Origin of the sequence: Bacillus sp. CDB3 (genome assembly GCF_002081505.1) — a bacterium.
GTDB classification, from domain to species: Bacteria; Bacillota; Bacilli; order Bacillales; family Bacillaceae_G; genus Bacillus_A; species Bacillus_A cereus_AT.
Window position 1 is genome coordinate 288,358 of record NZ_ALBR01000097.1, and the last position, 55,556, is coordinate 343,913.

Genomic DNA, 55,556 nt, shown 5'->3' on the forward strand with positions numbered 1-55,556 from the left:
ATTTCACGTTTTAGCATATCAAGACTTTGTTCATATTCTGTATCGTTTAAGCTACCGGATTGAAGGCCTTGAATTTGAGAAATCAACTTTTGGTTTGTTGATACATATGCTTTATAATAGCGAGGAACGATGGACAAAGCAGTTTTATATACTTGATCCGCTACTAGTTTCGGATCCGTTGTGTTGGCACGGTATACAACGAATACTTCGTCGTCAGTAACGAGCGTGGCAGCATTTGCAACGTCAGGAAGTTTAACTGTCATGCTTGTAATCATTTCAGCGACTTTCTCACGGTTAATGGCTCCTACTTGTTTGTTAGATACTTCATGTTTTTGTTTAGATGAATAGCCAACCCTTGTGAGCCGTGTATTTGTATTTTCCGTATGATATATGTCGTTTTTATTGGAAACAAGAACACGACTTCCTTCTTCACGTTCCATTTCGGCTTTATTAGTTGACTGACAGCCTGTAAATAAGGAAAGAGTGAGGAGAGAGAGTATAATTTGCTTTTTCACGATGTATCACCTCCTTCTCCATAGCATGCACTAATTTTCAATTTTTTGTATTTGAAATTGTTGGTTGTTATGCTTTGTGATACGATAAAAAGAAGAATGCTTAGAGAGGAAGTTCATAATGGAGCAAAAGCAAGAGATTCATACTACGGTGAGCGTTAATAATGTTCAGTACGAAGTAATTAAAAACTTTCGTGACGGTTTTAGTGAAGAAGCATTTAAAGAGCGTTATGCAGAAATTTTAAATAAATATGATTATATCGTTGGAGACTGGGGTTATGAGCAACTTAGATTGCGTGGATTCTTTGATGATAGTAATCAACGTTCGACATATGATACGAAAATTAGTACTTTATCAGAGTATTTATACGAGTACTGTAACTTCGGTTGTGCACACTTCGTATTACGAAAAGTGAAGAAATAAAAAAACCTCTTACGATTGTAAGAGGTTTTTTTCATAGCAATTATACCAATTATGAGGAGGCTGTTTACTTTTGAAATAAACAGCACCTCGGCAAATATAATTATTTTTTTCATAAAGGCTTAATGAAACCGGATTACCTGTAAAGCAATCTAGGCGTATTCCTTTGTAGCCTATCTGTCTTGCTTCGCTTTCCCAAAAGGATAAAAGTACTTTGCTATATCCTTTTCCTTGCGCGAAAGGGTGGATGACGAAAGAATGGACGATAAGAAAGCGTCCGTCTGTTTCTGACCAATCAATTCGTTCATATTCGGGAGATTGCCACTCGTTTAGCACGACAGCACCAACGAGTGAACCATCCTCAAATAAGCAATACAGTTCACCTTGTTTTAAATGATAGAAAATATGGTCTCGCGACGGATAAGAATCATCCCATTGATAAATTTTGTTCTGTAAGAGTGCTTCTTTGCATGCTGTATACATTACATCTAAGTCATTCAATAAATCAATCGTACCTTTTCTCACCGTTAACATGTGAGTCCTCCTTACAAACAAATTGAAATGTGATCACCTTCAGAAAGCGTTTTGTTTGGTTTCATTTGTTGTTCATTTAGTTGGATGTACCCATTTTTAATTTTCTCCACAATGAGTGCACGGCTCCAATCCGAAATATATGTGGATAACACTTTATCAACCCGGTGGGAACCGAAAACTATGTCTAATACGATCGTTATTTCGGCTATGCCACTTTCTTTGTATTGTGTAATGGAAATGGTAGTACTTGTTTCCGTTTGTTCTTGCTGAGTCATATCGACAGTTTCGACGTGATCAGTAAATGATTTATAAATATGAAGTTTTTGATTCCACGTATGATCTTTCGGACATTTATAAATTGCAAATCGGTATATGTTCTTTCCGTTTGCGTTATGCCTGCGAATGTTCGTGTCGGTAAAAAGGGTAGTACGCCTGCAATTTTTACAATATTTTTCGATTGTTGCTAGTTCGTTTTCATATAAACTCCAAGAAAGTTGTACTTTCTGCATTTTCCTTCACCTCTTATATATTGGTAAAGGAACGTAATACAGCTATTTGGATGTCTTGTAGTATGAAGACATAAGAAGTAGACAAAAATAAAAAGAGGTTCCCCCAAGAGGAACCTCCGTAAACATCATACTACAGATGCGTTACGTTCCTTTGTAATGGGAATGGGCAGACTACTCCCTTGAAAAAGCACGGTGCTTTTTTGAGAGTAATGCTATCCAATTGCTGGTCCATTACAAAGTATATGTTGGCATACGTAGATAACGTCCTTTCTATCCAAATAGATTTGTTCATAAGTATAACATGTGAGATTGAAAATTCAACATATAAATTGTAAAAAAACACCAGCTGAAATAGCTGGTGTATAAGATAAATTATATAAGTTCAAATAAAAATGATCGTAATTCTTCTGCAATTTCTTCAGACATAGAAAATGCATGCTCTAAGTAGCCTGGTTCGTTTAAATCGTCAGGACCGATGATAGCAAATTTGTTGCTCTGCATATCAAGGACTATCGTTTTACCGTAATGACGATCGGAGTATAAAAGCGCTAAATCATGACGCTCATTTTCCCCCATAAAGCTAACGAAACGAGTTTTTGTAGCGACTGTATCGTCGTACAGAAAGAAACGTTCTTCCATACACATGGCTCCTTTATTAAATATCTAAGTTTAAGTGTGGCTTATGGTCTAAATGGTGGTGTGTTTTAATAAATCGTACCGTTCTTGTTTTGTAACGCATAACGATAGAATATGTTTCAGCTAAATCTCCACCTAGGAATTTCACGCCGTCTAATAACTCACCAGCAGATACACCTGTTGCTGAGAAGATTGCGTCATCACCAGATACTAAGTCATCTAACATAAGAAGTTGACGAGGATCTTCTAATCCCATTTCACGACAACGAGCTTCTTCTTCTTCGTTCATTGGAACTAAGCGAGCTTGCATTTCACCTTCAAGGCATTTTAATGCTGCTGCAGAGATAACGCCTTCTGGAGCACCGCCAACACCTACGAATAAGTCGATACCTGTTCCTGGTAAAGCTGTTGCGATTGATGCACCAACATCTCCATCACCAAATAATTTTACGCGTGCACCTTTTGCACGAACACGGTCAATAATATCTTGATGACGTTCACGTTCTTGCACGATAACCGTTAGGTCACGAATTTTTTTATTGTTTGCTTCTGCTACAATTTCAATTGTTTTTTCAATTGGATCATCTAAGCTAATTTTACCAGCTGCTTTTGGACCAACCGCGATTTTTTCCATGTACATATCAGGAGCGTGAAGAAGGTTTCCTTTATCTGCGATTGCGATAACTGCCATTGCATTTGCAAGACCTTTTGCAACGATGTTTGTACCTTCTAATGGATCAACGGCGATATCTACTTCTGGACCGTTACCTGTTCCTAGTTCTTCACCAATATATAACATCGGTGCTTCATCAAGTTCTCCTTCACCAATTACAACTGTACCTGCCATGTTTACTGAATCGAACATATCACGCATAGCTGTAGTTGCTGCATCATCTGCTTCATTTTTCTTTCCGCGGCCCATCCACTGTGCGGATGCTAAGGCTGCTGCTTCTGTTACACGGACAATTTCTAGTGCGAGTTCACGTTCCAAGGTTGCATTCCTCCAATTTCAAAAATCATACAAATATAACTATAACAAATAACGGAGAAAAGGTGAATTCGAAAAATTGTCGATTTTTTCAGAAGAAAGCGTTACAATTAAAATGTAAATGCTTTAATTTCCAGGTAGGTGACATGAATGTACTTCGTAGACAGAAAAAAAATAGAACAAATGCTAGTATGTTTAGAACGAGCAACAAATACATTTCAAGAGAAGAAGATATATGAAACCGAGTTTGAATTTTATGCATTAGAGCGCATAGCCCATCTTATGATTGATTGCGTATTAGATGTAGGGAATGCGATGATTGATGGATTTATTATGCGCGATCCAGGAAGCTATGAAGATATTATCGATATTTTAATGGACGAGCGAGTGATAAGTGCAGAAGAAGGACAAGGAATGAAAGAAGTTATCCTTCTTCGAAAAATGCTTACGCAAGATTATATTCAAATGAATCATGATGAATTATATAAGACGATTCAAAAACATATCGCAGTGGTAGAGAAATACCCAGCGAATATTCACAGTTATTTAGAAAAGGAATTAGGACCTGTATCTGCATTTGTACCAGAATAATTATGCTTATAAGATCCCCGGAATACTTTTTGGGGATCTTATATTGTATATGAGAGAGAAAAGGGAGAAGGGTGAGCTATGGGGGAAGCACGTACTACGAAAGAAGAAATTATACAATTATTAAAGGTAAAGGGCGAGCATACTGTAGCAGAATTAGCCGAAGCTTTAGAAATTACAGAGATGGCGATCCGAAGGCATTTAAGTAAACTAGAGAATGATGAGCTAATTTATTCAAAGATGGTAAGGCAGCATGTTGGACGCCCAACATATTTGTATGGACTAAGTCAAAAGGGAGAAGATACATTCCCGAAAGAATATAAGCAGTTTGCTATTGAAATATTAGATGATTTAGCTCGAATGGGCGATGAAAAAATACTTCGTTATGTTTTACAAGCGAGAACGAAACGAATGGAAGAACAGTTAAAAAAGAAGATAAGTAATCAAAGTAATTTAGCATATAAAGTACAGGAAATAGCTGCTATGCAAGAGAAAAATGGTTATATGGTTCAAATAAAGAGAGATGGGGAACGCTCTTTCATACTTGAAAAGCAAAACTGTCCGTTAAAGGAAATAGCGGAGAAATTCCCGCAAGTGTGTGAAGATGAAAAAGATATGTACAAGCGGTTATTTGCAGGTGCAAATGTGAAAACGTTAACGAACATGTGCGTGGGCGATTGTAATTGCTCGTACCAAATAAAAGAGAAAAAATGAACGTTATGGGACGCTTTAGGGTAAAGCGTTTTTTTCTTTGGAAAAAGGGGTTAATATAAGAGTGGTATGATAGGTGAGAACGTTAGTATAGAAGGAGAGACATAATCGATGTATAAAGGTTATTTAATTGACTTGGACGGTACGATGTATCGTGGTGAAGAGCAAATTGAAGAAGCAAGCGACTTCGTAAAAGCATTAGGAGAGCGCGGCATTCCGTATTTATTTGTTACGAATAACTCAACTCGTAAACCAGAACAAGTTGCAGAAAAACTTGTTCGTTTCGATATTCCAGCGAAGGCGGAGCAAGTATTCACAACGAGTATGGCTACAGCGAACTTTATTTATGAGCGCAAACAAGATGCAACTGTATATATGATTGGTGAAGAGGGCTTACACGCTGCACTTGTGGAAAAAGGGTTTGAACTTGTGGATGAAAATCCTGATTTCGTTGTTGTTGGTTTAGATCGTGATATCACATATGAAAAATTAGCAAAAGCTTGCCTTGCTGTGCGTAACGGCGCAACATTTATTTCTACAAATGGGGATATTGCTATTCCAACTGAGCGCGGATTATTACCAGGTAACGGTTCATTAACATCAGTTGTTGCAGTATCAACAGGTGTGGACCCAATCTTTATTGGAAAACCAGAATCAATCATTATGGAACAAGCGTTAAAAGTGCTTGGCATAGAAAAAGAAGAAGCATTAATGGTTGGGGATAACTACGATACAGATATTTTAGCAGGGATAAATGCTGGTATGCATACCCTTATTGTCCACACTGGAGTAACAACTGTGGAGAAGTTAACAGAATATGAAGTACAACCGACGCAAGTTGTGCATAACTTGACGGAGTGGATTGAGAAGATGTAATGAAAAGAAGGTGACTAAAAAAGTCACCTTCTTTTTTTATTAAAACACGCGATTTACTACCTCTTTAACTTCTTCAAGATATTGTTTGCGCACATCATTATCCACAGAAGGAACGCTTGTATAGAATGTATGCTCAAGTGTTTCAATTCCTGTAAATTCAAAAATACCAACATCAGTTGTTTTCTTCATTGCGTCAAACATACCGCCTGCGGTGTATGCTTCTTTCGTATTTCCCGTTGTAGATAATAACAATCCTTTTTTACCGCTTAATAACTTTTCAATGCCATTCTCACGGTAAGCATAAGCAAAGCCGTGGCTAAATACACGGTCAACGTATCCCTTTAAAATAGCAGGAAGTCCAGCCCACCAAACTGGGTAAATGAATGTAATGCTATCAGCCCAAGAGATATGCTCTTGCTCTTCTTTAATATCTTCTGGTGTGTTTCCTTGAGAAAATAAGATGAAATCGGAAGCGCCTAATACTGGATTGAAGTTTAATGCGTATAGATCGCGAACGCGTACTTCATGACCTTTTTCTTCTAATTGGCCCTAGCTAGTGTGATACTTGGATCAGGGGCAGCAATGATTGCTTCATTACAATTAAGAAAGTTCAAATTAAGTGATACTTTAAAGGAGCTATCAGCATAAAAGATTGCTATACTCCGCTCATACAAAGAACAAAGAAGACGAATAAAATGATGACAATACCAATGCCGAAGTTAAATACAAGAGTACTATCCATATATGTAACCTCCTTGTTTGAAAGTAAAAAGCACTCTGGCTGGAGTGCTTTTTATTATCCGAATCTGTCGCAACGAACACCGTAACGTATAGAAAGGGAATAATGCGTTTAAAGAGTTATAGTAATTTATGTATTTATTTTATAAATGAGCAGGTCCTGCGCACTTATAGAAAAAAAGACACTCTTTTGAGTGTCTTTGATGATGACAAAATGTGCCAATTGCTTGAATTTGATAAGACGTTAATTTTCCGGTGAACGGTCTTTCTTAATCAAGAAGTGTAACAACAGCGATTCAAATAAAGTTTAGCATTTTTTAAATGGGTGTGCGTATGCAATTGTGCATATTGTAATTAGAGGGAAATTGAGTGTTGAAAATGAATGAGTAAATATATATAGAATATTTGATGAGGAGCGAGAGGAATGGAAATACATAAGTTAACAGAAGAAGAAGCGAATGAGATAAATATGTGGACGTATGAGGAACCGTACAATTTATATAGTTTTTCAGGAGAGGCTGAAGTAATAGAAGAGCTATTAGATGGGACGTATTACGGTTGTTGTGATGAGAAGGGAGAATTCATCGGCTATTTTTGTTTTGGAGAAAATGCGCAAGTTCCGGGCGGAAGAGATGCTAATTTATATAGGAGAGAAGATGTAGTAGATATCGGGCTTGGAATGAAGCCGGATTTAACAGGGAAAGGGATGGGGGAAATATTTTTTCAAGCGGGAATTACATTTGCTGCTGAGGAATTGAATTCAAAAATGTTTCGACTAAGTGTAGCGACATTTAATAAAAGAGCAATTAGGTTATATAAAAACATTGGATTTCAAGTAGGACCTGTTTTTTTGAGCCGTGGAAGAGAGTTTATGCTTATGGAATACGAAAGGCCGTCAGTATGAAACTGACGGCCTAGACACTTTATCCCGCTATTTGCAGGCAGTAAGACTCCCACCTCAAAATTCGGCGGATGCGAGTCAGTTAGGCGGGAGATAACTGCCCGTAAAATCCCGATTGGTGAAGGCTAATAATCAGTGGGAATGGACAAAATCCCCACTGATTAAAGTTTCACTTTATTCCGAATGCTCAGCACGGTGCGCTAAACGACTTGAAGCAGCGGCAGCAATTCCGCCAACGATATCATCAAGGAAGGTATGCACCTTTCCAGATGATTTATCATTTAAGTATTCTAAAATACCCGGTTTTAATTTATCGATATATCCAAAGTTCGTGAAACCGATAGAACCGTACACGTTAACGATAGAAAGTGCGATAACTTCATCGATTCCATATAGTCCTTCATCGCGTTTTACGATATCTTGTAACGGTTGACTTAACATTCCCTTTTCAGCAAGGACATCAAGTTCAATGCCTGTAATAAGTGCGTTTTGTACTTCGCGTTTTGATAGTACACGCTCAACGTTATAGCGACATTCTGACATCTCTAAATTTGCATGGTATTTCTTTTGAAGAAAATGAACAAGTTCAGCAATATCGTCAATTGTTACACCGCGTTCTTGTAATAGTTGTAATGCTCTTTCTTGTAGTTGATTTGATTCTTTCATGTTTATCACCTTTTTTTCTTTTTAGTATTTGTATACGTTTCGTTGCTTTATCATGTGCATAGGAATGAAAGGCGAGCACAAGCTCATATATATAAAGAAAAACCATAGGTGGCGACTGCGATGATTCAGCATATTTATGAGCATTATCACATGCATGTTAAAGAATTAATCCCCCTTGGCCCCTATAAAAGCTTTTGGATTCGCAACAAAATTTATGTACTTGTTCCAATTGGAGAAATGGAGGAAGAAGTACTTGTAGAGATGAAAAAGCTCAGTGATTATATGAACCAGCAAGGGGATATAACTGTTGCGACTTTCGTTCCGACTATACACGGCTACTATGTAAGTGAGATAGAAGAAAAAAATTATTGCTTATTAAAAGGTATGCGTATGTTAGAGCGACATGCTACATCATTAGGAAGTGAGCTTTCTATATTCCATAAACGTGGTGCATTCTTTCCAGAAGAAGTTGAGCAATTAAGCCGCATTGGTGAATGGAAAGCATTATGGGAAAAAAGGCTCGACCAATTAGAAAGGTTTTGGCAATCGCAAGTGATGAACCATCCTTCAGACGTATTCGATCAATTGTTCATTGAATCCTTCCCGTATTACTTAGGAGTTGCAGAAAATGCAATTCAATATGTTGTCGATACAGAAATGGACGATACACCGCAAATAACTGACGCGGCAACAATTTGCCAAGAACGATTTACACCTTTATTATGGCATCAAACGAAGCGCTTAAAACTTCCTTTTGATTGGGTATATGACCACCCAAGTCGGGATATAGCAGAATGTATTCGCCATATGATGACAGAAAAAAAGAAAGACTGGGAGCAAACGGTAGTTCAATTCATTACAGATTATGAACGTAATTATTCGCTATCCTCGTTTGGTTGGCGCTTATTATTTGCAAGGCTTCTGTTCCCACTCCAATACTTTGAAACGGTTGAACGATATTATCAAACAGGAAACGAAGAACAAAAAAGCATATATAGAGATCGCTTAGAAGCCATTTTACACGATGTGAACCGCTCCGAGCAATTTATGAAGCATTTTTACGGGTCACTTCGTTTACCAGTTGATAAGTTAGGGATTAGGAAATTAGATTGGCTATCATAAAAGTATAAAAAAGAGACCGATGGAGGTCTCTTTTTTTTATACTACAATTGTATGTAATACATTATGCCCCTACCTGTTGATCAGCACATATATTTAAAATGAATTGATGTCTTTCGATTTTTTCATTTACTTTACTCAATAATTCTTGCTGGATTTCTTTAAATAAAAATTGATAGCTTGTATTCCACGTTGGTATAACCGATGAAAGGTCTAATAAATACTCTTTTTTCTTTTCTAGTTCTTGAATTGTTAAAAAAGTGTTTCCCATTCTTGGCATGTGTCGTCCCCCTATGTTTTTCATTTTATCCCGCTTATATGTGTGAACGATTCACTATATAGTATTAATTATCGCATTTTTTGAGAAGGATTTCCAATTTTGTTTTATGATGTTAAAGGAGAAGTGTTATTTGAATAAAAAAAGAGACCCAAATGGGTCTCTTTTCTAGAAAGCGATGTCGCTTCCGCTTTTAATTAAAATACTTGTTCTACTTCAATAACGCCAGGTACTTCTTCAAGTAATGCGCGTTCGATACCAGCTTTTAGTGTGATTGTAGAACTTGGGCAGCTTCCGCATGCACCCATAAGGCGTAGTTTTACGATACCTTCTTCAATGTCTACTAATTCAACGTCTCCGCCATCGCGAAGTAAGAATGGACGTAATTTATCTAATACTTCTAATACTTGTTCTTGCATATGTGGGTTTTCCATTTTTATCGACTCCTTTCATCAGTTTTATTATAATCAAGATAGAGGGGAAAATCTATTTTTTCTCTTCTTGTTTTATTGTCGAAATATTGTATCGTGTGTACAACGTGTTTTTTCAGTATAGGGGTATGGAATAAGTTTGTAAAATGATGTGCTTATGCACTAAGACATCTGAATATACTGTTGAAACAAGAAGTGGGGGAGAAGAAATGGTTAATGTGCAAGTGTATGGGACGAAAGTAATTTGTGCAAGCTGCGTTGGAATGCCATCTTCAACAGAAACGTTTGAATGGTTACAAGCGGCGATTGGTCGTAAATATGAAGGACAAGAAAATAAATTTAATTTCGAGTATATTGATTTTCAAGAAGAGCAAGAAGATGAAGATAAAAAAGCATTCGCAGAGCGAGTAGTGGAGGAAGATTTATTTTATCCAGTTGTTCTTGTAAATGGTGAAATAGTTGGAGAAGGAAATCCTCGTTTGAAGGATGTTTACGAAGAAATCGAGAAATATTTATAAAGCATGAAGCCTTTGCGAATTTGCAAAGGCCTTTTTATATGGAGGGATAGATGTGGAGAACGGAATAAAGCAGGCTCTAACAGAAGAAGTAAAACAGTTAATGAATCAGTACATAGTAGAGTTAAAAGAAATTTTTTCGGATGAAAAAATAGTCGGGGTATACATTTACGGATCGATCGCGTTAGGAGCATTTCATATAGAGACGAGCGATGTTGATTTTGTTACGGTAATAAGTGATTCCGTAAATGAAGCTGAAAAACAACAAATTATAGAATTTCATAAAAAGCTTAGTAAAAGTACGTTAGGTAAAAGAATGGATGGTATGTATATTCCTCTTGCTGACTTAGGGAAATACAATGATGAAATGAATGAGTACGTGTATTGTGCAGACGGTAAGGCGAATATAGGTCATTGGGATATTAATGCGGTCACATGGTGGACATTGAAAAATCAAGGCATTACAGTTACTGGGAAAGAAGCTGAAGATCTTCCGTTTCAAATACAATGGAACGATGTAGTAAATACAATGAAATACAACGTAGAACAGTACTGGAGTGAAAAAGCGAAGCGGCCATATTTATTTTTTATAGAAGAATGGGTAGAATCAGCTGTCGTTACGATGGGACGCATTTTATATACGTTAGATCATAAAACAATCGTTTCAAAAGATAGAGGATTACAATACTTATTAGAACGTTCAGCGAAAGAATGGGAGCCTTTATTAAAAGAGGTAGAGCGAATGCGGTATAATCCAGAAGAAAAGAAAAAGTTCTCTCGTTGGAGACGGGCTGATATGACGAAGAGGTATTTGCTGTGTTTGATTGAAGAGTGCAGGGAGAATTGGTAGGTGAATAGTAAAAGCATCCTTTAGATAAAGGGTGCTTTACTATTTTTATATAACGAAAAACGCTTTACAAAGAATGAGAAGTCGAAAGATAATATTAAAAAACATATATGTGGGGGAAGAGAATGAGTAAATATAACTTTCATATAAGTAAAGAACAACTATGGAAAGGATGCATTTTAAAGTCAATTGCAGATGCCATTTTTGTAGCACATGCTCCTGATTTTTCGCATGAAAGTTCGTGGGATGGATTGAACTATAGTATGCAAGATAGTCAGGGTGGAAGAGGGACAATTACGTTTCATCCGAATTACACAATTGTATGTCTTCAAGATGTGAATAGTGAGAGAATTGATGAGTGGATTGATGCGGCAAATTATTTTGAAGGAGCACCTTCGGAAGTGATAGACATTGCGAAAGAGGAAGCACTTCAATACGTATTAGAAGAAGTAGAAGGTGAAAAAGTTCCTTTCATTACAACAGCTTTTTGGATTGAGGATAGCGGTGCATACTCAATCGATTCATTTGAAGAAATGGAAGAGCACGGCGGAGTTTTATTAGAAATCCCACTACTTGATCTTGAATCAGCAATGGAAAGATTGGAAGAAGAGTATGAACTGACAGAGGAACAAATGGATCTTTTACAACTCGTGTATAAGAGAAAAATCAAAAATCCAAACGAGGAAATTATGTTGTCTAAAGAAGAAGTAGCGATGATCGGAACGGATGATAGTGAAGGATTAGAAGTATGTAAGGATTCATTTGAAGAGATGAATATTACTTGGGAGTTGTAGGAGAGGATAAAATGTTTCCGATTGGTGAGCAGCCGAGGATTATAAAGGACTTGGAAAATATTACTGCTAATTTAGAAGAATTAGCGATTGAGGGGAAAACAAAAAATATAGAACGACTAGCATCTTTACAAGTTAAGAAATTATGGATTTTTGCAGTAAATCAAAAGCAATTTGAGCATATTCTTACGTATGCTCGTCCAAATATATTGTACGTTTACGAAATGAGGGTCGAGGATTTAAGTAGCCTTCAGAAATTATCAGATTTACAACAGTTGTATATGTGCTGGAATACAAAAGCGAAGACGTTATGGGATATCGCGTATAATAACAAACTCAAATCCTTACTAATTGATGATTTTTCTAAGCTAGAAGATTTAAGTGCTTTAAGTAAGTGTCCGCAACTTAATACCTTTTACATGGGCGGTGGGATAAATACAACGATGAAAGTGCAAACTTTACAACCACTCGCTGCATTACAGCATTTGAAAAAGCTTACTCTTATGAACTTAAAGGTTAAAGATGATTCGTTAGAACCTTTAATACAATTAAAAAATTTACGGGAGTTAAGTTTATCTAATCAATTTAAGGTGGAAGAGTATGCAAAAATATCTGTAGCATTGCTATATACGGAATGTAAGTTTTTTAAACCTTACGTATATATGAACGATGCAATAGAAGGGAAAAATATAATGGTGATTGGGAGAAGAAGACCACTCCTTAATTCGAAAACGGATACGGTAAAGATGCAAAAGTATGAAGAACAATTTAAAAAGTTACAAGAGGAATATAGAGCGCTAGTAGAAAGTACAATGTGAAGTTACATTGCGTTTTCTACTAGTTTTTTCATATACATATCAACTTCATGAAAGAATACTAGCTCTTTCTCCTCGGTATTAAGATGCACAGCACAATGCAAGTATTGCTGTAAGTAAAGATTAGCTTGTTCGTACTGTTTTAAGTTGTAGAAAGAAAAACAAGTAAGAAGCAGAAACGCTTTTTCTTGTAATATTGGAACGACAGCTAGTACAGGAGTAATGGAATGTATATTTGTTTTTGCTAAATTTTCATAAGACGCCCACACTTGAAACCAGTTGAAAATAGTAGAAAGGTAATTCGGAATGTCGATAGTTTCATGTGAAACATTATGTAATAACTGGTCCTGTTTCATATGTATAGGCTCTATCCTTGTTCGTAGAATGCAATCGAATATTGAGATGTTTTCTTTTACTTGTAATTGGTCCGTAATAAGTTGCGGGAGACCAATTGGATGAACACCTATATTTATATAGAAATCATCTCCAAACTGGCTTTTTTGTATATGAATGATCTTATAAAATCCGTTATCAGCTGTGGAAAATGTATGTCTTTTCTTCTTAAATCCAAGTGGTTTTAAAGCAGCGTGTAAATTTGTAATAAAACCTTGCTCCTCTTTAGAGCGAAGCTTACTCTTCATCATAATCGTAAGTAGTTAAGTTTTGTAAGAAGCTTTCAAAATTAGGCGCTAATTCAATTATTTGCTCAACTTCATTATCAATAAATATAACTGGAGGATTTTCAGCTACATTTCGATAGTCTAATGCAATCCACGTATGGCCGTCCCCAGATAAAAGTACGAGGTTCTCAGGCATTTCCCATTCCTGAATTAAATAATGGCTCTCTAAAATACTAGATTCATTTTCATCAAAAGAAATGCCATATAAGCCAGAAACATTAACATGATCATCCGCCCAAGAATTTGGCTCTGAAGTAGGGTGTGCATCAAGGCGAAGCGTTCCTCCATTTTGTTCTTTTAGAAGATTTATGTACGATTCTGGAAGCTTTACGTTTAGTACTTCTTCAGCTTTTTTTATTAGTTCGTCGTTAATGGGTGCTAATTTTAAATAGTCATCTTCTGTCCAAAGTGTAGTCTTCATATTTGGTCACCTCAAATAATAGTTTTAAGAATCTTATTTCATATATTATAGTTAGTTTAAATGACGAGCAATAGAAAGGGGGAAAGAATATGGATGTATTTGAATACCTTGATCATGTAAATTCTAAAGAAGACTTGTTGAAGTTTCTTGCATATCTTCAAAAGGATTTCAAAGTGAATCAAGATGAATGGGAGAATATAGAGGTAGAGACTTATTTAGAGGCATTACATGGTTGGTTAGGTGCCTATGAGGGTGTTTATATAAATCAAGGGGAGAAGCTTCCAGAAAATATTCCATGGAAGTTTATTGCCCAGATGTTACTTGCGGCAGCTCATTATGAATGAAATTAAATTTTTAAAAGATAGAATGGAGAAAATATTATGATTAACCACAATAAAATTAAACAACTTTTAAAATATGTAGATCGTGCTGGGGATAATGAAATTGAGTTAGAGTATGAATTTGAACCGATGACGATAGAATTATTTAATAGTGAGGAAATAGAAGAAGGACAACTTGGTTATAGCTTTGATGATGAAGGGCAAAGTTTAATCGGGAATGAAGAGGGAGATTGGAAAGAAGGATGGATTGTAATTGGGATAGATTCATATCTTGGGGACCCAATCTTTGTAGATAGTAATGATGAAAATTGTCCGGTTTATACAGCTATGCACGGTGAGGGAGATTGGGAGCTAGAATGTATAGCTAAGCGTATAGAAGATGTTATTGAGAAAGTGAAGGAGAATGTGGGGTAAATAACTATAGTATTTCGACGTGACCAAGAGGGAGGAACGAATGAAAAAGTTTCAAATTGAGCTAAATAAACTGCCAATAGAAAATGCTGGAGAAATAGTATTTAGTATAGATGAGAGTATTGTGTTTCAAGAAAAAACAGACATAATAGACCCGATTTGTCGGTTATTTGACGCTTGGGTCGAGTTTTTTTAATATAATGATGCAACAATTTTCTTAAATGAATATGAAAAAAAGGTGGAATTTAAGAAGAAAGATGGGGAATTTCTCATTATTAATCAGAGAGGCAAGAAGTTAGCAAGTGTTGATAGCGAGCAATTTTTACGAGTAATCTTTTCGTTTCTAAAAAAAGAGATAGAGTCTATTTACGTAAGTGGAGTGGATTCTTTTCGAATTAAAGATGCTTATCATAGAATGTTAGAAATTGAGCCATTTGTTCCTGAACTTGTAAATGGAAATGACGCAATTATGTATCGAACTTATCATGCTACAAGTGATAGATATGAATTAAATTGGAAGTATGTAAAGGGGATAGAGGTTGAACCGATATTTCCCCCGGTACTATCTCATGATGAGAAGAGTATCTTTTATGTGGAGGAAAATAACCACGAAATTCGTAAACTCGATAGTGAAACGAAAGAAGAGATTTGGCAGTGCCATATTCCACTAGTAGAAGATTGTAATTGTATAACTGTGAATGGTGTCATAATTATTTGGCATGCGAATAGATTTGGAGAAAGTATTGCGAAATTGTACGCTATTTCATCAAGTTCTGGGGAGCTTCTATGGGATTTAGCAATAGAAGGGCATATTATACAAGATGTAAAAACTATGAGGGAAGAATTATCACGTTTATTAGTTATTACACAGGAAGGCTATAATATTTTATTAGAGCTTGAAAGTGGAGTGAAAGTATGGGAAAAGAATGTCCGAGTCGGAGGAGAAATGGTGCAGTGTCATCTTGGCTCAGATTACTATGTGTTAGCAGGAAATTCTTTTGATGAAGATGGGGAAGTTGATGTATATAGTAACACTGCAATTGCCATTCAATTATTAGACGCTTCTACACTATGGAAACAAATGATGGAAGATTGTAATCCAAATGAACCAGTTACTTTAACTAATGAACATTTTATATGTGTAGCAATAGATTCATTACAAAATTGGGAATATGGAAAAGAAGGTTGTAACTTAATTTTTGAAAAAGCCTTTGATGAGGTACAGTACTCTTACATTGCATCACAGGAATCAAAAATACTATTAACAAGAACTGAGTATGAATATGAAGATGTAAGTAGACAAATACAATGTTATGACCATAAGAGCGGTCAAAAGTTATATGAAGTAAATATGCCTTTTGAAATTGAATTGCCTCCATTTCTTATCGGAGAGATGATGGTATTGTCCTTAGGAGAAGGAAGAATTTGTGGTATTAATATTCAAACAGGTAAAGTGATTTGGAACAATACGACTCTACATGATATTGCAAGGGTTCTGTTATATAGAGATGGTGAAATTTACATTGCTACTTCAAATTTAGAATTAATAATACTTGATGCTGAATGTGGCGAAATAAAAGATATAATGAAACTGCCTAAAAATGTTGTTGAAATAGATTTTATTGTATCAATTAAGGAAGTTAATGATAGATTATTCATTAGTTGTGTAAGTGGAAATATGTTTGAAATAGTAGAACGCTAATTTGTGAAATTCCCTAAGTCGAGATTTTAGGTTTGGTTATATCACAATCGTAATTTTATATAATAGGAGAAGGGTGTTTCAAAATGATTTTGGGACATCTTTTTTTATGACTATGTAAAATGCTTAACTTAGTGTATTAAATGTATCATTCATAAGTATTCTAATATATTTAAAAGTAAAATGGAATAAGAAACGGATAATTGTCGGAATATATTCGATTTCCGTTCATTTTTATGAAATATATGTACTTTTTGTTAGATTCCTTCATTTTGTATGTATACAATAAAGTTATATAGAAATAAGAGAAGGATGATGTACGTGAAGGACACTGTTTTACAAGAAACAATTTCTACGCAAGATTTACATAAAGTTGTTAAAAAGAATACAGCTTATTATGACTTTAAGTGGGGCAAAGTAGAAAATCCAGCGCAAGGAAATACGTGGAATTGGGTAGCCTTTTTCTTCCCAACTTTTTGGTTAGCTTATCGTAAAATGTATAAGTTGTTTATTATACTTACGTTATTGGCGGTACCTACTTTAATTATAGCTACTTTTATTGATATACCAATGTGGATAGATTTTATCATATATGCTGGAACGATGCTGTTTACTGGATGGCAAGGAAATCGATTATATTATAAGCATGTTACACGCATTTTACATAAAGTAGAAGATGTGCCTGAGTATAAAAAAGAGTATTATTTACAATCAAAAGGTGGCGCTCATATCGGGCTTATGATTGGTTTGCAGGTAATAGTATTTGTATTGTTTGCTGGTGCTAGTTGCGGTTTAGCTTATTTACCAACCGAACCGAATATTAAAAATGTTGTTCGCTTAAGTCTTGAAGGAGAGGTTTTAGAGACTATCACAGACAAACCAAATTGGAAGTATGTCAAAAAAGAAAAAGATTATGACGTAGTAGAGTTTACTGGTTATGATTATGAAGAAAAGAAAGATGTGAAAATTAAGTTCGCCGTATATTTAACTGATGATTATTTCGAATGGCAAGAAGTGTATGTAAATAATAAAAAGTTGGATGAAGAAGAATTAGAAGAATATCAAACTTACATTGACGAAAACATGTGGTTTTTCTAGAGGGAAACCGTTTATTTTGAAAAGAAGAATCTTGTGAAGGTTCTTCTTTTTGTATATTAGAAAGTAAATGATATTAGGAGGAAAAGGTAGTATGATGTATGTTCATTTTTATGATTGGGCTAAGAAACGTCCTAAAAAACATTATAATCGATTACATGAAATGAGAATTTTTGAATTGATTTTTTCAAAGAGATTAAGTAGGTTGGATCTTGGATTAGGAACTGTAGAAAATATAGATATATATTGCCTAGCAAACCCTAATAAAGATATTTCTTATGAATTACATGAGGCTCTGGGGGAGATTTGTATATTCGTGCCGTATGATTATATGCAATTTTTAAATCTGGAATTAGTTGATGAGAAATATAAGCATTTTTGTGAGTTGGTTCACCTCTATGTCGTACCAGCTATTGAAAAATATTCAACACTATCAATAGAAATGATTAAAGAGCATGTGAATGAGGCGCTTCAAGAAATCCAGAAAGAGAATTACGAGATTGTATTTTTAGTGGATAAAACACCGAAGAAGAGCCCAAGTCGAAAGAAAACGGCTATATTAAAAGGAATTCATCGTTCGGAAGGGTTTCAGCTAATGTGTGAAGTGTATAACGATAAAGGGCTAAGGGTGGTAAATAAATTGCTGGTAGAAGAAGTAGGGAATGAAGTAGTCTACTCTAGATTTTTAGGCAAATTAAAATGGGAAAATGAGCACTTAATAGTAGTGAAATCTAAGACGAGTAGCTGGATGGAAGAAGTACATGTCGAATAAGTTAATTAACGAAAAATGTGAATACAAAACGCCATACTAATTGAAATTTTGTAAAATACAATAAAAAATGAGAATTTGAGGTAGGCTTGTCAATAACGTGAGACTATGGCACTATAAAGAAATGCTATACAAATTTTATTTATCGAGATGTAAACATCAAATTTGATTTTTACGTATAAATAATGAACGGAGGAAATGAATTTATGGCTACTTTACCAAATTGTCCAAAATGTAATTCAGAATATACGTATGAGGATGGCGTTCTTTTCGTATGTCCAGAATGTGCTCATGAGTGGGGCCAAGAAGCGGCAGCTGAAAATAATGATGGTGCAAAAGTTGTAAAAGATGCGAACGGGAACGTTCTTCAAGATGGCGATGCTGTTACTGTAATTAAAGATTTAAAAGTAAAAGGAACTTCTTCAGTTGTTAAGATTGGTACGAAAGTAAAGAGTATCCGTCTAGTTGAGGGAGATCACGATATTGATTGCAAAATCGACGGTTTCGGAGCTATGAAGTTAAAATCACAGTTCGTTAAGAAGGCGTAAGATTAGCAAAGAAAAAAGACGCTCTGTAAGTAACTTGCAGAGCGTCTTTTTTATGATTGTACTTCAACTTCTTTCAACTGACACCGCTTATTAAAGAACGTTTTATACCCAAGTTGTAAGAAGATAATAACAGAGAAAGCTGTACTTCCAGAAATGCCAAGTATAATCGCAATTTGATATTGAATGGCTGTAAATGGTGATACACCGGATAAAATTTGACCAGTCATCATGCCTGGAAGACTTATAATTCCCATTCCAACCATAGAATTGATTGTCGGTAAAATAGCAGAATCGAAAGCGTCCCGTATGCTTGGGGCAGCTGCTTGTTTTGGAGTTGCCCCAAGCATAAGTGCACCTTCAATATGGTCTCTTTGTGATTTCATGCTGCTTAAAAAGGTATTTGCCCCGAGGCAAATGCCTGTCATAGCGTTACCGATTAGCATACCGGCAATAGGAACGATATACTGCGGAGCATACCAAGGATCGTGTCCGATAATGACAAAGATAAATAGTAGAAGAGGGCCAATTGATCCAGCAATCATGGAGAGGGCGGCTACTCGTTTTAATTCTTTTGACATTGGAATATTAACTCGTTTATAAATATTAAAAATCGCAAATGTAGTAATAGAAGTAATGAGAGCTATTGTATAAAACGGATTACTATTTTCAAATATGTATGTAAGAACATATGCGACTAGTACGAGCTGAATCGTCATACGTAATGTAGCAATTGTAATTTGTTTCTCACGCGGTATTCCTTTTAATTTCACAAGCCCAATTAAAATAAGGATGAAAATATATGCAGCTGCAAGTTGCCAAATTTGTAGTTCAATAACGCCCTTCAATTGATAGCACTTCCTTTCTAGTTGCACCGTTTGTTTTACTAATCTCAATAATATCGTCTGCGATTTCTTCTGGAAGTTGTTGCGAGTGCGTGATGAAGATAACTGTTTTTTTCTTTTCTCTTGCCAGTAGAGTGAATTGTTTCATAACGCGTCGTTCTGTATCACTATCTAGTGCCGAAGTTGGCTCATCTAATAAATAGACGGGTGGATCCATTAGTACAATACGAGCGAAAGCAAGTCTTTGTTTTTCACCGCCTGATAAAGAAGAGGCGCTATCTTCTAATTTTTTATCTAGGCTAACAGTCGTTAATGCTCCCCGCAGGGCATCGTCATTTGGAAATGGCTTTTCGGAAAGGCGCAGTCCCATTAATAAATTATCTTTAATTGTTCCATCAAAAATAGGTGGAGTTTGTCCAAGCATGACAACTTCACGTCGTAATTGAATGGGAGGATAATCTAAAATAGATTTTCCATTATATTCAATTGTGCCAGATGTTGGTGATTGTAAATCATTTAACATACGAAGTAAGGTGCTTTTTCCACTACCACTTTCACCGATAATACAAGTTATTTTTTCTTGTTGAATCTGTAAATAAGGAATGTGTAGAATGTTTTTATATTTGATGTCTTTTAATATAAACATAAATTGCTCCTTTCTGATTCTCGTTATATCGTATCAAAAAGAGAGAAAAATAGAAAAATAAAGTATATTCAGAGGGAACATCTTTTTTCTTTGTTTGTAGGATTAGATCGTTTTGAGACGGAAGTTAGCTTCGTTAATAAGTTTAGCAAGCGATCTAAGTCTTGACTGAGAGAAATGACTTTATCATGAGAAAATCCATATTTTTCAACGAGGTGGATTAATTCTTTCTTTTTCACTTCTATTCGATTATTTAGTTTTGTTAAGTTCATAAGTGAAATGAAATGCCTCCTATTATGTGTAGTACTTATAGCATAAAAAATAAGACCGAACGTATTCGGTCCTAAAGAAAATAATAAAATGAAATAACTCTTACATATAGCATACACTTTTCATCGATAGTTTTTAATGTTAAAATAGAGAAATTTTGTGAACCTATATTGAGAAAGTTATTTTTTAAAAATGAATAGAAAAAGGCTGTCTACATAGTAGACAGCCTGTAAAGTATTAACCTTTATGATATTTGTACATCCAAAGAAGACCGGATTTTAATAATCTCGGTACACGTCCCATTAATGGTTGGTTTGCGAGCAAACCAAATCCGTGCTTTTTACCTAGAGAGCCAAGAACGCCTTTTAATTTAATAACAGGTAGTTCATCAGGAAGAGGATCATTGTTCCAACGTTTTAATAATATTTGGACAATTTGTTCTCCTTGGCCTTCAGCAAGCTGTGCAGATGGTGCGTGTGGAAGTGCTGCGCAATCTCCGACCACATAAACGTGCTCGTTATTTGGAATATTGTGATATTTTGTTAAAACAACCCGTCCGCTACCATCTTGTTCAACTGGAAGGTTTCGAACAACTTCATTTGCTTGAATACCAGCTGTCCAGACGATTGCATCACATTCAAGTGGTTCATCGTGGTTGTATACAATGTTTGGTTCCACTTTTGTAATGTTAGAGTTTCGTATAATGTTAACTTTATGCTTTACAAACCATTCTTCTACGTATCTACTTAATTTCTCTGGATATGGGAATAAAATTCTATCTTTTCGATCAAATAAATAGATTTTTAAATCTGAACGGCTTTCACGAAGTTCACTTGCTACTTCAACGCCACTTAAGCCAGCGCCAACAACAGCAACTGTTGCATTCGGTTCTAGGCTATTTAATTGTTCATATGTCTTACGTGTTTGTTCAATCGATTGTAGACTGTGTGTATATTCCTTTGCTCCAGGAACGTTATGATATTTATCTTCACAGCCAAGTCCAATAATTAAATCATCATATTGGATTGCTTCGCCGCCATCAAGATGAACAGCTTTTTCTTCGAGATCAATATTTGTTATTGTGCCGTATTGAATATTAAGGCGTGGGTGCTCAGGAAACGGTATGCGAATATGCGTTTCTGAAATTGTACCCGCTACTAATGCATAATATTCAGTTTTGAAACAATGGTATGGTACTTTGTCGATTAATGTCACTTGTACATCATCCGGAAGTTGGTTGCTTGGAAGTAGCCGTTGCAGAATTCTCATTCCACCGTAGCCGCCACCTAGTATTACGAGGTGTTTCATGATGGATTACCCCTTTTCTGTTGAAATATCCCCTAATCCTAAAATTTTATATTAATAAAATATTTTGACTTTACTCAATCAAATTATATCGAATTTGTGAACAAATAACAATGCATGAATGAATACTCTGTTGTACAATAAGAAGAAAAGTAAAGTAAACTGTTTTCATTTGCTAGTTACTATTTCATTGTGAATAGCATGTTATATAGAAACAGTCATCTACTTTGAAGTGAAGTAATGAAGTAACTAAATAGTTTAGAATATGTAACGAAAACAACAAGAAACAGCTTAGTTTTCTTCTTATAAATAAAATGGAATGGTAACAAGTAGAGAGGGTTACTTATCCGTTTCGTAAATTAGGTATGTACTTCGTACCTATTAAAGTAAATGGTAATTTGTTTAGAGATACAGGGGGGAGAATTTTGATTAAACCATTAATTGAATTTTGTGTAGGTAACCTTGCGAGTGGTTCACAAGCAGCTTTAGAGAAATTAGAAAAAGATCCGAATTTAGATGTAATGGAGTATGGTTGTTTAGGATATTGTGGTATTTGTTTTGAAGGACCATTTGCCCTTGTGAATGGTGAAGTAGTACAAGGTGCAACAGTAGAAGAACTTGTAAATAATGTATATGATTATTTGGATGAAAATCCAATGTTTTAAGGTGTTGCGAATGGGCAGCACCTTTTTCTATTAGATAAAATATTATTTCGCAGGGTAGGATAATACGGAATATAAATAAAAAAAGGCCCTTTTAGAAGGGCTTTTTTCTTACACGATTTGTGTAAGAATGACTTATCGCCAAAACGTTGTCAAATATGAGAAACGGGGGACATTCATATTGTGTTCTAAAAGCATGCATTTTATACTTGAAATAATAAATTATTTTTGGAGTGAATAAAAATGAGCCAATTTTCTTTTACAAAAATGCATGGTCTTGGCAATAGTTATATATATGTAAATATGTTTGAGGAACAAATTAGGGAAGAAGATTTAGCTTTTGTAGCTGAAAAGGTTTCAAATATTAATACTGGTATTGGTGCAGATGGAATGATTTTAATTTGCCCTTCTGACGTGGCACCAGTAAAAATGCGCATGTTTAATAACGATGGTTCAGAAGGGAAGAGCTGTGGAAATGGTTTGCGCTGCGTAGCGAAATATGCGTATGAGCATAAACTAGTAGAAGATACAGTTTTCACAATTGAAACGTTAGCTGGTATCGTTACGGCAGAAGTAACGGTAGAAGATGACAAAGTTACATTAGCGAAAATCGACATGGGAGCACCTCGTTTAACACGCGAAGAGATACCGATGCTTGGTGAAGGAGAAACACCATTTATTCGTGAAAACTTCTTATACAATAATCATCGTTATGCATTTACAGCTGTTTCAATGGGGAATCCACATGCGGTTATTTTTGTGGATGATGTAGAAAAAGCGCCTCTTACAACGTTAGGGCCAGTTCTTGAGACGCATGAAATGTTCCCGGAGCGAGTGAATGTTGAGTTCATCGAGATTTTGAATGAGGAAGAAATGAATTTCCGCGTTTGGGAACGTGGATCTGGTGTAACGCAAGCTTGCGGGACAGGAGCATGCGCAGCTGTAGTTGCGGCAATTCTCAATGGAAAAATGGAACATGGTAAAGAAATTACAGTTCACTTAGCAGGTGGCGATTTAATGATTGCATGGACAGAAGAAGGAAATGTGTTAATGAAAGGACCTGCGGAAGTAATTTGCCGCGGAGTGTATGAGTACAAGATAGAAGCGTAAAGATGTATAATAGAACGAGAACAGAAAGGATGGTGTATTTCATGATTGAGGTAACAGAGCAAGCAGCTTTTCAAATTAAAGATATGTTAAAAGATGCTGAAGATGGAGAGAAGTACGTGCGCCTTGCTGTACACGGCGGCGGATGTAGTGGTCTTTCTTACGGCTTAGGATTTGAAGTAGAACCAAAAGAAGACGACACAGTTCTTGAATTTTTCGGTGTTGAATTTGTTATTGATAAAGAAAGTGCTCCGATTGTTAAAGGAGTGAAAGTTGATTATAAGCAATCGATGCTTGGCGGCGGATTCACAATCGATAATCCAAACGCAATTGCATCATGTGGATGCGGATCATCTTTCCGTACAGCGTCGAATGCTGGTAAGCCAGAAGAATGCTAAATTTTTGGCCGAAATAGAAAAAGACCTTTTTAGCGATGGAATAAAATCGTTAAGGAGGTCTTTTATTTTGCTTTAATCGTTCTCTTTCTTACAAGTATAATTGAAGGATAGAAAGAGGAGGGGATATATGTTGGAAGATATTTTTGAATTTGTAGTGAAGTACGTGATAGGTTCTATTTTTAGATTTATAAGATACCTTGTGATAGATATTATAATAGAATGCATAATAGAAGGTGTAATAAACGGCATAAGGAAATTACGTGATAAAATCCGTGATAAGTGGCGAAACTGGCGTGAAAGACGTTATTGGCGGTAATAGGTACATAGAAAAATTGGCAGTAAAGAGATAGCGGAGAAAAAGCCTTAAGGGAGATGAATTATAAAATTCATTTCCCTTAAGGTTTTTTATTTTGACATTTTGTATACAAACGTATACACTTTGAAATATAAAACGAACGTATACATTTGTATACAAAGGGGGATTTAAAATGAGAGAAGATAAGTTCATGAAAGAAGGCCGTCACCGTGGTGAGCGTCATAGGGGGGGAGATGGATCTCATCATCGTGGGCCGAAAACATTTCGCCGCGGGAGAGCAATTGCTTTTTTAGAAATGATGAATTTGAAACGAGCAACAATTAAACAACAATTAAGTGAGCCAGAATTCCAGTCTATTCAACAAATTTTAATCGGGGAATTAAAGGCAATTGATATGGTTATTAATGAATTTACACAACTATTTGAAATACATGAGAGTGAAACAGAAGAAGCGCCTATGTTAGATGAGAAGGCAGATCTAGAGAAAGGGACTGCATCTGATGAAACAAATTAATCGTTATATCGATTCCGTATTTTGTGGTCAAGATACGCTTTTGGATGAAGTGATTACTTCCATAAAAGAAAACGAAATGCCGCCGATATCCGTATCGCCTTCTTCGGGCAAACTGTTAACGATGTTAGTTTCTATTTCTGGAGCGAAAGATATTTTAGAAATAGGTGCATTAGGTGGATATAGCGGAATTTGTCTTGCGAAAGGTTTTGGAGAAGAAGGCACGTTAACTTCACTTGAGCTAGAAGAGAAATATGCAGAGGTAGCACATAGCAATCTACATAAAGCGGGACTTGGAAAACAAGTGTCGTATATGACTGGTGCTGCTTTACAAAGTCTTGAAAAATTAGCTGCAGGTAATAAGCGATTTGATTTCTTCTTTATCGATGCTGATAAGGAGAATTATGAAAATTACTTAACGTACTGCATTAAGCTTGCTAAGCCAGGTGCTTTAATTGTTACAGATAATGTTTTAGCTGGTGGTAGTGTAGTGAATGAAAGTGTGAAATCAAAACGTTATACAGAAGTTATGAAGAAGTTTAATGAAGTGGTAGCGACTCATCCGAATTTAGAATCTGTACTTATTCCAATTGGTGACGGGATGACGGTTTCTAAAGTGAAGAAATAATTATTATCTTACAAAAGTGTAATGTTCATGTCATGTTTTTGAATTTCTTCTTTAAGCTCTGGGCTTTAAGATAAGAATATAAGAAAAAACATATGAGGTGAAGGAAATGAAAAGATACATTGCACTGTTTAGTATTTTAGTTGTATTTGCAAGTTTGTTAGTTGGTTGTGATTTAAATCGTATGGGTAAAGATGAGTACTACGTTCAAATTAAAGCTGATGGAATTGAGAAGAATGAAAAAGCTGATGGTGGTCAACCAATCAAATCATTCGAGTATAAATTACCTGCATTTGATAAAGACGGAAAAGAAAAAGAATTAGAATTCACAGCACAAAAAAACTTACGTAAAGATGCATTCCTACGTGTATATCATTCAGATAAAAAAGGTGTATCAGCTTGGGAAGAAGTAAAGAAAGACGAGCTTCCAGCGAAAGTGAAAGAAAAATTAGGTGCAAAATAAGAAAGAAAAAAGGAATTGACGAACAGGGTCAATTCCTTTTTCTATTCTCAAAATCTTCTTCTGAAATGACTGTAAAGCCATGTCTTTTAAATAAAGCAGTTGTTACCCCGTAACCAATTTGCTTATTGCCGTTAAATTCTCCAGTGTAAATTGTAGAACTACCACAAGATGGACTACGTTCTTTCAAAATAATATATTCTGGGTGTAAATCTTTAATTTGTTCTAATGCTGTATAAGCACCATTTACGAAAGCTTCTGTGACATCTTCACCATCTTTTGTCATTACTTTTGCTTTTCCATCCAAAACGTCATCGCCATTTCCGCCAATAATTTCAGCTGAAGGACGAGGCGTTGGCAATCCTCCTAATACTTCAGGGCAAATGAGTACTGTATCTTCTTGCTGTAGAAGCTCCTCTATTTTTGAAACGAGGTTGTCATTACCGTCATATCGACAAGCGATACCACCTAAACAAGCGCTAATTACGATCATATTTTCATCTCCAATAAAAAATATTCAGTATCACGCCCATTTCTCTTCCTGCCTCTTACTTATAAATGAGGTGATAAAAATGGGAAGCTTATATAATTTAATGAAACCATATAGTGAATTTCGAAGTAAAGAAGAGTTTAATACATATCAAAGACAAGTTTTGAAGTGCTACCGATTTCAATTAAATAAAACTGATTCTATCATTATTCATTTTTTAGGAAAGTATGCAGTGAATGAGAAACAAAAAACAGTGGGTGTCGCCTGTCCGCTAATGGAGACGATTGCAACGAATGTTGGAAAGAGTATTCGTACAGTACGCCGCTCAATTGCAAAACTAGAGGAACTAGGAATTATAAAGCGTGTTGCAACAAAAGAAAGACATAAGCGCGGCGGGTATAGTGCGAACTTATATGTATTTCTTACTTCTGCAATTGACCGCATGGATGACCGTATGAAAATGTCCGCATGTGAAAGTGGAAATCGTGCAGCTGGCTGTAGAGGAAAGGAGCAAAAAAGCCCAGGGGAAACAATTCTTTTTAAAAACATTCCACAAATAAAAGGGAAAAGAAAAGGAACGTAAGAGCTTGATGAGACGTATTGTCGTCACGATATACCGAAGCCTTTTATATACGCACTTGTGCCGATGACGAGTAATCCGAAGAAGATTAATATATTTTGGAGTAAGGTGGAACTTGCGTATAAAAAGAGCGGATTACTAGAGCAAGGTGTTTTACTGGAGCAAATATTAGCTGATGAAGAAGTGTATGGAAACTTCATTTGGCGAGTGAAGAGTGTTGTGAGAGCGTATAAATACGGGGAAATCCGTAAAAATGTTAAGGCACTTTTATATAGTACAGTGCGGGATTTATTTTTAGAGGTTGGATTAGAGTGGGGAGCAGCATTAAGGTGAAGGAAGGGAATACCGCTGTTTAATCCATTTAAAAAAGAGCCATGCGTATAGTACATGACTCTAAGTATTTAATCAAACTTCCTTACAACTGGAACACGAATCGCTACAAAGAGTACGAAAACGATAACCGCGATTGCACCGCTTTTCATAACGGTTACGATTGGAATGCCTATTGCAAGTGCGATTGATGTGAATGCATAAGAAAGTGGGATAAAGCCCATTGATGAGAGCATAAGTAAACTCATTACGCGTCCCATCATTTCTTCTTTTACTGTCGATTGAATCATCGCCATAAGCGGAACGATAGCCATTGCAATCGTAATACCGTAAAACATGCCAGCTAATAATGCTTGCCAAAGTACGGTGCTAAAGTTGATGGATAAGAAGAATACACCAGACAGTAGCATCATGATAATGCAAAATAGGCCGCGTCTACGATTAATATTTTTTAATCCGACAATGACCGCGCCTATTGCCATTCCGCCTCCTACAGATGCTTCTAAGTAACTGAACTGGAGTGAGTCACCGTGCAGAACGTTTTTGACGAAGAGCGGGAAGCCAACTTGCATCGGACCGATTAAAAATAAATTTAAAAAGGCGCTACATAAAAGGAAAGTTGAAAGAAACGGTGATTCTTTTACATATGAAATTCCCTCTTTAATAGAAGTAAACATGCCTTTATCTGTTTCATTTTTTTCGGGTACTGTAAATTGTATTTTTTGAACGAGTATGGCAGCTATAATAAGTAGCAGGATTGTAATTGAAAAAATTGTTTCATAGTTCGTAAATTTAATGAGAATGCCGCCAAGTACAGGTCCTAAAATGACAGATGCTTGGTTTGTCATTTGTGTAAGTGAATTCGCTTGTGTTAGACGGCTTTTTTCTACAAGTTCAGGCAGAATAGATCCATCTGCTGACCAGAAGAAAGCGTCAGCAAGTCCGAAGAACAAAGCGAACAAAGCAAATGTATATAGTGTTACATCACCGACGATGAACCAGGTGAGAATGGTTGCGACAAGAATAGCGCGAATAATATTAGAGTAAAACATAATATTTTTTTTCGGGAATTTATCAGCTAATGCTCCGCCAATAATCATAAAAATGAGCCTTGGAACACTAAGAGCCACGAAAACAATACCGAGTGAAGCCTCAAGGTTTAATGTTTTTGCTATGTACCATGTTTGTGAAAAAGTAAAAAAGGCTAAAGCAAAACTTGAAAAGAGAGTAGCTGCCCAAAGAAAAAGGAAGTTTGTATTTTTTAATAACGGTTTTCCTCTTACTTCTAAAGCAGATTTATTTTGTTGTAGTTCCTCCATATTGCTTCCTTTCTATGTACCAAATTTAGACTAAAAAACCTATTAATAATCGTTTTATCCCGCTATTTGCGGGCAGTAAAACTCCCACCACAAAATTCGGCTGGAGCAAAGAAGTTAGGTGGGAGATCGACTGCCCGTAAACGCCCGATTGGTTCAACTAATAATCAGGGGAGATGAACCCCCCACTGATTATAGTTTCACTTTATACAGTTTCTAATATTTCTATACTGCACTTTCTCATTGTAGACAATAATGTTGGATTTGCACAGTGGCTATTTAACGACAAAAAAAGAAGATACCAAGGGCATCTTCTTTTTAATGTTTTAGGCTAATGCAATATAAATATTCAATTGTACGTTATTTGGATCTGTTGCTTTTTCATCATACAGTTCGAAATCTGTTGTAAAAGCGCGTTTGTTTTCTTTCGACCATTGCCAAATATGTTCCCAAGCCTCGCACACGACTTCAGACACAGGGCCTTTTCTCGTTGTAAATACTGCATACGTTGCGGCAGGTATTGTTATAGCTGTCATATTTTCAGGAACGTCTTCTAATGAAGAAACGGGCATACCAATCGTAAATTGATACGTACCAGTTTCATCTGATTCGTAGTTTGAATAGAAAGCGAATGTTTCTTTTGTTTGTTGATTTGGAATTTGATGCATGATTTGTTCTTGGAAGTAGCGATTCCAAAGCTTTGGAATTTCTCCTTCAGTAGATGCCTCTTTTTCGTTTGTCGTCGTAATAGAGACGCCGACTGCTTGGAAAGCTTCTTTTGTTACGATAATCGGTTCTTTCATTAATAAAACCTCCCTCTATTGAGTGAAACGTATGTTCTATTTTTATTGTAACATATTTTGGAAGGAAGTAGTGTTTTTTATTAAGTTGAAATGTACTTTATTTAGGAAAAGGAGGGATTTCGATTAGGAATCTCTAAATGAAAAGAACTCCTTTTATTTAAAAGGAGTTCTTTTCATTTCCAGAGTGTTGGGAAACCCTTTAGGGTTCCCAACACTCTGAAATCTTTTTGATTTTAGCAAATGAAAACAACATAAAATAATAGAATTTAGAAAAATAGCCCTCCACCAGACCCTTTTTGGTCAGATGGAGGGCTATTTTTTTCATATTTTGACAAGCTGAGGTGAGATAAGCCTGCATTTGGACAGACTTCAGCCCCCGAAACCGAGCATATCGATAGCCATGGAGTTCTTTGGCGTCCGCAAAGCTTCGCTCTATAGTTGAACAGCGTACTTTATACAACTTTTTCCCTGTAACTGTTAGCTTGTTTTTTCTAGCGATATCTTTATATTTCTCCCATACATGATGAGTGATAACTTTTGTTTCTGTTTCTTTGAAAAGCACACCTCACGTAGCGGACAAACAGCGCAGTCTTCTGGATTCGATTTATATTGACGATATCCTTCGCGATCCGTTGTCGCATACTCTAAAATACATCCCATCGGACAAGCAAATGCATTCATTTCTTCTACATATTTAAATTGGCTTTTCGGTACTTCTTTATTTCGCTTTCCAAATCGGCGATACCCCATCACCATAAATATATTTCTTTCTGATAATTTCTTACAGATATAACCTGTAAAATAGCCTGCATCAAGAGCTACAGCTTCCACCTTAAATCCGAATTTATTAATTTGAGCTTGTAGACGTGCTAAATACGGCTCGGAATCTGCCATATTTCCAGCCGTTATATAGGTATCTGTAATGATATTGTACTTCGCATCAGTTGTACGATGATCTAAGAAATGAAAACCGTTCGGTTTTCCATCTCTCATTAAAAATCCACTATCTGGATCCGTAGTGCTTATACGAGTTTTTTTAGTAGGGGTATCACTTTCCTTTCTAGGTTTTAATTCTTTTTTCCGTGTACCTCACGATCTTCGATTACCGCAGCTTCTAGTTCATCTATATAAAACTTTGCCTTTTCTTTTTTATATTTATGTACAAATTTATTTTTATTAGCATTGGCCTTAATATGTGTAGAATCTGTCATCAGTGCACGTCCTCCCACCATCCGGTTCTCCGTCGCTTGCCTCACAATCTCATCAAAAATTTCTTCGAAAATATTTGTATGAATAAAACGGGTACGGCGATTCCAACTGATTGTAGAATGATCTGGAATAGTATCTGATAGAGAAAACCCTAAAAACCAACGGTAGGCGATATTCGTTTTAATCTCCTTTTCCAATTGACGCTCAGAACGAATACCATAAAAATATCCAATAAACATCATTTTGAATAAAACGATAGGATGGATTGACGGACGTCCATTGTTTTCACAGTAATAAGGGCGTAACTTCTCCTCAATAAAATCAAAACGAATTGTCGCTTCAATCGCACGAAGGAAATGATCTTGTGGAACTAACTCTTCTACAGAAACAGATACACGTTCATCGCGATGATTTTTTAAAGCACCCATCATAAGAAATCTCTCCTTTTCCTCTTTTTTATCAGTGTTGACACATAAAAAGAGGTTCAGACACAAAAACAGGCTGTGGAGAAGACTTTCTCCACAGCCTGTAAATGAAAAGAACTCCTTTTATTTAAAAGGAGTTCTTTTCATTTCTATATTAAAACATACTTGAGCTATGCATTGGTTGGAGTTTTGCGTTTGGATCGAAGTAAGCTTTTGCATTATTTACTGCTGTCGGTGCTTCACCAAAGCCGCAAGCAATGAGTTTTACTTTTCCTTCATATGTACAAATGTCACCGGCAGCATAAATGCCAGGAATATTTGTTTCCATTTTTGAATTCACGAGGATGCTGTTTTTTTGAATATCTAAGCCCCAGTTTTTAATTGGACCAAGCGAAGACACGAAGCCGTAATTTACGATTACGTCATCAACATCAATGATAACTTTTTCTTCTGTTTTTACGTGTTGAAGAACAACTTGTTCAATCGTGTCATCACCGATGAGCTCAACGGGAACATACGGTGTGCTTACTTCTGCACGGGAATTCAGTAAGCTTTCTACGCTATGTTCATGTGCACGGAATTTATCACGGCGATGAACGATTGTAACTTTGTCTGCAATCGGTTCTAACATCATCGTCCAGTCTACTGCTGAGTCACCGCCGCCGAATACAACGACACGTTTTCCAGCAAATTTATTCATATCATCAACGAAATAATGTAAGTTTTTCTTTTCGTATTTTGCTGTGCCTTCTAATTCTAAGCGGCGTGGTTGGAAAGCACCATTACCAGCAGTAATAATGACAGATTTAGAGTAGTGAGTTTGTTTATTTGTAACAAGCTTAAATATGCCGTCAGCCTGTTTTTCAAGAGTATCAACAGCTTCCTCTAAGCAAACGGTTGGATCAAATTTCTTCATTTGCTCTTTTAAGTTATCAACTAACTCTTGTGCGCGTACTTTCGGGAATCCAGCTACATCATAAATGTATTTCTCAGGATATAGCGCAGATAATTGCCCCCCAAGTTGAGGTAAGCTTTCAATAATTTTTACACTTGCCTGTCTCATTCCGCCATAAAATGCGGTGAATAGTCCTGTTGGGCCACCACCAATAATTGTTATGTCGTAAACCTTTTGATTTTCTGTCATTTTCATTCCCCCTATAGATGATGGAATTTTGATATTGATTTCATATATTGTTCATATGTACATGAAAATCCTGCAAATGATGACACTTTCAAATAAATGATAGCATATTTGAGTTTATAATACTTCTGAAAACGACTGAATTGTGTGTAAGTTTTCGCATAGATGCTTTTTTGATTGTATAAAATATAGGGAAAGGAAAATACATGAAAAAAAGGCTGAAAAACCCTTGAAAACGCTATGTTATTTTAAAATATTGATAATTCGCTAGGTGCTTGAATTCTGGAATAAAACCGACTAATATAGGGAAGTATTATGTTAAATTTCTATGACAAATTTCGTACGATTTTTTGACTGCGTTTTGTTACGATATAGAATGTGATAAATTCCACATTCTTGACAAATAGAGTTTTTAGTACTTGGTATTATTTTTCATTACTATTATATAAAGAAAAGGGTTGTGATTTGGTGAAGACTCCAAAAATCGTAGTTTTAGGTGCAGGTTATGGCGGGATGATTACGACTGTTCGTCTGCAAAAAGCATTATCTGTAAATGAAGCTGAAATTACGTTAGTAAACAACAACAGCTATCACTACCAAGCGACTTGGTTACACGAGAGCGCAGCTGGTACATTACAAGATGAAAAAATCTGTCTAGATATTCAAGACGTTATCGATACAAATAAAGTGAACTTTGTACAAGATACAGTAGTAGAAATTAAAGCTGCTGAAAAACGCATTATCTTAAAAGATGGCGAGTTAGAGTATGACTACTTAGTAATCGGTCTTGGTTTCGAATCAGAAACATTCGGAATTACAGGATTAAAAGAGCATGCATTCTCAATCGCTAACATTAATGCGACTCGTCAAATTCGTGAGCATATGGAAGCTAGTTTCGCTAAATATGCAACTGAACAACGCGATGAGCTAGTTACAATCGTTGTTGGTGGTGCTGGATTTACTGGTATCGAGTACGTAGGTGAGCTTGCAAACCGCGTTCCTGAACTTTGCAAAGAGTACAATGTTCCACGTGAAAAAGCACGTATTATTTGCGTTGAAGCTGCTCCAACAGCACTTCCAGGTTTCGATCCAGCATTAGTAGAGTATGCTGTGAAACAACTTGAGAAAAAAGGCGTAGAATTCCGCATCGGGACAGCAATTAAAGAAGCAACTGAAGAAGGTATTATCGTTGCGAACGGTGATGAAACTGAATTACTGAAGTCTGAAACAGTAGTTTGGGCTGCAGGTGTTCGTGGTAATGGTATTGTAGAAGAGTCTGGCTTTGAAGCAATGCGCGGCCGCGTTAAAGTTGATGAGTATATGCACGCTCCAGGATACGAAGAGGTATTCATGGTTGGTGACGCAGCTTTAATCATTAACGAAGAAATTAACCGTCCATACCCACCAACAGCACAAATCGCAATTCAACAAGGTTACAACATTGCACACAACTTAACTGTGCTAGTTCGTGGCAAAGGCGAAATGAAAAAATTCGCATTCGACAATAAAGGATCTGTATGTTCATTAGGTCATGACGATGCAATGGGCGTTGTTATGGGTAAAAAATTAACAGGTTGGAAAGCTTCCTTCATGAAGAAAGTAATCGATAACCGTTACCTATTCCTATTAGGTGGACCTTTATTAGTTCTTAAAAAAGGTAAATTAAAGTTCTTTTAATATATAGTAGAAAAAGCAGAAACGGCTAAGAGCTGTTTCTGCTTTTTTCGTATTAAAAATATAGTATAATATATAAAAAAGAAAGAATATTCTGTCCGTTCTTATGGAGGAGGTTATTACATCATGGAGAAAAGAGGGAAAGTATGGTTAGCTGTTAGTGGCCTAGTAGCTACAAAAGATGGCAGGTGGCTATTTGTTAAGAAGAAATACAGTGGATTAAAGGGGAAATGGTCTTTACCGGCTGGTTTTGTGAATGAAGGTGAGACTGTTGATGAAGCTGTGAAACGTGAAGTGCTAGAAGAGACAGGCATTGTTGCTCATGTGAAGGGGATTATTGGTGTTCGATCGGGCGTTATTCGTAATGAGATTAGTGATAATATGATTATTTTCCTTTTGGAGCCTGAAGGAGAAAACATTATTGTACAGGAGAAGGAGTTGTCTGAAGTGGCGTTCTTACATCCAGATAAGATTGCGGACGATCCGAATACGTCTGTACTTATTAAATATTTGCTAGAAGGAAGGTCAGAACTACATCTTGAAATGGACAAAACATTAAATCCAGGAGAGCAATTTGGTTATACAGCCTATCACGTATTTACGGCGCATACGAAGGAGAGGGAGAAGAAGTGAGTATACCGGTACTACTTATTTCGATGATGTTATTCTTTATTTTGTTTTTTGGAATTGGATTTTTACTCAACATGATATTGCGAGCGACATGGGTAATGGTTGTTGTGTATCCGATTGTTTGTATACTTATTATTAATAAGGCGAGTGTGTGGGATTACTTTTCAAAGCCAAAAGAAACATTCTCTTCATTTGGGACAAGTGTATCGCATTTAGGACAAGCAGATGTGTTTATTTTATCTACTGGGTTAGTAGGTGCTGCTTTAGCAGGAATCGTAATTAAGAAACTTCGGAAAAGCGGATATCAAATGTTTTAATCTCCAATTCATTTGGAGATTATTTTTTTGCATATTCCTTCATTGTATAGGGAATGATTAACGATGAAGGAGTGTGGAATATAAAAATGTTAAAACGATATTGTATTCGCATTATGATGACTTGTTTACTTGTATCCGCATTATGCGTAACATGGAATGCTTTCACAGGAGTTTCTTTATTAGAGATTGTAAAGAAATATGAGGGAACGAGTGCAAAAGAAGTACATGCAGCAGAAGTTAAGAGAAATGTTGCTCCGAGTAAAGAAGTGATAAATGCTTTAGAACAGGCAAACGACTGGTCTAAATATCGTTCAATTGAAATGACTGCAACAGGTTATACATCAGGCATAGAGTCAACCGGTAAGAGCCCGGGACATCCGGAGTATGGTATTACATATTCAGGTGTTAAGGTGAAAAGGGATTTATATTCCACGATCGCTGCGGATTTACGCGTATTCCCAATTGGAACGATTCTATTCGTACCGGGTTATGGGTATGGTGTAGTAGCTGATAAGGGCGGTGCAATAAAAGGAAACCGTCTTGATCTGTATTATGATACGGTGAAAGATGTTTATAGCCAATGGGGTAAGAAAAAAGTAAATGTGTATGTAGTGAAAGTTGGAAATGGTAAGTTTTCAGAAGAAGAGTTAACGATGTTAAATCAAGACGAAACGATGCAAGTGTTTCGCGGCCAATATTTAAAACAAAGATAGTCTAGTGTTAATTACGCTAGACTTTTTTCTTGTCTTATTTCATTGCATTAGAAGTTAGAATTGTCGCATTTTATCGAAAATAAAGTTATAATAGGCGTAGAGTAGAGAAATTTAGGGGGTCTGAACATGTTTCAAGTACAAAAAGAATTAGCAAGCCATGAAGCGGTAATTGTTGCCTTATTTGAAGAAGAGAAAACGAGTAGTTTTGTACAAGAACTGGACAAAGCGTTTGAAGGACAATTACAAGTTTTATTAGAAGAAAAAGAACTTTCAACTAAGAAAAAAGCCATTTCAAAAGTACATAGTTTAGGAAAAACAAATGTGAAACGTTATTATTTCGTTGGCTTAGGTAAGAAAGAATCATATACAACGGAAACGTTACGTGCGGCTCTTGGTAAGGCGTTTAAAGCGTTACAAGCAGCAAAAGTACAAGATGCAGCTATCTTACTTGATTCTTTCGTGACAGATAAATTAGATGCGATTGATGTAGCTCATATTGCGGCAGAAGTACAAGGTCTTGGTACGTATGAATTACAAACGTATAAAACAGATAAAAAGGATCGTGTAGAGTTAGAGAAGTTTACGGCTATTACAGCGGAAGATGCACAAGAAGTTGAAGCTGCATTAACAGTAGGATACGTACATGGGCGTGCAACGAATTCAGCTCGTACACTTGTAAATATGCCGCCAAACGTATTAACAGCGACAAAGCTTGCTGAGTATGCGGTTGAATTAGCGGAAAAGTATGATATGGATTATAAAGTTCTTGAAAAAGAAGAGATGGAAGATATTGGTATGGGTGCATTGCTTGCAGTAAACCAAGGTAGTGTAGAGCCACCGAAAATGATCGCTCTTATTTATAAAGGAAAAGAAGAGTGGACAGATGTAATTGGATTCGTTGGAAAAGGGATTACATACGATACAGGCGGCTACTCTTTAAAACCACGTGAAGGCATGGTTGGTATGAAAGGTGATATGGGCGGTGCAGCAGCTGTTCTTGGTGCGATGGAAATTATCGGTGAACTTCGCCCAGAGCAAAATGTTATCGCTGTAATTCCATCAACGGATAACGTTGTAAGTGGTACTGCATTCAAGCCAGATGATGTGATTACATCTATGAGCGGAAAAACAATCGAAGTATTAAATACAGATGCAGAAGGTCGTCTAGCGTTAGCTGACGGTATTACGTATGCGAAGAAGCTTGGTGCAAATTACTTAGTTGATGTTGCAACATTAACAGGTGGTGTAATTGTTGCACTTGGAAATCATACGACAGGCGCGATGACAAATAATGAAGAACTGTTTGAACAAGTATTAGAAGCATCAATGGAAACGGATGAGCCAATTTGGCAATTACCGATTTTCGAGCGCGATAAAGAACGTGTCAAAAACAGTAAATTTGCTGATTTAAATAACTCACCAGGTCGTGAAGGACATGCGGTTATGGCGGGGACATTCCTAGGTGAATTCGCTGAAGACACACCATGGGTACACTTAGATATCGCTGGAACATCTGAAACAACAGGAGCGCATGATTTAGGACCATCTGGAGCAACAGGTGCAATGGTTCGTACACTTGCAACACTTGTTGAACGTTTCGGAGAAGAATAATTTTTGAAAAAAGGCTGTCTCAAATTTTTTTGAGGCAGCCTTTTATTATTGGCATGGTACGATTATTGTCAATTTTTTCGGTAAGTCGATATCCTTCATTTATTATTGTACTGTTCAAAAAAGTGTTAGATAGTGAAGGATTCACCCTATAAAGAAATCGTATATAACGTACCATTTAAAGCAAATGAAGTGCGACCTGTTTCTTCAGAGACAACTAATATAAGTGCATCACTTTTTTCTGATAAGCCAATTGCTGCCCTGTGACGTGTTCCTAGCTCAGGATCAATATCTGTATTTTTCGTTAACGGAAGAATATTAGCAGCTGAGACAATATGATTATTTTTCACAAGAATAGCTCCATCATGAAGAGGGTTACCTGGGTAAAAAATTGATTCAAGTAACGGTGCGGTTAAATGAGCATTTAATGTTGTTCCAGTTTGAATGAAAGATTCAAGTGTCTCGTTTCGCTCTACAACGATTAGAGCACCGTGCTTTCGGGCACTTAAATGTTGGACAGCTCTTGTGATAAACTGTGAGCTTTCCGTATAAGGTGATAAATAAGCCTGAATATAGTATGTAGCTGCCAATGTTTGTACATTTGCTAACATGTGATGAATATCTTCCATTTTGCATAAAATACATTCATCTTCTTTATCAATTGCCTGTCTCATAATTGATAATTCTTTTTCAGCAATTTCAATCATTTGTTTTGTTTGTATTTTGAGCTCTTCTGACAAGCCCCATTCTTGCATAATCCTCATTCCCTTTGGTGGAGTATTTAATCATAGTGTATACAAATATTCCTAGTAAAATCCTGCTAGATTTTATAAAATATTGAGATACAGGTTGTTTTTTTCATATAATAAAGGTATGACAAGCGGGAGGAGATAGAAGTATGGATTGGAAACAAGAATTTAGTCGCTGGCTTTCATATGCAGAATTAGATGCAGAATTAAAAGAACAGCTAGAAAACATGAAGCAAGATGAGAAGAAAATTGAGGATAGCTTTTATAAAAATTTAGAGTTCGGTACAGGTGGTATGCGTGGTGAACTTGGTGCTGGTACGAACCGATTAAATGTATATACAGTTCGTAAAGCGACACAAGGATTAGCGAAATTTATTGAAAAATTAGGTGAAGAAGCGAAGAAACGTGGTGTTGTTGTAGCGTATGATTCTCGTCATAAATCACCTGAATTTGCAATGGAAGTAGCCGCTACACTAGGTGCACACGGTATCACAACATATGTGTTTGAAAGCTTACGCCCAACGCCAGTGCTTTCTTTCGCAGTTCGTCATTTACATACAGTAAGTGGAATCGTTCTTACGGCAAGCCATAATCCGCCTGAATATAATGGTTATAAAGTATATGGTGACGATGGTGGACAATTGCCTCCAAAAGAAGCTGATGAGTTAATTAGTTACGTAAATGCAGTAGAAGATGAATTAACAGTTGAAGTTGCTGATGTAGAGCAATTAAAAGCTGACGGTTTATTACATATAATTGGACAAGAAGTAGATGATGCATATGCAGCAGAATTGAACAATGTCATTATTAATAAAGAGATGGTGAAAGAAGTAGGAAAAGATTTAAAAATCGTCTTTACACCATTACATGGAACTTCAAATATTTCTGTACGCCGTGGTTTAGAAGAAGTTGGATTTACAGATGTAACAGTTGTAAAAGAGCAAGAGTTACCAGATCCAAACTTCTCTACAGTAAAATCACCAAACCCAGAAGAGCATGCAGCGTTTGAGTATGCAATTCGCGACGGTGAAAAAGTAGGCGCAGACGTTTTAATCGCAACAGATCCTGATGCAGACCGTCTAGGTGTAGCAGTTCGTAATCACGATGGTGAGTTCCAAGTGTTAACGGGGAACCAAACAGGTGCGTTAATGCTTGATTACTTATTATCACAAAAGAAAGAAAACGGAACGCTTCCAGAAAACGGTGTTGTTTTAAAAACAATCGTAACGTCTGAAATTGGCCGTACAATCGCAAAAGCATACGGTTTAGATACAGTTGATACGTTAACTGGATTTAAATTTATCGGTGAGAAAATTAAACAGTATGAAGAAAGCGGACAATATGAATTCCAATTCGGTTATGAGGAAAGCTACGGTTATTTAATCCGTCCATTCTGCCGTGATAAAGATGCGGTACAATCTGTTCTATTTGCATGTGAAGTAGCTGCATACTACAAATCACAAGGTAAAACGTTATATGATGGTCTGTTAGAAGTATTCGAGAAACATGGTTTCTTCCGTGAAGATCTTGTATCGTTAACGTTAAAAGGAAAAGACGGTGCTGAACAGATTCAAAAGATGATGGCAACATTCCGCGGAAATCCTCCGAAAGAAGTAGCTGGTTTAACAGTCGTTGCAGTTGAGGATTATAAGGAAAGCATCATTACAACGTTACAAGATGGAAATAAGGAAGAGATTCACTTACCGAAATCAAATGTGTTAAAATATCAATTAGAAGATGGTTCTTGGTTCTGCTTACGTCCATCGGGCACAGAGCCAAAAATTAAATTCTACTTTGGTGTACAAGATGATTCCTTACAAAATAGTGAACAAAAGTTACTTACTATTAAAGAAGATATTATGAATCGTTTATAATAGAATAGAGTGCTACTGATAGGAAAAGGGGAGAACGGAGAACGGCCTCCTCTTTTCTTATAGTTTTGTATGATGTAGAGGATTATTAAGAGATAATGTTATAAATTTGCACCTTACTAAGAGAATTAAAAGGAAAAGCGAGGGTATTTGTCATGAAAAAAGTGAGAAAAGCAATTATCCCGGCAGCGGGATTAGGAACACGCTTTTTACCAGCAACGAAAGCAATGCCAAAAGAAATGCTTCCAATTGTAGATAAACCAACAATTCAATACATCGTAGAAGAAGCAGTAAAATCAGGCATCGAAGATATTATTATCGTTACTGGTAAAGGAAAGCGCTCTATCGAAGATCATTTTGATAACGCATTTGAACTAGAGCAAAACTTATTAGAGAAGAAAAAGTATGAGCTACTTGAAAAAGTACAAGCTTCTTCTAAAATGGTAGATATCCATTACATTCGTCAAAAAGAACCAAAAGGATTAGGACATGCTGTTTGGTGTGCGCGTAAATTCATTGGTGATGAGCCGTTTGCAGTATTATTAGGCGATGATATCGTTCAAGCTGAAAAACCATGTTTACGTCAATTAATGGACGAGTATGACAAAACACTTTCTTCTGTTATTGGTGTGCAAACTGTTCCTGAAGCAGAAACACATCGCTACGGAATTATCGATCCATTAGAGCAAGAGGGTCGTCGTTATCAAGTTCGTAATTTCGTTGAGAAGCCAGCGCAAGGTACTGCACCTTCAAACTTAGCGATTATGGGACGTTACATTTTAACACCTGAAATCTTTATGTTCTTAGAACAGCAACAAGTTGGAGCGGGCGGCGAAATTCAGTTAACGGATGCAATTCAAAGCTTAAATGAAATTCAACGTGTATTTGCTTACGACTTCGAAGGAAAACGCTACGACGTAGGTGAAAAGTTAGGATTCGTTCAAACGACAATTGAAATGGCTTTGCAACACCCAGAACTACGTGATGACATGGTTGCGATGATGAAGAAAATTTTAGAAGAACAAACGAATCAAGAATCTTAATTTATAGGTATAATCCCTTTTGGATGTGCGGTAGAGACATGTAATTTACTGTGTAATCTAAAGGGGATTTTTTTATGAAAAAAAGACACTCTGGAGAGAGTGTCTTTAATTAGAACTTAAGTTTTTATCGGTCGGCTTCAATTCATTAGCTTTTGATTTAATTTCATTAGAGATGGCGATGTTAATATTTCCGGCAGCTTTTTTGTATTCTTGAATTAATGTATTAACATTTTGATTAAATGTAATTAAACTACCACTTGGAGATTGAGATTGTTCATTAAGTGCAGTCACAATACCATATATTTTTTTATATTCTTCATAGGTTTCTTTGTACTTACTTGGCTGTTCTTTTGCAGCCTCAGAGACTAACCTTAAATCTCTTCCCATGCTGTTATAAAATACATCTACAGCTACAACCAGTCCATCAATTTCTTTTTTCTTAGATCTAAGAGCAGTATTGAAATCATTTCGGTTATTTATTGCGTTTGACCATGTAGTTGAATACTCGGATAATACATATGATGCAGAGTATTCGAAAGTTTCTATGTTGTTATAAAAAGATGCTGCAGCCTTTAAGTAATCAGTTTCTTTTTCTTTTGAGCTTGAGCAGCCTGATATTCATTCTCCATATTCGTTACTGATGATATAGTAAAGAGAAGAACGATGATTGATATAACTGATGTAAGAAATAGTATTATTGATGTTATAAAGTTTCTTTTTGCTGGTACTTTTCGGATTTTTTTAATGAATCCGATGACAATAAAGATTAAAGTCGCGCATAAACTAATTATAGCAAGAAATAAAAAGAAAAATGCTAGACCATTTTCAAGCGCATATTTCATTCCTAATTCGCTATTTCCATATAATGTATAACTGCTGATTATACTTATTATAAAGAGTAAAGAAAGTACTCCTACACCTATTTTAATAAGTGTGTTTTTTGATAGTTTCACTGATTTCCCTCCGAAAATTGTTTTAATTAGATGTATAAAATGTAAGATTTACCGAATTAGCATAGCAAAATTTATTTATAATCTGTGTCGGATATTGTCGAAAATAAAAAAAGAGTTATTCCAGTATACTGAAATAACTCTTTTTTATTATGAAATCGTCGAATGAGAATGCTGATAAGCCGAGCGACGTACAGCATAGTATATGCGGGGTGCGATAATAGCACCGATAATTGTAAATGCAATGTCCTTTACTGCGAACCACATCATAATCATCCACGCAGCTTTATAACTCATATTACCACCCATGAAAATATTGACCGCTCCGTACATGTAAGTAGTACCGATAATATACGTTAAAATGATTCCTGTGAACGAAGCAATTGCAAAGGTGCTGAATGTTGGTCGTTCTTTTTGTTCTACTATTTTTCCTGATACGTAAGCAACGATAATAAATGCGATAATAAAACCACCAGTAGGGTCTAAAAGTGCTCCAAATCCAGCTTTGAAGTTAGCGAAGATTGGCGCACCTGCTACTCCAACAAGCATATAAACAGTCATTGATAATGCGCCAAGTCTACTTCCAAGAAGAAGCCCTGCTAAAATTGCGAAAAATGGTTGCATAGATAATGGGATGCCCGCTACTTGCAAGAATGGTGCCCAAGATACAATGTTTGCACCAATAGCCATAAGAGCGACGAACATGGCAGCTAATGCTAAGTCTAAAACATGAAATCTTCTCATAATGTTAACCTCCTGTTGTTTTTAGGTTAACATTATCGTAGCGAAAATATTTACTTGTTGTCAATCAAAATATTTTGATAAGAAGGCTTTAAGTAGTCTCTTAGCAACGTATATGGAATATGAAATTGCGGGATTCCGCTTGAATAAGGAGCAATCTCATATAAAGGGAAATAAATCACAAGATTATCTGGTTCTAAAAAATAGTGAAACTTTTTTGTGCTCGTTACTTTTTCGACTGCATCAGGAAAATAAATGCCTTCATTTTGTTTAATTTGTCTTACAATCTCCGTACGAATTATTTCTTTATATGTATCCTCTTGTTGAAATAAATCGTCTAAGTGTAGTAACTTTTTTTCGTTTAAATCAAATGTGTTTGCCTTCCACGTATAAAGACCGTGTGCTCCGCCTGTATATTGATAGTAATTCACATATAGACTTAGAAAAGGTCGTTTGTTTAAAGCTACTTTGTAGTCAACATTTGCAACGTATGGATGGAAAGGTGTACTAGATCCTTCTGTTTCTTTATAATATTTCTTCGCTTCTTTTTCTAATTTACTTTTAAATTTGGCAGTAGAGTTTTTGTAATAGGAATTCAGCTTATTTTGAAATTTTGAGTCAGAAAAGTTGTGAAAGGAAGGCCTATTAATTTGATATTCTATATAAGGTTTCTTACCTTTTTGCGTTACAGTCTGAACATCGATTGTCAGGTTAGATGCTTTGGCTGCTAGTGCACAATTTGGTACAATAGTCAGCAAGGAGAATATAAGCGATAGTATACAAAATTTTTGTTTCATTTAGGTGAAACCTCCTTATATAAGTGTTATAGGTAGTTTGAAAGTAAATAGGTAAAAATATACATTTAATTAAAAGTGAGGAAAAGGGGGAAACGATATGTCAAAAACTTTAATGGATTCGCTTGGAATTGAGTTGTTAGAGATGACAGAAGATAAGGTGGTTGCTACGATGCCTGTTGATGAGCGTACGCATCAGCCATTTGGATTTTTACACGGTGGTGCATCTCTTGCATTAGCAGAAACGGTAGCAAGCGTTGGTTCATACAATTTAATTGATCAAGAGAAATGTATTTGTTTTGGTTTAGAAATTAATGCAAATCATATTCGTTCAAAGAAAGATGGAATTGTAACAGCGATTGGGACACCTATACATAGAGGGCATTCAACAATGGTTTGGGATATTCGTATCATTGATGAAAATGATGACTTATTATGTATTTCAAGATGTACAGTAGCTATTAAAGAAAAACGTGAAAAATAGAAAAGAGGCTGCTCATTAGAGCGGCCTCTTTTTTATAATTAGAACTGGATTTTCTTCTCTAAGAAACCTTTTAGTTCGCTAATTGGCATACGAACTTGTTCCATTGTGTCGCGGTCACGTACTGTAACAGCTTTGTCTTCAACTGAGTCGAAGTCATAAGTGATACAGAATGGTGTACCAATTTCGTCTTGACGACGGTAACGTTTACCGATAGAACCAGTTTCATCAAAGTCTACCATGAAGTCTTTAGCTAGTTCTGCGAATACTTCAGTAGCACCTTCAGATAGCTTTTTAGATAATGGTAAGATTGCTGCTTTATATGGTGCTAAAGCAGGGTGGAAACGAAGAACTGTACGAGAATCGTTTTCTAATTGCTCTTCTTCATATGCATCACATAAGAATGCTAATGTTACGCGGTCAGCACCTAAAGATGGCTCGATGCAGTATGGCACGTAACGCTCATTCGTTTGTGGATCGATATAGTTAAAGTCTTCGTTAGAGTGTTCCATGTGACGTTTTAAATCGAAGTCTGTACGAGATGCAACGCCCCATAGTTCGCCCCAACCGAATGGGAATTTGAATTCAATATCAGTTGTTGCGTTACTGTAGTGAGATAATTCCTCTTCACCGTGGTCACGAAGACGCATGCTTTCTTCATGCATACCAAGTGAAAGTAACCAGTTCTTACAAGTTTCACGCCAGAATGCGAACCACTCTAAATCTTCACCAGGCTTACAGAAGAATTCAAGTTCCATTTGTTCGAATTCACGTGTACGGAATGTGAAGTTACCAGGTGTGATTTCGTTACGGAAACTTTTACCGATTTGGCCGATACCAAATGGAAGTTTTTTACGCATAGAGCGTTGTACGTTTTTAAAGTTTACGAAAATACCTTGTGCTGTTTCAGGACGAAGGAAGATTTCGTTTGTGCTAGACTCTGTAACACCTTGGAATGTTTTGAACATTAAGTTGAACTGACGGATTTCCGTAAATTCTTCGCTACCGCAATCTGGGCATTTTACTTCATGTTCTTTCATTAAGTCAGCCATTTGGTCGAAAGTAAGACCATCAACAACCATTTCGATGCCTTTTGCATCTAATGCATCTTCAATTAATTTGTCAGCACGGTGACGAGCTTTACATTTTTTACAGTCGATCATTGGATCGTTGAAGTTACCAACGTGACCAGAAGCGATCCAAGTTTTTGGGTTCATTAAAATAGCTGCATCTAAACCAACGTTGTGTGGAGATTCTTGAATGAACTTTTTCCACCAAGCTTTTTTAACGTTATTTTTTAATTCGATTCCAAGTGGACCGTAATCCCAAGTGTTTGCAAGACCACCGTAAATTTCAGAACCAGGGAAAACGAAACCGCGATGTTTCGCTAAGTTTACAACTTGTTCCATTGAATACATAATAAAATCCTCCTTTTGAAAGTTAACGTATTTGCGATGACGTACTCTGGTACTTGTGAAACGAGCAGTATATGCTTTAAAAAACATAAAAAAACGCTCATCCCAAGGCTTATTCGCCTAGGGACGAGCGTTTGCCCGCGGTTCCACCCTAGTTGATGTGCAAAATGCACATCCACTTTATAATGTATTGCTCGAGACTGCCGTTTCCTTGCTGCTTCAGGCTTTCACTATCCCCAAATCGCTTTTTGTGCAAGTACTTATAAGTCCGTCATCGCTACTTATATTAATAATAATGAACATATTCTAACACGTTCTTTTTTAAATCTCAATAGAGGAACGTGTCTATCTATGATAGAGTCTCGCCTATTTTTTCATTATTTATTCCATAGTTTTGTTTAATGTGTTTAATTGCTTCACGTTTACTGAGCGGGGCAAGCTCGTTAGTTTGAACGTATTCCCATACTACATCTGGCTTTGTTTTTGCGTATTCACGAAGGACCCAGCCAATCGCTTTTTGAATGAAAAATTCTTTTGAAGAATGTAGTTGTCCGATAATCCAGAAAAGAAGTTCTTCATCCATCTTTTGTTTATATTTTAGCTGGAATAAAATTGCGGCACGTTGTAACCATATGTTTTCTGATGCAATCCACTTTGGAATATATGCAGAAATTAATTCTGGATGTTTTAAAAAGATACCACCTAAAAAGGTAGGAACGATGCTATCTACAGAATCCCACCAAGATTTCGTGACAATAAGTTCTTCTAGAAATGGGATATGAGTTTCATTTATATGCTTTTTATATTTTTGCATAATATCAAGTGCAGCTGCCTGAAATTCACGTTCTGGTAAATCCCAAAGCTCACGTACGATAATTTGGAAGTCTTTTTTATCTGGGAGAGTATGTATTTGAATAACGTCTTTTAATAATTGTCTTCTTTCAGGTGTTTGAATACCGAGAAAAGGGAAGTGATTTTTCATATAACGTGCCATCGGTTCTGCTTTTTCGGGATTTTGATGAGCTGTAAAATGCTCTTGTAATGCCTTTACAAATGGATGCATAGGTATGTGCTCCTCTCTTATTATCTTTCTTCTCTTATTATACAAAGAGTTTGGGTGAATTTTAAAACATAACTTGCACTGTAATGAAATATGTTGAGAAGAGAGGGGAGAGGATAAGATGGAAGATCAAGGCGTACTAGCAGGTTTCTTTGCTCTTAGTTTTGCGTTTATTCTTGTTATAATAATTTGGGCAATTATTTCGTACTTGTTAACGGCTTTTGCACTCTATACGATGGCGAAAAATGATGGGGCGACGGATGGTGTTCTTGCTTTTATTCCTTTTTTAAATAGTAAGACGTGGGGTGACTTAGCGAAAGATAAATTGCCGGATTTCTTGAAAGAAGAAGCAGGGTGGAAAGTATTCGGTATATATGTCGCATGCTTTATTTTTAATTATGTACCAATTATAAGTCTGCTAGCAGCGGCTGTGTCGATTGTACTGTCTATTTATCTCATTTACGCTATTTTGGACAGATATGGAACGAATGCGATATTATTTACGATTATTCATGTAATCACATTTTCGGTGTTCTTGCCGATTCATTTATTCATTATTCGAAATGAGCCGATGAGGTATAACGAGTAACTTTTCCGAAAATTGGTACTGAATGAGACATAAAAAAGCGCCCTGCTTAACAGGGCGCTTTTTCTACTACATAAGGTAGCGTAAATAAATGTAAATGTGAGAAATGATTAATGAAACGATCATAATTGGGAAGCCGACTTTAAGGAATTCCATGTAGCTGAATTTATGCCCCTCACGACTTGCGATTCCGGCTACGATTACGTTAGCAGAAGCCCCAATTAATGTTCCGTTTCCACCTAGGCAAGCACCTAATGCTAATGCCCACCATAGTACGTCGATTTGTGCATCAGAAGGTGATAAACCTAGCCCAACTGCCATATCGTTAATAAGTGGGATCATTGTTGCAACGAATGGAATGTTATCGATTGTTGCAGAGGCGATACCAGATACCCATAGAATAAGGATAGATGCTTGAGAAATATCCCCGCCTGTTATTCCGATTACTTTTTGAGCTAACGTTTTGATAAGACCGATATCGATAAGTCCTCCAACGAGTACGAATAGTCCCGCGAAGAAGAAGATTGTTACCCATTCTACACTAGCGAATACTTCTTCAATTTCATGTTCTTTCACACCGATTAACATAAGGACAGTAGCACCAGTTAAGGCGATGATAGCTGCATCAATATGGAAAATAGAATGAGTCATGAAACCTACAATCGTAAGTCCAAGTACTGTTAAAGATTTTTTCATTAATACTGGGTCTTTAATGTATTGTTTTTCATCTAAGCTCATTAATTTCTTAATTTGTACAGGATCAGCAATTAATTGCTTACGGTACATGAAGTAAAGCATTGTTGCTGTTACTGCAATGATAATAATTACAATTGGTGCTAAGTTTAGTAAGAAAGCATTGAAATCTAAATGCTTATTTGCAGAACCAATCATAATATTTGGTGGATCCCCAATTAATGTTGCTGTTCCTCCGATATTTGAAAAAATAATTTCAGAAAGTAAATATGGAACAGGATTTACTTGCAAGATGCGCGTAATAGATAAAGTAACTGGAACAACAAGAAGTACTGTTGTAACGTTATCTAAAAATGCAGAGCCAAGCGCGGTAAGTAAGGAAAGTGAAATTAAAATTTTAATTGGATTTCCTTGTGCTCCTTTTGCGGCTTTAATGGCAACGTATTGGAAGACACCTGACTTACTTGTAATGTTTACTAGTATCATCATACCGATGAGTAACGTAATAGTTCCCCATTCAATATGTTTCGTAAAGGCATTGTGTAAGTCAACGACCCCTGCAATTACCATGAATGCTGCACCAAGAAGTGCGATGACAGCGCGGTTAATTTTTTCAGAAATAATAATGGCATATGTAATTAAAAAGACTGCGATAGCGAAATAATACTGCCAGTTTGCGAGCTCTTGCGTTGTTTCGTGCAAAACTCTCATCTCCTTTCATTCACTTTTCTTAGTGTGTCAAAAAATTAACTAGATGAAACACACATAACGCCATTATAAAGTAGAAAAATGGCGGATGTAAATGAAAGGGGTTATTTTGTCATATTTTCTGCATAGGTCATTTTTTCTTATTTTTAAAAATATTTGTGGGCATTTGACATATATATAAGATACATCCAATCTGAATATTTCAAATGGAATCAGCATTCGAGCTTGTTCGTGTAGGAGTGTCAAATAGAAAGGAATGACAAAGATGATAAGGAAGGGATCGTATGGATGAACAACGATTTTTATTTTTAGACTTTGAGTTTACGATGCCCCAGCATAGAAAAAAGCCAAAAGGTTTTTTCCCGGAAATTATTGAGGTAGGACTCGTTTCAGTTGTTGGTTGTAAGGTGGAAGATACGTATGCATCACATGTCAGGCCAAAAACATTTCCGTCCTTAACGGATCGATGTAAAAAATTTTTAGGAATTAAACAGGAAGTAGTGGACAAAGGAATTTCTTTTCATGAACTTGTTGAGAAACTTGCAGAATATGAAAAGAGGTGTAAACCGACAATTGTAACGTGGGGAAATATGGATATGAAAGTCTTAAAGCATAACTGCGAAATGGCGGGCTTAGAATTTCCATTCTTTGGACAGTGTCGTGATTTATCGCTTGAGTATAAGAAGTTTTTTGGAGAGAGAAATCAAACAGGGCTGTGGAAAGCAATTGAGGCATATGGAAAAGCAGGAACAGGAAAGCATCATTGTGCGCTTGATGATGCGATGACGACATATAATATTTTTAAATTAGTAGAAAAAGATAAAGAGTATTTAGTCAAACCAGCACCTCCGACATTAGGCGAACTTGTTGATTTTTCGAAAGTGTTAAAGAACGTGAGTACACAGTAACGACCAAATTGCACAATATGTAATTTGGTCGTTTTGTTTTTTAAAGTTTGTAATCTTGCTTTAATTGCTGAAGTGTTTCTAGACTACGCCCCGCAAAAGGTGAATCATCTTCAGAAAATGAATTCATTTGCGTTTCTAATGCTAATTTTAGTGACTCGGTATAATCCGGAATTTCTCCTTCATATTTCTTCACCATTTGCTCTGGAATGTTCGTCTGTTCACGAAAAGCTAAAGCGCGTCTTTCATGGAAGAATGGTACGTCAGCTTGTTTGACATTATGTAAATCACCTTGCACCGGATGTTTTAAAACAGCTAATACTTTTACGACGTAACTGCCAGGACGGCTATTTGTAATTTCGCCGATGTATTTTCCAGTTTTATAAATACCCGTAACGATTTCACCAATTTCAAATGTTTCTCTCATATTTTTCACCTCAAGTTTATAGTAAGGAAAGTATAAGAAGGAGTCAAAGAAATCAGTTGATTTTTGAATGTCCTTGAGAATATGACAGGCTTCAACTATAATTTAAAATGATATGACAGAAAATTCTGATGTTAATTCTTTTCATAAATTCCCTGATAAGGAGTGTTTTATATGATGCCTTTATATTTTCCTGAAGATAAAACGGAGTATATTATTCCAGGTATTGTTTGTGTTCTATTTATCGTCGGTGCGGTTGCTACGTGGCGTATGTTTATTCGTGTATCAAAACGAGAAGCAGAGCGATTGCAGAAAGTAGAAGAAAAGCTTTTAGCTGAAAAGAAACAGTAATTCATTTTTGTATGTTTCCCTCTATGCTCGGACAATCTAAAGGCAGAAAGTATTTTGGAGGGAATAGAATGAAAAGACGGCTTTTTTTCAGTTGTTGTTTATTATTTCTAATGGCGGGTTGTGACCAAGGGAAGCCGAAAGAAATTGATGTGAAATTACATAATGCTTCAGGTGATGAAGTGGGGACTGCAAAAGTGGCTCAGCAAACAAGTGGAGTGAAAATTACGATCAAAGCGGAAGGTTTTACACCAGGGCCACACGGGCTGCATGTACACGAAATCGGAGAGTGTAAAGCGCCTAGTTTCGAATCATCCGGGAATCACTTTAATCCAGATAATAAAAAACATGGGCTCCTCAATCCGAAAGGTGCGGAAAATGGTGATTTACCGAATGTAGTGGCAGATGGTTCTGGAAAGATTAAAGCAGAAATCGATGCACCGCATATAACGCTTGAAGAAGGAAAAACGACGATTCATAGAAAAGATGGGGCGTCTATTATTATTACAGAAAACGCTGATGATGGCATGACACAACCAGTAGGAAAATCTGGTGACCGAATTGCTTGTGGTGTTATTGTTAAAAAAGCGTCGGATATGAAGAAAAAGTAGAAGCTACCGTGAAAGGTAGCTTTTGTTGTTATGAGAATGTATGGTGTAGTCTGTTTAAAATCTCTTCTAAAACAGATCGTGGGCAGCCGATGTTAATTCGGATATGGGCTTCCCCGCCTGTCCCGTATTTCTCACCAGGTTCAACGATGATTTTACCTTTCTCTTCAAGTAATGCTGTTCGTTCATCTTGAGAAAGGTTCAAGCGGGAACAATCAATCCACAGTAAAAAACTACCTTCCGGTTTAATTACAGAAAGAGCTGGTATGTGATTTTGAACGTACTCACAAGCAAATTGAGCATTATCTTCAACGTACAATCGAATTTCATTTAGCCAATCATTACATTCTGTATACGCGCTTTGCATTGCTGTATAAGCAAATGTATTTAATCCGTGGAATCCTTGTCTATGTTGGATAGACATAAAGGCATTACGGAGATTTTCATTCGGAATAATAATGGTAGATGCTTGTAATCCTGCGATATTAAATGTTTTGCTCGGAGCCATACAAGTAATAGTGCATGCTGCTAATTCTTCAGATAAAGAAGCGAACGGTGTATGAGTATGGCCTTTATAAATAATATCGGCGTGAATTTCATCGGCGACAACGGTTACATTATACTGCGTACATAACGAACCGAGTTTTGTTAGTTCATCTTTCGTCCAAACACGTCCAATAGGATTATGGGGGCTACAAAGAAGCATTAGTTTTACACCTTGTTTAAATTGAGTTTCTAGATGCTCGAAGTCTATCTTATATATGCCATTCTGTTTAAACAAGGGACTCTCACATAATTGTCTATTATTTGTTTTGACCATTTCAAAAAATGGTGGATAAATAGGAGGTTGTACGAGTACAAATTCTCCTTCTTGCGTTAATGCCTGTATGCTTGTACTAAGAGCTGGAACGATGCCTGCACTAAATACAATCCACTCTTTTTTTATATCCCAACCGTATTGGCTTTTTGTCCAATCGCAAATAATATCCCCAATATTTTCTGGAGGAATTGTATAGCCGAAAATAGGATGTTCTATACGCTGTTGTAATGCAGTTTGAATTGGTTTTGGTACTTCAAAATCCATATCTGCAATCCAGGAATGGAGAAGTTCTTCGTTTTTATATGTGTCCCATTTTGTGCTGTGTGTACCACGCCGATTTACCGTTTTATGAAATAGTTGCATATGTTTGCTCCTTTCTTCTGTCAAACTGTTAAATTATGAAAATTCTAACTCTTCTTATAGAATAGCTGATATGATACGATAAAGAAAAGCATTAAAACGTGAAAAGGCGGGAAGTAGATGGGTGCATATGACAAAATGATTGAGGTTGTGAAAAATTGGGATCCGTTTCAAATGGGACCGGAGTTTTATGAAACAGAAGCGAGCGATGTTGTAAACGTCGTAAGTGTGTTTGATGATCCGAAATACATCGCAAAGAAGATTCAACATATATACTTTATGTCTTTTGAGGAAGTACCTGCACTTGAAAAATGTGAGAAATTAGCTGTGGAGTTACTTGTACTAAAAGAGGGCGGAAGTTGTTCATTGTAGGCTGTCGGAATTTACGACAGCCTTTTTGTTTATTTTAGTTCGTTCGGATTGATTAAAGTTTGGCTTCACAGTGCGGAAAACGTCATGATTTCTTCATAAACATGCTCGGGCTTTTCTTCTGGTAGTAAGTGCCCTGTATTTTCGTAAGAGATAAATGTTGAATTAGGTAAATCTTTATGGAGACGGTGTCCTACATGTACAGGAACGACGCGATCTTTTTCACCCCAAATGAGTAATACTGGTGTTTCGATTTTTTGTAATTCGCTTGAAGATAGGTCACCTTCACGGTCTCTTATCATTCGAGTTAAGGCAGGGAATATACGATCATCATAAAAAGGGGCGGAGTAACCTTCTTTCATTTCATCGTCAATTAATGAGTGATCATGAACGACATTCATTAAGTTGTGAACAATACCGCGCCGTATAATCCAGTTCTTTACGTATAAATGAAAGAACGGTAAATAAGAAGTATACATTAAAGGTAAGTTTGCGCGTGCTAAATAGCTAGAGCTACATAGTAAAATCGTCTTTGAGATTAGTTCAGGACGTATACGGTTTACATAGAGAGAAATTTGCCCACCCATAGAATGACCAACTAATACAATATTTGAGAGCGATAAATGTTCAATTAAATCGATAATAATTGTTGCTAAATTGTGATAAGAATACTTAAAGAGATGAGATTTATCACTTTTTCCGAATGGTGGTAAATCAAGGGCGATTACTGTACCTTCCTTTGTTAGTAAAGGAATGAGCCGTCGATAGCTAAATGAGGAAGATAAGAAGCCGTGAACGAGTACGAAAGTAGGTCGCTCTTTTTTATTATTATGTTCATACAATTCGTAATGAATAGTAGTGCCGCGAGTGGAAAAAGTGAAGTAAGGGCATTTGCATTCATGGTTCATTTTTTGTCACTCCATTGATTTTTGTTCATATCATCTCCAAGGGCAAAAAAAATATGTTAACAAAAAAAGGCAAGATGACATCGTCATCTTGCCTTTCGCTTATTTATCCCACTATTTGTGGGAGTCTTACTGCCGGTAAGAGCCCGATTGGTGAGGGCTGATTAAAGTTTCACTTTATAATTACCTACGAACAATATTAGGTGGTGTTTTTCCTTGTAATCCTGCAACTAAATTTTCAGCAGCTGTCATTGCCATTTGCTGTCTTGTTTTTAATGTTGCAGATCCGATGTGCGGTAAAGTTACAACATTTTGTAATGAGATGAGCGGATTATCTTTTTGGATAGGCTCTTGTGTAAATGTGTCGATACCGGCTGCAAATATTTTCTTTTCTGTTAATGCATGAATTAATGCAGTTTCATCTACTGTTTTCCCGCGAGAGGCATTAATGAAAATTGCTGTTTCTTTCATTAATGAAAACTCCTTCTCCCCGATAAGATGATATGTTTCATCTGTTAATGGAGTAAGGAGAATAATAAAGTCAGATTGTTTGATTAGAGTTTGTAAATCACAATATGTAGCATCAAATTTTTGTTCAGCTTCTTCTTTACGGCGACGGTTATAGTAAAGGACATCCATATCAAATCCGAATTTCGCTCGTTTTGCGACAGCTTCTCCGATTCGTCCCATTCCGATAATACCGATCGTACTATGATGTACATCTAGTCCGAAGTGTTCTTTTCCGATTTCAGCGTTCCATTCACCATTTTTTACATAGGAATTGAGTTCGCAAACACGGCGACCAGCAGATAACATAAGAGCAAAAACGAGGTCAGCTACTGTATCATCTAATACATATGGAGTATTCGTTCCGATAACATTTTTCTTTTCCATCGCTGTTAAATCAAAATTATCGTAACCAACAGAAATGTTACTCACTACTTTTAAGTTAGGAGCTACATCTAACAATTCTTCATTAATAGCAGATCCGAAATTTAATAACCCATCTTTATCTTTTATTTTCTCCAATAGAACATCACGAGGTACCTTCTCGTTTTGATCCCATTTTTCAAAATCACAGTGTTCTGATAAATAGTTTTCTACAAATGTTGGAACTGGTTCGGCAATATATACTTTTGGTTTCACGGTTCCATCCCCTTTCCTCTTAATCCCGATTGGTGCAGCTAATAATCAGTGGGGATGAATAAAACCCCTTCTGATTAAAGTTTCACTTCACCCCGCTTTAACGGACAGTAAGCCTTCCACCTCAAAAAGCAGCTCAAGCAAAGAGGTTAGGTGGGAAAGCAACTGTCCGTAAAAGCCCGATTGGTTCAACTAATAATCCATGGGGTGAACCTTTCCATGGATTAAAGTTTCACTTTATTTTGACATAATTCTCTAAAAAAATCTTCTTTTCAAACAGGAAAAGGTATTTGTATAATTTAGACACAAACGAAAAGGAAGGATGATTTATATGGTGACAGAAAAAGAATTAGAGTTATTAGCTTGTCTTGAAAAGAATAGTCGTTTATCTGTAGATACATTAGCGAAGCTGTTAAATATAGAAGTAGAAGAAGTGAAGAAGATTGTTGCGAAATTAGAAAGTGAAAAGATTATTGTGGACTATGTAACACATATTGATTGGACAAAAGTGAAAGAACATACTGGTTTAACAGCGATGATTGATGTGAAAGTTACGCCAAAGCACGGCGTGGGGTTTGATGCGGTTGCTGAACAAATTTATCGTTATTCAGAAGTGAAATCCGTGTATTTAATGTCAGGGACATATGATCTTTCTATTACATTAGAAGGGAAGACAATGGGAGAAGTAGCGATGTTTGTTTCTGAGAAATTAGCAACGATTGAATCTGTCGTTTCTACGACAACACATTTCATTTTGAAGAAGTATAAACATGAAGGAATTATTTATGAAAAAAACGATGATGATAAGCGAATTGTGGTGACACCATGAAGCAATTTGAACTATCTAGAGTAGCAGAATCTTTACAACCATCCGGTATTCGAAAGTTTTTCGATTTAGCGGCAAGTATGAAAGGTGTTATTTCTCTTGGAGTGGGAGAGCCAGACTTTGTTACACCTTGGAATGTAAGGCAAGCATGTATCCGTTCTTTAGAGCAAGGGTATACGTCATATACAGCAAATGCAGGATTATTGGAGCTCCGTCAAGAAATAGCAAAGTATCTAAAAAAACAATTTGCAGTATCTTATGATCCGAACGATGAAATCATTGTTACAGTTGGAGCGAGCCAAGCGTTAGATGTAGCGATGCGTGCCATTATAAATCCTGATGATGAAGTACTCATTATTGAACCGAGCTTCGTTTCTTATGCACCGCTTGTAACATTAGCTGGAGGAATTCCAGTTCCTATAGCGACTACTTTAGAAAAAGAGTTTAAAGTACAACCAGAACAAATTGAAGCAGCTATTACAGCGAAAACAAAGGCAATTTTACTTTGTTCTCCAAATAACCCAACAGGTGCAATGTTAAACA

At 36.3% G+C, this 55,556-nt stretch carries 65 protein-coding genes and 5 pseudogenes (2 of these 70 only partly in view); 39 read left to right on the forward strand and 31 right to left on the reverse strand.

The annotated features are described in order from the left end of the window. A protein-coding gene (locus CDB3_RS25635; protein WP_128856409.1) for a YhcN/YlaJ family sporulation lipoprotein crosses the window boundary here: on the reverse strand, positions 1–515 show its 5' portion. The gene continues 64 nt to the left of window position 1, outside the view; the window shows 515 of its 579 coding nt (coding positions 1–515); its start codon is at positions 513–515; its stop codon lies off the left edge, out of view. A gap of 118 nt (positions 516–633) precedes the next feature. On the opposite strand from CDB3_RS25635, the gene CDB3_RS25640 reads away from it, so the two are divergent. Beyond that, a complete protein-coding gene (locus tag CDB3_RS25640; protein WP_000435944.1) occupies positions 634–936 on the forward strand; it encodes a YutD family protein in 303 nt (100 codons plus the stop codon). Positions 937–945: 9 nt separating this feature from the next. Here the strand turns inward: CDB3_RS25640 and CDB3_RS25645 are convergent, their stop codons facing one another. The 4 genes from CDB3_RS25645 to glpX form a co-directional block, all read right to left on the reverse strand. Further along, a complete protein-coding gene (locus tag CDB3_RS25645) occupies positions 946–1,467 on the reverse strand; it encodes a GNAT family N-acetyltransferase (protein WP_128856410.1) in 522 nt (173 codons plus the stop codon). A gap of 11 nt (positions 1,468–1,478) precedes the next feature. Beyond that, positions 1,479–1,976 (reverse strand): cytoplasmic protein, encoded by a 498-nt coding sequence (locus CDB3_RS25650; RefSeq protein WP_128856411.1) that lies wholly within the window; start codon positions 1,974–1,976, stop codon positions 1,479–1,481. 372 nt (positions 1,977–2,348) lie between these two features. Beyond that, positions 2,349–2,615, reverse strand: a complete 267-nt coding sequence (locus CDB3_RS25655; RefSeq protein ID WP_000392612.1) for a DUF3055 domain-containing protein — start codon at positions 2,613–2,615, stop codon at positions 2,349–2,351. Positions 2,616–2,631: 16 nt separating this feature from the next. Beyond that, positions 2,632–3,603 carry a class II fructose-bisphosphatase gene (gene glpX, locus CDB3_RS25660; protein ID WP_000439096.1) on the reverse strand — a complete coding sequence of 324 codons (972 nt, stop codon included), beginning with the start codon at positions 3,601–3,603 and terminating at the stop codon, positions 2,632–2,634. Positions 3,604–3,750: 147 nt separating this feature from the next. Here glpX and CDB3_RS25665 point away from each other — a divergent pair, with 147 nt between their 5' ends. The 3 genes from CDB3_RS25665 to CDB3_RS25675 all read left to right on the forward strand — a co-directional run bounded on the left by CDB3_RS25665 (position 3,751) and on the right by CDB3_RS25675 (position 5,775). After that, positions 3,751–4,191 (forward strand): DUF86 domain-containing protein, encoded by a 441-nt coding sequence (locus CDB3_RS25665; RefSeq protein ID WP_128856412.1) that lies wholly within the window; start codon positions 3,751–3,753, stop codon positions 4,189–4,191. A gap of 78 nt (positions 4,192–4,269) precedes the next feature. Next, on the forward strand, positions 4,270–4,902 hold the full coding sequence (locus CDB3_RS25670; protein ID WP_128856413.1) for a helix-turn-helix transcriptional regulator: 633 nt from the start codon (positions 4,270–4,272) through the stop codon (positions 4,900–4,902). Positions 4,903–5,010: 108 nt separating this feature from the next. Then, positions 5,011–5,775 (forward strand): TIGR01457 family HAD-type hydrolase, encoded by a 765-nt coding sequence (locus tag CDB3_RS25675; protein WP_097832201.1) that lies wholly within the window; start codon positions 5,011–5,013, stop codon positions 5,773–5,775. Between the two features lie 39 nt (positions 5,776–5,814). Here the strand turns inward: CDB3_RS25675 and CDB3_RS25680 are convergent. Beyond that, positions 5,815–6,321 (reverse strand): annotated as a pseudogene (locus tag CDB3_RS25680) (NAD(P)H-dependent oxidoreductase); the annotation flags it as partial. Positions 6,322–6,937: 616 nt separating this feature from the next. On the opposite strand from CDB3_RS25680, the gene CDB3_RS25685 reads away from it, so the two are divergent. After that, entirely contained in the window at positions 6,938–7,417 is a 480-nt protein-coding gene (locus CDB3_RS25685; RefSeq protein WP_128856414.1) for a GNAT family N-acetyltransferase, read from the forward strand. A 171-nt stretch (positions 7,418–7,588) separates the two neighbouring features. Here the strand turns inward: CDB3_RS25685 and CDB3_RS25690 are convergent, their stop codons facing one another. Beyond that, positions 7,589–8,080, reverse strand: a complete 492-nt coding sequence (locus tag CDB3_RS25690; protein WP_044740520.1) for a phosphatidylglycerophosphatase A family protein — start codon at positions 8,078–8,080, stop codon at positions 7,589–7,591. A gap of 120 nt (positions 8,081–8,200) precedes the next feature. Between CDB3_RS25690 and yutH the strand changes: the two genes are divergently transcribed. Beyond that, positions 8,201–9,202, forward strand: coding sequence for a spore coat putative kinase YutH (gene yutH / locus CDB3_RS25695; protein ID WP_128856415.1), 1,002 nt, complete (start codon positions 8,201–8,203; stop codon positions 9,200–9,202). A 61-nt stretch (positions 9,203–9,263) separates the two neighbouring features. Here yutH and CDB3_RS25700 read toward each other — a convergent pair whose 3' ends face one another. Both CDB3_RS25700 and CDB3_RS25705 read right to left on the reverse strand, forming a co-directional pair. Beyond that, positions 9,264–9,479: a hypothetical protein gene (locus CDB3_RS25700; protein WP_016096616.1), complete on the reverse strand. Its 216-nt coding sequence runs from the start codon at positions 9,477–9,479 to the stop codon at positions 9,264–9,266. A 194-nt stretch (positions 9,480–9,673) separates the two neighbouring features. Beyond that, positions 9,674–9,910, reverse strand: coding sequence for a NifU family protein (locus CDB3_RS25705; protein WP_000431159.1), 237 nt, complete (start codon positions 9,908–9,910; stop codon positions 9,674–9,676). Between the two features lie 206 nt (positions 9,911–10,116). On the opposite strand from CDB3_RS25705, the gene CDB3_RS25710 reads away from it, so the two are divergent. The 4 genes from CDB3_RS25710 to CDB3_RS25725 all read left to right on the forward strand — a co-directional run bounded on the left by CDB3_RS25710 (position 10,117) and on the right by CDB3_RS25725 (position 12,878). Continuing rightward, positions 10,117–10,425, forward strand: coding sequence for a YuzD family protein (locus tag CDB3_RS25710; RefSeq protein ID WP_000248590.1), 309 nt, complete (start codon positions 10,117–10,119; stop codon positions 10,423–10,425). Between the two features lie 46 nt (positions 10,426–10,471). Then, the gene (locus CDB3_RS25715) at positions 10,472–11,272 is read left to right on the forward strand and encodes a nucleotidyltransferase domain-containing protein (protein ID WP_256869946.1); all 801 of its coding nucleotides are present in this window, start codon (positions 10,472–10,474) and stop codon (positions 11,270–11,272) included. A gap of 122 nt (positions 11,273–11,394) precedes the next feature. Next, complete coding sequence (locus CDB3_RS25720) at positions 11,395–12,063, forward strand: hypothetical protein (RefSeq protein WP_128856417.1); 669 nt, start codon at positions 11,395–11,397, stop codon at positions 12,061–12,063. Between the two features lie 11 nt (positions 12,064–12,074). Beyond that, a complete protein-coding gene (locus CDB3_RS25725) occupies positions 12,075–12,878 on the forward strand; it encodes a leucine-rich repeat domain-containing protein (RefSeq protein ID WP_128856418.1) in 804 nt (267 codons plus the stop codon). Positions 12,879–12,880: 2 nt separating this feature from the next. Here the strand turns inward: CDB3_RS25725 and CDB3_RS25730 are convergent, their stop codons facing one another. Together CDB3_RS25730 and CDB3_RS25735 are read right to left on the reverse strand one after the other, a co-directional pair. Further along, entirely contained in the window at positions 12,881–13,519 is a 639-nt protein-coding gene (locus CDB3_RS25730; RefSeq protein ID WP_128856419.1) for a DUF4304 domain-containing protein, read from the reverse strand. Next, positions 13,506–13,976: an SMI1/KNR4 family protein gene (locus CDB3_RS25735; RefSeq protein WP_128856420.1), complete on the reverse strand. Its 471-nt coding sequence runs from the start codon at positions 13,974–13,976 to the stop codon at positions 13,506–13,508. Before CDB3_RS25735 ends, CDB3_RS25730 begins: the two co-directional genes overlap by 14 nt. Positions 13,977–14,065: 89 nt before the next feature. On the opposite strand from CDB3_RS25735, the gene CDB3_RS25740 reads away from it, so the two are divergent. From CDB3_RS25740 to phnA, 6 genes and pseudogenes are all read left to right on the forward strand, one after another. Beyond that, positions 14,066–14,320, forward strand: a complete 255-nt coding sequence (locus tag CDB3_RS25740) for a DUF7660 family protein (protein WP_098766330.1) — start codon at positions 14,066–14,068, stop codon at positions 14,318–14,320. Between the two features lie 36 nt (positions 14,321–14,356). Continuing rightward, positions 14,357–14,731, forward strand: a complete 375-nt coding sequence (locus CDB3_RS25745) for a hypothetical protein (RefSeq protein WP_128856421.1) — start codon at positions 14,357–14,359, stop codon at positions 14,729–14,731. A gap of 40 nt (positions 14,732–14,771) precedes the next feature. Further along, positions 14,772–16,430, forward strand: a pseudogene (locus tag CDB3_RS25750) (outer membrane protein assembly factor BamB family protein). 312 nt (positions 16,431–16,742) lie between these two features. Further along, entirely contained in the window at positions 16,743–17,525 is a 783-nt protein-coding gene (locus CDB3_RS25755; RefSeq protein ID WP_128856459.1) for a DUF2628 domain-containing protein, read from the forward strand. Positions 17,526–17,616: 91 nt separating this feature from the next. Next, on the forward strand, positions 17,617–18,294 hold the full coding sequence (locus tag CDB3_RS25760) for a hypothetical protein (protein ID WP_128856422.1): 678 nt from the start codon (positions 17,617–17,619) through the stop codon (positions 18,292–18,294). A 203-nt stretch (positions 18,295–18,497) separates the two neighbouring features. Beyond that, on the forward strand, positions 18,498–18,839 hold the full coding sequence (gene phnA / locus CDB3_RS25765) for an alkylphosphonate utilization operon protein PhnA (RefSeq protein WP_128856460.1): 342 nt from the start codon (positions 18,498–18,500) through the stop codon (positions 18,837–18,839). Between the two features lie 50 nt (positions 18,840–18,889). Here the strand turns inward: phnA and CDB3_RS25770 are convergent, their stop codons facing one another. The 4 genes from CDB3_RS25770 to CDB3_RS25785 all read right to left on the reverse strand — a co-directional run bounded on the left by CDB3_RS25770 (position 18,890) and on the right by CDB3_RS25785 (position 21,902). Then, a complete protein-coding gene (locus CDB3_RS25770; RefSeq protein WP_128856423.1) occupies positions 18,890–19,684 on the reverse strand; it encodes an ABC transporter permease in 795 nt (264 codons plus the stop codon). After that, complete coding sequence (locus CDB3_RS25775) at positions 19,668–20,327, reverse strand: ABC transporter ATP-binding protein (RefSeq protein WP_071748218.1); 660 nt, start codon at positions 20,325–20,327, stop codon at positions 19,668–19,670. Before CDB3_RS25775 ends, CDB3_RS25770 begins: the two co-directional genes overlap by 17 nt. A gap of 68 nt (positions 20,328–20,395) precedes the next feature. After that, entirely contained in the window at positions 20,396–20,596 is a 201-nt protein-coding gene (locus CDB3_RS25780) for an aspartyl-phosphate phosphatase Spo0E family protein (RefSeq protein ID WP_128856424.1), read from the reverse strand. Between the two features lie 235 nt (positions 20,597–20,831). After that, complete coding sequence (locus CDB3_RS25785; RefSeq protein WP_128856425.1) at positions 20,832–21,902, reverse strand: NAD(P)/FAD-dependent oxidoreductase; 1,071 nt, start codon at positions 21,900–21,902, stop codon at positions 20,832–20,834. Between the two features lie 422 nt (positions 21,903–22,324). On the opposite strand from CDB3_RS25785, the gene CDB3_RS25790 reads away from it, so the two are divergent. The 7 genes from CDB3_RS25790 (at position 22,325) to CDB3_RS25820 (ending at position 25,981) form a co-directional block, all read left to right on the forward strand. Next, on the forward strand, positions 22,325–22,564 hold the full coding sequence (locus CDB3_RS25790; protein ID WP_000595025.1) for a YuzB family protein: 240 nt from the start codon (positions 22,325–22,327) through the stop codon (positions 22,562–22,564). Between the two features lie 240 nt (positions 22,565–22,804). After that, positions 22,805–23,671 (forward strand): diaminopimelate epimerase, encoded by an 867-nt coding sequence (gene dapF, locus CDB3_RS25795; RefSeq protein ID WP_128856426.1) that lies wholly within the window; start codon positions 22,805–22,807, stop codon positions 23,669–23,671. Positions 23,672–23,712: 41 nt separating this feature from the next. Beyond that, positions 23,713–24,066, forward strand: a complete 354-nt coding sequence (locus CDB3_RS25800) for a HesB/IscA family protein (protein WP_000573823.1) — start codon at positions 23,713–23,715, stop codon at positions 24,064–24,066. A gap of 127 nt (positions 24,067–24,193) precedes the next feature. Further along, positions 24,194–24,382, forward strand: a complete 189-nt coding sequence (locus CDB3_RS25805; protein ID WP_128856427.1) for a hypothetical protein — start codon at positions 24,194–24,196, stop codon at positions 24,380–24,382. 172 nt (positions 24,383–24,554) lie between these two features. Then, positions 24,555–24,896, forward strand: a complete 342-nt coding sequence (locus CDB3_RS25810) for a hypothetical protein (protein WP_128856428.1) — start codon at positions 24,555–24,557, stop codon at positions 24,894–24,896. Further along, on the forward strand, positions 24,883–25,521 hold the full coding sequence (locus CDB3_RS25815; RefSeq protein WP_128856429.1) for an O-methyltransferase: 639 nt from the start codon (positions 24,883–24,885) through the stop codon (positions 25,519–25,521). The genes CDB3_RS25810 and CDB3_RS25815 overlap by 14 nt, the downstream gene beginning before the upstream one ends. A 106-nt stretch (positions 25,522–25,627) precedes the next feature. Further along, positions 25,628–25,981, forward strand: coding sequence for a YxeA family protein (locus CDB3_RS25820; RefSeq protein ID WP_179139757.1), 354 nt, complete (start codon positions 25,628–25,630; stop codon positions 25,979–25,981). A gap of 28 nt (positions 25,982–26,009) precedes the next feature. On the opposite strand, the gene CDB3_RS25825 is transcribed toward CDB3_RS25820, so the two are convergent. Continuing rightward, the gene (locus CDB3_RS25825) at positions 26,010–26,471 is read right to left on the reverse strand and encodes a 2-thiouracil desulfurase family protein (protein ID WP_128856431.1); all 462 of its coding nucleotides are present in this window, start codon (positions 26,469–26,471) and stop codon (positions 26,010–26,012) included. A gap of 79 nt (positions 26,472–26,550) precedes the next feature. Between CDB3_RS25825 and CDB3_RS25830 the strand changes: the two are divergent. Further along, positions 26,551–27,381: pseudogene (locus CDB3_RS25830) on the forward strand (helix-turn-helix domain-containing protein). Positions 27,382–27,449: 68 nt separating this feature from the next. Here the strand turns inward: CDB3_RS25830 and CDB3_RS25835 are convergent. The 4 genes and pseudogenes from CDB3_RS25835 to CDB3_RS25850 all read right to left on the reverse strand — a co-directional run bounded on the left by CDB3_RS25835 (position 27,450) and on the right by CDB3_RS25850 (position 32,275). Then, a complete protein-coding gene (locus tag CDB3_RS25835; RefSeq protein ID WP_128856432.1) occupies positions 27,450–28,697 on the reverse strand; it encodes an MFS transporter in 1,248 nt (415 codons plus the stop codon). Positions 28,698–29,020: 323 nt separating this feature from the next. Next, entirely contained in the window at positions 29,021–29,497 is a 477-nt protein-coding gene (locus tag CDB3_RS25840) for a GyrI-like domain-containing protein (RefSeq protein ID WP_128856433.1), read from the reverse strand. 199 nt (positions 29,498–29,696) lie between these two features. After that, positions 29,697–31,137, reverse strand: a pseudogene (locus CDB3_RS25845) (IS1182 family transposase). A 148-nt stretch (positions 31,138–31,285) separates the two neighbouring features. Beyond that, positions 31,286–32,275: an NAD(P)/FAD-dependent oxidoreductase gene (locus CDB3_RS25850; protein ID WP_128856434.1), complete on the reverse strand. Its 990-nt coding sequence runs from the start codon at positions 32,273–32,275 to the stop codon at positions 31,286–31,288. Positions 32,276–32,740: 465 nt separating this feature from the next. On the opposite strand from CDB3_RS25850, the gene CDB3_RS25855 reads away from it, so the two are divergent. The 5 genes from CDB3_RS25855 to pepA all read left to right on the forward strand — a co-directional run bounded on the left by CDB3_RS25855 (position 32,741) and on the right by pepA (position 37,217). Beyond that, the gene (locus CDB3_RS25855) at positions 32,741–33,949 is read left to right on the forward strand and encodes an NAD(P)/FAD-dependent oxidoreductase (RefSeq protein WP_098666221.1); all 1,209 of its coding nucleotides are present in this window, start codon (positions 32,741–32,743) and stop codon (positions 33,947–33,949) included. Positions 33,950–34,072: 123 nt separating this feature from the next. Beyond that, on the forward strand, positions 34,073–34,579 hold the full coding sequence (locus CDB3_RS25860) for an NUDIX hydrolase (protein WP_128856435.1): 507 nt from the start codon (positions 34,073–34,075) through the stop codon (positions 34,577–34,579). Next, positions 34,576–34,893: a YuiB family protein gene (locus tag CDB3_RS25865; protein ID WP_128856436.1), complete on the forward strand. Its 318-nt coding sequence runs from the start codon at positions 34,576–34,578 to the stop codon at positions 34,891–34,893. Before CDB3_RS25860 ends, CDB3_RS25865 begins: the two co-directional genes overlap by 4 nt. Before the next feature lie 86 nt (positions 34,894–34,979). After that, positions 34,980–35,606 carry a 3D domain-containing protein gene (locus CDB3_RS25870; RefSeq protein ID WP_128856461.1) on the forward strand — a complete coding sequence of 209 codons (627 nt, stop codon included), beginning with the start codon at positions 34,980–34,982 and terminating at the stop codon, positions 35,604–35,606. Positions 35,607–35,732: 126 nt separating this feature from the next. Next, positions 35,733–37,217, forward strand: coding sequence for a cytosol aminopeptidase (pepA, locus tag CDB3_RS25875; protein WP_128856437.1), 1,485 nt, complete (start codon positions 35,733–35,735; stop codon positions 37,215–37,217). Positions 37,218–37,363: 146 nt separating this feature from the next. On the opposite strand, the gene cdaS is transcribed toward pepA, so the two are convergent. After that, positions 37,364–37,969 carry a sporulation-specific diadenylate cyclase CdaS gene (cdaS, locus tag CDB3_RS25880; protein ID WP_128856438.1) on the reverse strand — a complete coding sequence of 202 codons (606 nt, stop codon included), beginning with the start codon at positions 37,967–37,969 and terminating at the stop codon, positions 37,364–37,366. 143 nt (positions 37,970–38,112) lie between these two features. Between cdaS and CDB3_RS25885 the strand changes: the two genes are divergently transcribed. Beyond that, positions 38,113–39,837: a phospho-sugar mutase gene (locus tag CDB3_RS25885; RefSeq protein ID WP_128856439.1), complete on the forward strand. Its 1,725-nt coding sequence runs from the start codon at positions 38,113–38,115 to the stop codon at positions 39,835–39,837. A gap of 152 nt (positions 39,838–39,989) precedes the next feature. Beyond that, positions 39,990–40,877 (forward strand): UTP--glucose-1-phosphate uridylyltransferase GalU, encoded by an 888-nt coding sequence (gene galU / locus CDB3_RS25890; protein ID WP_128856440.1) that lies wholly within the window; start codon positions 39,990–39,992, stop codon positions 40,875–40,877. 105 nt (positions 40,878–40,982) lie between these two features. Here galU and CDB3_RS25895 read toward each other — a convergent pair. The 3 genes and pseudogenes from CDB3_RS25895 to CDB3_RS25905 form a co-directional block, all read right to left on the reverse strand. Continuing rightward, a pseudogene (locus CDB3_RS25895) lies at positions 40,983–41,830 on the reverse strand (hypothetical protein). Positions 41,831–41,977: 147 nt separating this feature from the next. After that, positions 41,978–42,571 (reverse strand): biotin transporter BioY, encoded by a 594-nt coding sequence (locus tag CDB3_RS25900; protein ID WP_097832231.1) that lies wholly within the window; start codon positions 42,569–42,571, stop codon positions 41,978–41,980. Positions 42,572–42,621: 50 nt separating this feature from the next. Beyond that, entirely contained in the window at positions 42,622–43,365 is a 744-nt protein-coding gene (locus CDB3_RS25905) for a DUF3298 and DUF4163 domain-containing protein (RefSeq protein WP_128856441.1), read from the reverse strand. Positions 43,366–43,462: 97 nt separating this feature from the next. Here CDB3_RS25905 and CDB3_RS25910 point away from each other — a divergent pair, with 97 nt between their 5' ends. Continuing rightward, complete coding sequence (locus tag CDB3_RS25910) at positions 43,463–43,846, forward strand: hotdog fold thioesterase (protein ID WP_000047694.1); 384 nt, start codon at positions 43,463–43,465, stop codon at positions 43,844–43,846. Positions 43,847–43,884: 38 nt separating this feature from the next. Here CDB3_RS25910 and CDB3_RS25915 read toward each other — a convergent pair whose 3' ends face one another. Next, positions 43,885–45,261, reverse strand: a complete 1,377-nt coding sequence (locus CDB3_RS25915; protein ID WP_000287143.1) for a glycine--tRNA ligase — start codon at positions 45,259–45,261, stop codon at positions 43,885–43,887. A gap of 346 nt (positions 45,262–45,607) precedes the next feature. Further along, positions 45,608–46,321: a DNA alkylation repair protein gene (locus CDB3_RS25925; RefSeq protein ID WP_097832233.1), complete on the reverse strand. Its 714-nt coding sequence runs from the start codon at positions 46,319–46,321 to the stop codon at positions 45,608–45,610. A 118-nt stretch (positions 46,322–46,439) separates the two neighbouring features. On the opposite strand from CDB3_RS25925, the gene CDB3_RS25930 reads away from it, so the two are divergent. Further along, positions 46,440–46,907, forward strand: a complete 468-nt coding sequence (locus tag CDB3_RS25930) for a hypothetical protein (RefSeq protein ID WP_097832234.1) — start codon at positions 46,440–46,442, stop codon at positions 46,905–46,907. Between the two features lie 66 nt (positions 46,908–46,973). On the opposite strand, the gene CDB3_RS25935 is transcribed toward CDB3_RS25930, so the two are convergent. Further along, positions 46,974–48,299, reverse strand: coding sequence for an ArsB/NhaD family transporter (locus CDB3_RS25935; protein ID WP_128856443.1), 1,326 nt, complete (start codon positions 48,297–48,299; stop codon positions 46,974–46,976). Positions 48,300–48,589: 290 nt separating this feature from the next. On the opposite strand from CDB3_RS25935, the gene kapD reads away from it, so the two are divergent. Continuing rightward, the gene (gene kapD / locus CDB3_RS25940; RefSeq protein WP_097832236.1) at positions 48,590–49,213 is read left to right on the forward strand and encodes a 3'-5' exonuclease KapD; all 624 of its coding nucleotides are present in this window, start codon (positions 48,590–48,592) and stop codon (positions 49,211–49,213) included. A gap of 40 nt (positions 49,214–49,253) precedes the next feature. Here kapD and kapB read toward each other — a convergent pair whose 3' ends face one another. Then, positions 49,254–49,637, reverse strand: a complete 384-nt coding sequence (gene kapB, locus CDB3_RS25945; RefSeq protein WP_001209324.1) for a kinase-associated lipoprotein KapB — start codon at positions 49,635–49,637, stop codon at positions 49,254–49,256. Between the two features lie 171 nt (positions 49,638–49,808). On the opposite strand from kapB, the gene CDB3_RS31860 reads away from it, so the two are divergent. Together CDB3_RS31860 and sodC are read left to right on the forward strand one after the other, a co-directional pair. Further along, positions 49,809–49,985 (forward strand): hypothetical protein, encoded by a 177-nt coding sequence (locus CDB3_RS31860; RefSeq protein WP_000982769.1) that lies wholly within the window; start codon positions 49,809–49,811, stop codon positions 49,983–49,985. 68 nt (positions 49,986–50,053) lie between these two features. Continuing rightward, entirely contained in the window at positions 50,054–50,593 is a 540-nt protein-coding gene (gene sodC, locus CDB3_RS25950) for a superoxide dismutase [Cu-Zn] (RefSeq protein ID WP_071743956.1), read from the forward strand. A 28-nt stretch (positions 50,594–50,621) separates the two neighbouring features. On the opposite strand, the gene CDB3_RS25955 is transcribed toward sodC, so the two are convergent. After that, complete coding sequence (locus CDB3_RS25955; protein ID WP_128856444.1) at positions 50,622–51,773, reverse strand: MalY/PatB family protein; 1,152 nt, start codon at positions 51,771–51,773, stop codon at positions 50,622–50,624. Between the two features lie 117 nt (positions 51,774–51,890). Between CDB3_RS25955 and CDB3_RS25960 the strand changes: the two genes are divergently transcribed. Further along, positions 51,891–52,142 carry a YugE family protein gene (locus tag CDB3_RS25960; RefSeq protein WP_002015854.1) on the forward strand — a complete coding sequence of 84 codons (252 nt, stop codon included), beginning with the start codon at positions 51,891–51,893 and terminating at the stop codon, positions 52,140–52,142. Between the two features lie 65 nt (positions 52,143–52,207). Here CDB3_RS25960 and CDB3_RS25965 read toward each other — a convergent pair whose 3' ends face one another. Both CDB3_RS25965 and CDB3_RS25970 read right to left on the reverse strand, forming a co-directional pair. Further along, a complete protein-coding gene (locus CDB3_RS25965; protein ID WP_097832240.1) occupies positions 52,208–53,047 on the reverse strand; it encodes an alpha/beta fold hydrolase in 840 nt (279 codons plus the stop codon). A 180-nt stretch (positions 53,048–53,227) separates the two neighbouring features. Further along, positions 53,228–54,220, reverse strand: a complete 993-nt coding sequence (locus tag CDB3_RS25970; protein ID WP_128856445.1) for a 2-hydroxyacid dehydrogenase — start codon at positions 54,218–54,220, stop codon at positions 53,228–53,230. A 298-nt stretch (positions 54,221–54,518) separates the two neighbouring features. Here CDB3_RS25970 and CDB3_RS25975 point away from each other — a divergent pair, with 298 nt between their 5' ends. Further along, a complete protein-coding gene (locus CDB3_RS25975) occupies positions 54,519–55,016 on the forward strand; it encodes an Lrp/AsnC family transcriptional regulator (RefSeq protein WP_000255687.1) in 498 nt (165 codons plus the stop codon). Continuing rightward, positions 55,013–55,556 carry the 5' end (the start) of an aminotransferase gene (locus CDB3_RS25980; RefSeq protein WP_128856447.1) on the forward strand. Its footprint extends 647 nt past the window's final position, so only the first 544 of its 1,191 coding nucleotides appear in the window; the start codon lies at positions 55,013–55,015; the stop codon falls past the right edge of the window. Before CDB3_RS25975 ends, CDB3_RS25980 begins: the two co-directional genes overlap by 4 nt.

Coding starts and splice junctions, on each gene's coding strand:
- CDB3_RS25640 (WP_000435944.1), top strand. CDS start 634: ATGGAGCAAAAGCAAGAGATTCATACTACGGTGAGCGTTAATAATGTT.
- CDB3_RS25645 (WP_128856410.1), bottom strand. CDS start 1,467: ATGTTAACGGTGAGAAAAGGTACGATTGATTTATTGAATGACTTAGAT.
- CDB3_RS25650 (WP_128856411.1), bottom strand. CDS start 1,976: ATGCAGAAAGTACAACTTTCTTGGAGTTTATATGAAAACGAACTAGCA.
- CDB3_RS25655 (WP_000392612.1), bottom strand. CDS start 2,615: ATGGAAGAACGTTTCTTTCTGTACGACGATACAGTCGCTACAAAAACT.
- CDB3_RS25665 (WP_128856412.1), top strand. CDS start 3,751: ATGTACTTCGTAGACAGAAAAAAAATAGAACAAATGCTAGTATGTTTA.
- CDB3_RS25670 (WP_128856413.1), top strand. CDS start 4,270: ATGGGGGAAGCACGTACTACGAAAGAAGAAATTATACAATTATTAAAG.
- CDB3_RS25675 (WP_097832201.1), top strand. CDS start 5,011: ATGTATAAAGGTTATTTAATTGACTTGGACGGTACGATGTATCGTGGT.
- CDB3_RS25685 (WP_128856414.1), top strand. CDS start 6,938: ATGGAAATACATAAGTTAACAGAAGAAGAAGCGAATGAGATAAATATG.
- CDB3_RS25690 (WP_044740520.1), bottom strand. CDS start 8,080: ATGAAAGAATCAAATCAACTACAAGAAAGAGCATTACAACTATTACAA.
- yutH (WP_128856415.1), top strand. CDS start 8,201: ATGATTCAGCATATTTATGAGCATTATCACATGCATGTTAAAGAATTA.
- CDB3_RS25700 (WP_016096616.1), bottom strand. CDS start 9,479: ATGCCAAGAATGGGAAACACTTTTTTAACAATTCAAGAACTAGAAAAG.
- CDB3_RS25705 (WP_000431159.1), bottom strand. CDS start 9,910: ATGGAAAACCCACATATGCAAGAACAAGTATTAGAAGTATTAGATAAA.
- CDB3_RS25710 (WP_000248590.1), top strand. CDS start 10,117: ATGGTTAATGTGCAAGTGTATGGGACGAAAGTAATTTGTGCAAGCTGC.
- CDB3_RS25720 (WP_128856417.1), top strand. CDS start 11,395: ATGAGTAAATATAACTTTCATATAAGTAAAGAACAACTATGGAAAGGA.
- CDB3_RS25725 (WP_128856418.1), top strand. CDS start 12,075: ATGTTTCCGATTGGTGAGCAGCCGAGGATTATAAAGGACTTGGAAAAT.
- CDB3_RS25730 (WP_128856419.1), bottom strand. CDS start 13,519: ATGATGAAGAGTAAGCTTCGCTCTAAAGAGGAGCAAGGTTTTATTACA.
- CDB3_RS25735 (WP_128856420.1), bottom strand. CDS start 13,976: ATGAAGACTACACTTTGGACAGAAGATGACTATTTAAAATTAGCACCC.
- CDB3_RS25740 (WP_098766330.1), top strand. CDS start 14,066: ATGGATGTATTTGAATACCTTGATCATGTAAATTCTAAAGAAGACTTG.
- CDB3_RS25745 (WP_128856421.1), top strand. CDS start 14,357: ATGATTAACCACAATAAAATTAAACAACTTTTAAAATATGTAGATCGT.
- CDB3_RS25755 (WP_128856459.1), top strand. CDS start 16,743: ATGTACGTGAAGGACACTGTTTTACAAGAAACAATTTCTACGCAAGAT.
- CDB3_RS25760 (WP_128856422.1), top strand. CDS start 17,617: ATGATGTATGTTCATTTTTATGATTGGGCTAAGAAACGTCCTAAAAAA.
- phnA (WP_128856460.1), top strand. CDS start 18,498: ATGGCTACTTTACCAAATTGTCCAAAATGTAATTCAGAATATACGTAT.
- CDB3_RS25775 (WP_071748218.1), bottom strand. CDS start 20,327: ATGTTTATATTAAAAGACATCAAATATAAAAACATTCTACACATTCCT.
- CDB3_RS25780 (WP_128856424.1), bottom strand. CDS start 20,596: ATGAACTTAACAAAACTAAATAATCGAATAGAAGTGAAAAAGAAAGAA.
- CDB3_RS25785 (WP_128856425.1), bottom strand. CDS start 21,902: ATGAAACACCTCGTAATACTAGGTGGCGGCTACGGTGGAATGAGAATT.
- dapF (WP_128856426.1), top strand. CDS start 22,805: ATGAGCCAATTTTCTTTTACAAAAATGCATGGTCTTGGCAATAGTTAT.
- CDB3_RS25800 (WP_000573823.1), top strand. CDS start 23,713: ATGATTGAGGTAACAGAGCAAGCAGCTTTTCAAATTAAAGATATGTTA.
- CDB3_RS25805 (WP_128856427.1), top strand. CDS start 24,194: ATGTTGGAAGATATTTTTGAATTTGTAGTGAAGTACGTGATAGGTTCT.
- CDB3_RS25810 (WP_128856428.1), top strand. CDS start 24,555: ATGAGAGAAGATAAGTTCATGAAAGAAGGCCGTCACCGTGGTGAGCGT.
- CDB3_RS25815 (WP_128856429.1), top strand. CDS start 24,883: ATGAAACAAATTAATCGTTATATCGATTCCGTATTTTGTGGTCAAGAT.
- CDB3_RS25820 (WP_179139757.1), top strand. CDS start 25,628: ATGAAAAGATACATTGCACTGTTTAGTATTTTAGTTGTATTTGCAAGT.
- CDB3_RS25825 (WP_128856431.1), bottom strand. CDS start 26,471: ATGATCGTAATTAGCGCTTGTTTAGGTGGTATCGCTTGTCGATATGAC.
- CDB3_RS25835 (WP_128856432.1), bottom strand. CDS start 28,697: ATGGAGGAACTACAACAAAATAAATCTGCTTTAGAAGTAAGAGGAAAA.
- CDB3_RS25840 (WP_128856433.1), bottom strand. CDS start 29,497: ATGAAAGAACCGATTATCGTAACAAAAGAAGCTTTCCAAGCAGTCGGC.
- CDB3_RS25850 (WP_128856434.1), bottom strand. CDS start 32,275: ATGACAGAAAATCAAAAGGTTTACGACATAACAATTATTGGTGGTGGC.
- CDB3_RS25860 (WP_128856435.1), top strand. CDS start 34,073: ATGGAGAAAAGAGGGAAAGTATGGTTAGCTGTTAGTGGCCTAGTAGCT.
- CDB3_RS25870 (WP_128856461.1), top strand. CDS start 34,980: ATGTTAAAACGATATTGTATTCGCATTATGATGACTTGTTTACTTGTA.
- pepA (WP_128856437.1), top strand. CDS start 35,733: ATGTTTCAAGTACAAAAAGAATTAGCAAGCCATGAAGCGGTAATTGTT.
- cdaS (WP_128856438.1), bottom strand. CDS start 37,969: ATGCAAGAATGGGGCTTGTCAGAAGAGCTCAAAATACAAACAAAACAA.
- CDB3_RS25885 (WP_128856439.1), top strand. CDS start 38,113: ATGGATTGGAAACAAGAATTTAGTCGCTGGCTTTCATATGCAGAATTA.
- galU (WP_128856440.1), top strand. CDS start 39,990: ATGAAAAAAGTGAGAAAAGCAATTATCCCGGCAGCGGGATTAGGAACA.
- CDB3_RS25900 (WP_097832231.1), bottom strand. CDS start 42,571: ATGAGAAGATTTCATGTTTTAGACTTAGCATTAGCTGCCATGTTCGTC.
- CDB3_RS25905 (WP_128856441.1), bottom strand. CDS start 43,365: ATGAAACAAAAATTTTGTATACTATCGCTTATATTCTCCTTGCTGACT.
- CDB3_RS25910 (WP_000047694.1), top strand. CDS start 43,463: ATGTCAAAAACTTTAATGGATTCGCTTGGAATTGAGTTGTTAGAGATG.
- CDB3_RS25915 (WP_000287143.1), bottom strand. CDS start 45,261: ATGTATTCAATGGAACAAGTTGTAAACTTAGCGAAACATCGCGGTTTC.
- CDB3_RS25925 (WP_097832233.1), bottom strand. CDS start 46,321: ATGCATCCATTTGTAAAGGCATTACAAGAGCATTTTACAGCTCATCAA.
- CDB3_RS25930 (WP_097832234.1), top strand. CDS start 46,440: ATGGAAGATCAAGGCGTACTAGCAGGTTTCTTTGCTCTTAGTTTTGCG.
- kapD (WP_097832236.1), top strand. CDS start 48,590: ATGGATGAACAACGATTTTTATTTTTAGACTTTGAGTTTACGATGCCC.
- kapB (WP_001209324.1), bottom strand. CDS start 49,637: ATGAGAGAAACATTTGAAATTGGTGAAATCGTTACGGGTATTTATAAA.
- CDB3_RS31860 (WP_000982769.1), top strand. CDS start 49,809: ATGATGCCTTTATATTTTCCTGAAGATAAAACGGAGTATATTATTCCA.
- sodC (WP_071743956.1), top strand. CDS start 50,054: ATGAAAAGACGGCTTTTTTTCAGTTGTTGTTTATTATTTCTAATGGCG.
- CDB3_RS25955 (WP_128856444.1), bottom strand. CDS start 51,773: ATGCAACTATTTCATAAAACGGTAAATCGGCGTGGTACACACAGCACA.
- CDB3_RS25960 (WP_002015854.1), top strand. CDS start 51,891: ATGGGTGCATATGACAAAATGATTGAGGTTGTGAAAAATTGGGATCCG.
- CDB3_RS25965 (WP_097832240.1), bottom strand. CDS start 53,047: ATGAACCATGAATGCAAATGCCCTTACTTCACTTTTTCCACTCGCGGC.
- CDB3_RS25975 (WP_000255687.1), top strand. CDS start 54,519: ATGGTGACAGAAAAAGAATTAGAGTTATTAGCTTGTCTTGAAAAGAAT.